We start from the raw sequence: 56,171 nt of genomic DNA on the forward strand, positions 1-56,171 counted from the left end.
TGCAGGTGATGGACCTCGCGACCAAGAAGATCCTGCACAACCTGCCCTCGGGCGAGGACCCGGAGCTGTTCGCCCTGCACCCCGACGGCAAGCACCTGTTCATCGCCAACGAGGAGAGCAACGTCGTCACCATCGTGGACGTGCCCAGCCGCAAGGTCGCCTATCAGGTGGATGTCGGCGTTGAGCCGGAGGGCATGGCGGTCAGCCCCGACGGCAAATGGGCGGTGAACACGTCGGAGACGACGAACATGGTCCATTGGATCGACACCGAGAAGCGCGCCGTCGTCGACAACACGCTGGTCGACGCCCGCCCGCGCTACGCCCAGTTCAGCAAGGACGGCGGCCGCCTGTGGGTGTCGGCGGAGATCGGCGGCACCCTCTCGGTGATCGACACGGCCAGCCGCAAGGTGGCGCAGACCATCCGCTTCAAGATCAAGGGCGTGCCCCAGGACCGCATCCAGCCCGTGGGCATCAAGCTGACCGACGACGGGCGCTACGCCTTCGTGGCGCTCGGCCCGGCCAACCATGTGGCGGTGGTGGACGCCCAGACCTTCGCGGTGAAGGACTATCTGCTGGTCGGCCGCCGCGTCTGGCAGCTCGACCTGTCGCCCGACCAGAAGCGGCTCTACGCCACCAACGGCGTGTCGGGCGACGTGTCGGTGATCGACGTGGACAGCCTGAAGGTCGTCAAGTCGATCAAGGTCGGCCGCTACCCCTGGGGTGTGGCGGTCAAGGGCTAAGCGGGTGAAAGGGTAAGGGCATGGCGGAACCGGCGCTGTCGATCGAAGGGCTGAGCTACGCCTACGGGCGCGGGACCTTCGCGCTGAAGGACGTGTCGCTGGCGGTCGGGGCGGGGTCCTTCACCGCCCTGCTCGGCCCCAACGGGGCGGGCAAGACGACGCTGTTCGCGCTGGTCACCCGCCTGTTCGAATCGCCGGGCGGCACCATCCGCATCGGCGGGATCGACCTGCGGCGGGAGCCGGCCCGGGCGCTGGGCCGCATGGGGGTGGTGTTCCAGCAGCCCACGCTCGACCTCGACCTGACGGTGCGGCAGAACCTGCTCTATTTCGCCGCCCTGCACGGCATCCCCCGCCGCACCGCCGAGGCGCGGGCGCGGGAGTCGCTGGAGCGGCTGGGCATGGCGGAGCGCATCGGCGAGACGGTGCGGGCGCTGAACGGCGGGCACCGCCGCCGGGTGGAGCTGGCCCGCGCCCTGCTGCACGAGCCGGCCCTGCTGGTGCTGGACGAGCCGACCGTCGGGCTGGACGTCCCGGCGCGGCGCGCCATCGTCGAGCATGTCCACGCGTTGTGTCGGGAGCGCGGCATCGCCGTGCTCTGGGCCACCCACCTGATCGACGAGATCGGCGACGGCGACCGCGTGGTGGTGATCCACCGCGGCCGGGTCCGCGCCGCCGGGCCGGTGACGGAGGTGAACCGCGCGACCGGGGCGGACACGCTGACCGAAAGCTTCACCCGGCTGACGGCGAAGGAGGCGGCGTGACGGCTATTGCCCATTACACGCGCGCCCTCGGCGGGATCGTCGGGCGCGAGGTGCTGCGCTTCGTCCACCAGCGGGAGCGCTTCCTGTCGGCCCTGGTCCGGCCCCTGCTCTGGCTGTTCGTCTTCGCGGCGGGCTTCCGCGCGGCGCTGGGCATCGCCATCACCCCGCCCTACGAGACCTACATTCCCTACGAGGTCTACATCGTCCCCGGCCTCGCCGGGATGGTGCAGCTCTTCAACGGGATGCAAAGCTCGCTGTCGATGGTCTACGACCGCGAGATGGGCAGCATGCGGATGCTGCTGGTCAGCCCCCTGCCCCGCTGGTTCCTGCTGACGGCGAAGCTGCTGGCCGGAACGGCGGTGTCGATCCTCCAGGTCTACGCCTTCCTCGCCGTCGCCTGGGTCTACGGGGTGCAGGCGCCGCCGCTCGGCTACCTCACGGTCTTGCCGGCGCTGGTGGTCAGCGGGCTGATGCTGGGCGCGCTGGGGATGCTGCTGTCCTCGGCCATCCGCCAGCTGGAGAATTTCGCGGGCGTGATGAACTTCGTCATCTTCCCGACCTTCTTCCTGTCCACCGCGCTCTACCCGCTGTGGAAGATGCAGGAGGCCGGGGAGCTTCTGTATGTTCTGTGCACCGTCAACCCCTTCAGCCAGGCGGTCGAGCTGATCCGCTTCGCGCTGTATCTGGACGTGAACCTGCCGGCGCTGGGCTGGACGGTGCTGGCGCTGGCGCTGTTCCTCGGCGGCGCGATCTACGGCTACAACCCGGCGCAGGGCTTCCTGGCGCGCAAGACCGGCGGGGAGTAGGAGGCTCCCCTCACAGGAGGCTGCCGAAGCCGTTGGTGATCGGGTAGCGGCGCTCGCGGCCGAACGGGCGCCGGGTGATCTTCGGACCGGGAGGCGCCTGACGGCGCTTGTATTCGGCCGCATGCAGCATGCCCCAGACCGCGTTCACCACCTCCGGTGCGTGCCCGCGGGCGACGATCTCCGCGGCGCCCAGGTCCTCCTCGATCAGGCAGCGCAGAATGTCGTCCAACGCCTCGTAGGGCGGCAGCGTGTCCTGGTCGGTCTGGCCGGGACTCAGCTCGGCGGTCGGGGCCTTGACCAGCACCCGCTCCGGCACGACGCGGCCCGCCGGGCCGAGCGCCCCCTCCGGCACATGGGCGTTGCGCCAGCGCGCCAGCGCGTAGACCGTGGTCTTGTAGACGTCCTTCAGGACGGCGAAGCCGCCGCACAGATCGCCGTAGAGCGTGGCGTAGCCGACCGACATCTCCGACTTGTTGCCGGTGGACAGCACCATCGGGCCGAACTTGTTCGACAGCGCCATCAGCGTGACGCCGCGGGCCCGCGCCTGGATGTTCTCCTCGGCCACGTCCGGGTCGCGCCCGGCGAAGGCCGGCCGCAGCATCCGCTCGAACGCCTCCATCGCCGGCAGGATGGGCACGGTGTCGAGCCGACAGCCCAGCAGCTCCGCCGACTCCGCGGCGTCCTCCTGGCTCTCCGGCGCGGTGTGGGGCGAGGGCATCATCACGCCATGCACCCGCCCGGCGCCCAGCGCGTCCACCGCGATGGCCGCCGCCAGCGCCGAATCGATGCCGCCCGACAGGCCGAGGATCACGCCGGGGAAACGGTTCTTGGTCACATAGTCGCGCAAGGCCAGCACCAGCGCCGCGTAGACCGCCTCCAACTCGTCCGGCGGGGCGACGCACTCCGTGTCGGCGCAGCTCCACACATCGTCCTCGCCACGCTCCCAGCGGGTGATCAGCAGATGCTCGGCGAAGGCGGGGGCCTGCGCGACCAGCCGGCAATCGGCGCCCAGCGCGAAGCTGGCGCCGTCGAAGACCAGCTCGTCCTGCCCGCCCACCTGATTCACGTAGAGCAGCGGCAGGCCGGACTCGGTGACCCGCCGCACGGCGAGCTGCACGCGCTGGTCGTGCTTGCCCAGCTCGAACGGGCTGCCGTTGGGGACCACCAGGATCTCCGCCCCGCTTTCCGCCAGCGTCTCGATCACGTCGCTGGACCACATGTCCTCGCAGATAGGAACCCCCAGCCGCACGCCGCGGACGTTGATCGGGCCGGGCAGCGGGCCGGGGTCGAAAAGGCGCTTCTCGTCGAAGACGCCGTAGTTCGGCAGGTCCACCTTGAAGCGGGTCGCCGCGATCCGCCCGCCGTCGAGCAGCAGGGCGGCGTTGTGGCGTTTGCCTCCGTCGCGCCAGGGCGCGCCGACCAGCAGGGCCGGACCGCCGTCCGCCGTCTCGGCGGCGAGTTCACGCACGGCCTGTTCCACCACGTCCAGGAAGAAGGGCTTCAGCACCAGATCCTCCGACGGGTAGCCGGTCACCGCCAGCTCCGGGCAGACCATCAGGTCGGCGCCGCGCGCGGCGGCCTCCGCCCGCGCGGTGCGGATGCGGTCGATGTTGGCGGTGATGGCGCCGACGGTCGGGTTGATCTGGGCCAGCGCGATGGAAAGGCGGTCGGTCATGGCGTCGTCGTCCGGTGAAGCGGCGGATCGGCGACACCGTAACAGCCGGAGCCCGGAGGCGGAAGCGGCGCACGGCCGCAGCGGAACCGCGCCACCGCACGCTGTGTTGCCGGAAGGACAGGACGCCAACAGAAGGATGACCGGTCATGCAACAGTCCGGGCAGGGTTCCGGTGCCACGACCTCCGTCTGGATGGACCGCGGCGGGGCCGCGATGCCCGCCGGGACCGTCGCCCCCACCGCCGCGGCGCTGGGCGCCCTGCAACCCGACGTGGTCGTCGTCGGGGCGGGCATCGCCGGGGTGACCACGGCCTATCTGCTCCAGCGCTCCGGCAAGTCGGTTCTGCTGCTGGACGACGGGCCTCCCGGCGGCGGCGAGACCGGGCGGACCACGGCGCATCTCTCCAACGTCATCGACGACCGCTTCGCCGAGATCGAACGGCTGCACAGCGAGTCCGGCGCCCGCATGGCGGCGGACAGCCACGGCGCCGCCATCGACACCATCGAGCGGATCGCCCGCGAGGAAAACATCGACTGCGGCTTCGCCCGGCTCGACGGCTATCTGATGCTGGCGCCGGGGCAGGACCCCGCCGGGCTGGACCGCGAGCGCGACGCCGCCCGCCGCGCCGGGCTGGACGATGTGGAGCGGCTGGACGCCCCGCCCATCCGGCACCCCGGCCCCTGCCTGCGCTTCCCCCGGCAGGCGCGCCTCCACGCTCTGGACTATCTGGCCGGGCTGACCCGCGCCTTCCTGACGCGCGGCGGCGCGCTGTCCACCGGGGCGCATGTCTCCACCATCCGGCAGGACGGGGAGCGCGTGCGCGTCGAGGCCGGGCCGGACCACGCGCTGGTCGAGGCCGATGCGGTGGTCGTCGCCACCAACTCCCCGATCAGCGACCGCTTCGCCATCCATTCCAAGCAGGCGCCCTACCGCACCTACGCCATCTCCCTGCGGGTGCCGAAGGGCAGCGTGCCCGACGCCCTCTATTGGGACACGCTCGACACCTATCACTATGCGCGGCTCCAGCCGGAGGCCGACCACGACCGGCTGATCGTCGGCGGCGAGGACCACAAGACCGGCGAGGCCCGCGACATGGCGGAACGCTGGGCCGCGCTGGAGGCCTGGACGCGCGCGCATTTCCCCCAGGCCGGGGCGGTCGAGCACCGCTGGTCCGGGCAGGTGATGGAGCCCTTCGACGGGCTGGCCTTCATCGGCCCCGACCCGGCCTATGGCAGGCGGGTCTTCATCGCGACCGGCGACAGCGGCATGGGCATGACCCACGGCACCATCGCCGGGCTGGTCCTGTGCGAACTGATCCACGGCGGCGGCAGCCCGTGGGCCGCGCTGTACGACCCCGGCCGCAAGATGACCAGCACGCTCGGCATCTATCTGCGGGAGAATCTGGACTTGGCCCGCCACTTCCTGCCCTACGTCCAGGGGCCGGAGCTGGAGGGCGAGGACCGCATCGAGCCCGGCCAGGGCGCGGTCCTGAAAGCGGGCGTCTGGCCCGTCGCCGTTTTCCGCGACGAGTCGGGGGCGTTGCACCGCCGCTCGGCCATCTGCCCCCATCTGAAATGCGTGGTGCGCTGGAATCCCGGCGAGCGGAGCTGGGACTGCCCCTGCCACGGCTCCCGCTTCGCGGTGGACGGGGCGGTTCTGAACGGCCCGGCCACCCAGCCCCTCGCGCCCGTGGAGGACTCCGCAAGCAAAAACTGATAAAATCCTTCGAAACCGAAGAGTTTCGACCGGACGTTGCAGGAGCCCTGCGACGAATTAACCTGTGGTAAAGGACTCCGGTACGATCATACCCTTACGGCGAAACGATCACGCGCGGGAGGCGGCGATGTATTACTCGGAAATGTCCGGACCGACAGGGACGACCAGCACGGTCCTGCAACAGGCGAACAACGCCAAGAAGGCAACCGAGAGCAAGGCCGCGGACGGCGCCAAGGCCGCCACCACGACCACCGCCACCACGGCCGACGCCGCGACTCCCGCGAAGAGCGCCAGCCCGGCCTACACGATCAGCCAGTCGATGGAGAACCTGCTCGACAACCTGTCGGGCAAGAAACCCGCGGCGGCGGGTGCCGATGGCGCCAGCGCCGGTGCGGCGGGCGACACGGCCGCCGGCGGCAAGACCGGCGCCCAGGCGATGGCCGACCGGGCCAAGCAGGCCCAGGAGATCATGCAGCAGGCGCTGGAGCAGTCCAAGGGCCTCTCCGGCCTGTTCGAGAAGGCCATCGACAACATGGCCGGCGACCTCGGCAGCCTGCTCGGCGGGCTCGGCATGTCGGACGACGACGTGAAGGGCGCCGTCGGCGATTTCGGCAGCGCCATGAAGGACAAGCTGAAGTCCATGGACTTCAGCCAGATGGGCATGAGCATGCAGGAAGCCCGCTCGCAGTGGTCCATCGAGTCCCGCGGCATGGAGCTGACCATCCAGGACGGCGACAAGTCGGTCCGCATCTCCTTCGCCAAGTCCACCCTGGACTTCACCCGCGAGGACCGCGGGCTGTCGGCCACGCTGAACGCGGACGGCTCGGGCAGCGCCATGTTCTCCGCCGCCTCGACCAAGGTGTCCGGCAAGGCCACCGGCATGATCGTGCGCGCCAACGGCTTCAGCGACGACGAGATCAAGGGCGTCCTGGAGAAGCTGAACGGCATGGCCGCGAAGGGCGGGATGAAGGGCCTCGGCGCCCTGACCCCGACCAAGAGCGCCGATGGCGTGATGCACCTGAACCTCGACCTGTCGCAGCCCATCCCCGGCCTGACCGACGGCAGCGCCGCCAAGGGCGCCGCCGCGGCGGACACGGCCCCGAAGGTCGACATCAAGGCGTGAGGCGGGGTGGGCCGTTTTCCCGGAAGGGGCGCCCGCAAAAGGGGTGCGATCTGTGATAACGGGGGCCGGCGCTTGCCGTCGGGCCGGCTCCCTGTATAGAAGCGGCTTTCGCTGTTTCGGAGATTCGCTTCCCCATGACCGACCGCCCCACGACCGGCCGCCCCACGACCGACCGCGATGCCGTGCTGGCCGCGAACCGGGCTTTCTACCAAGCCTTCACCGGGCGTGACTTTTCCGCCATGGACCGGCTGTGGGCCTCCCGCCTGCCCGTGTCCTGCATCCATCCCGGCTGGACCATCCTGTTCGGCCGGGAGGCGGTGGTGTCGAGCTGGCAGGACGTGCTGCGTTCCCCCCGCGGCCCGGCGGTGCAGGCGCGCAACGAACGCGTCAGCCTGTATGGCGAAACCGCGGTCGTCCTCTGCGAGGAGATCGTGGGAGACGCCGTTCTGGTCGCGACCAATCTGTTCGCGCGCGAGGACGGCGAGTGGCGGCTGGCCCACCACCAGGCCGGACCGGTCGCCGAACCCGCCTCGCAGATCCTGACGCCGTCCGACCGCCTGCCCCCCGGCGGTCTGCTGCACTGAGCGCGGTCCCTCTTTTCCCCTCCCGCGCTCAACGGGCGTTCAGCGGGCGTTCAGCGGCGCTCCGCCGCCCTCTCCAATTGCCAGATCAGATCGCCGACCACCCGGTCGGCGGTGGTTCGCTCGGGATCGCTGTTGGTCAGGGCCACCGCGGCCCAGCGGTGGGCGCGTGAGAAGGCGATGTAGGCGTTGAAGCCGCCGGTGGAACCGGAATGCCAGAGGATCGGCGTGCCGTCCGCCGCCCATGCGACGAACCAGCCAAGCGCCATCGCCCCCTGCCCCAGCGCTCCCGGATCGCGCAACGTCCGCCCGTCCACCTGCACCGACTGGGCGAGCGCCAGCGTCGCGGCGGTCTCGTCGTCGCAGGCGGCCTTTCCCAGGCCGGTGCAGTCGCCCATGTTGGCGCGCAGCCAGCGCAGCAGGTCGTCGGCGGTGGAATAGAGGCCAAAGGAGGGCTGCATGGCCGGCGCCTCCCAATCGGGCACCACCTGCCCGCGGGCGTGGCCCACCGCCTTTCGGGCGCGCTGCCCGGCCGTGGGCGCCAGCGTGGTGTCGGTCATCCCGAAACGGTCGGTGACCACCCGTTTCAGCAACGTCTCGTAGGGAATGCCCGACGCGGTGGACAGCGCCTCCCCCAGCACCGCCATCCCGACGTTGGAGTAGCGGAAGCGCGTGCCCGGCGGCACCGTCAGGCTGAAGCCGGACAGCCACGCCCCCACCTCCTCCCGAGTCAGCGGCTTGTAGGGGTTGCGCGGGTCCTCCAGCCGGCTCCAGGAGAAGCGCGGAGTCTCCGGCACGTTGGGCAGCCCCGCCGTGTGGGTGGCGAGGTCGAGCAGGCGGATTGGCGTACCGTCGAAGTCCGGGGCGTGGACCGGCTTGGGCAGATGGCGGGCCAACGGGTCGGTCGGGGCGACGCGCCCGGCGCGGATCAGCTCGGCCAGGATGGTGCCGGTGAAGGGCTTGGTCAGGGAGGCGATCTGGAACAGGGTGCGCCCGTCCGGCGGGCCGCCGTCGGGCCGCCCGCTGTCGCCGCGCCCGACGACGAGGCTGCGCCCGTCGCGGATCACCCCGACGACGATGCTGCCCGCCCCCGCCTCCTCGAGACGGCGGTCGGCCAACGCCGTCACCGCCTCCCGAAGACGGTCCGGGGGCACCGCGTCCGCCGGGGCCGGGGCCGTCGCCCAGACGGTGAGCGCAAGAAACGACACGACACCGAGCACCGGCCCCCGCATCCCCACCCTCCGTCATCGGCGCGCGGAATGGGCGCGCTTGAGGGAAGAGTGGGAAGCGGTCCCGCCCGCGGGTACGCCCGCGGACGGACATCACGCCAACGGAGCAGCCCGCGCCGGGCGGGTTAGACCGGTGAGAACCCGTCTATTCGGTCGGGATTTCCGCCTGCGGCGGGCGGCGGTCCTTCACGATGGTCAGCGGCACGTCGTCGGCGGCGATCTCGATGATCGGCTGACCGCCCAGCAGGCTGGGGCACTGCTTGACCTGGGTGAAGGCCATGAAGAAATCGGCCTTGCGCCAGTCCATCCCGGTGCCGTTGATCAGCTTCAGCCAGGGCGGCAGCTCGAAGCGTACGGCCAGCGTGTTGCCGCAGACCGACAGGGTGTACTGGCGCGGCGGCGCCTTGCCGCCGTTCTCGCGCTCCACCAGGGCCACCAGCTCGGCCAGCGCCTCGTGCTGGGAGTTGCCCCAGTAATCCAGTTCGAACCGCCCCTCGGCGCCCTTCAGCCCGCCGGCGAACTGGTTGTAATAGACGTACTGGTTCGGGTGCATGGCGCCGAGCTGCCACGCGTACAGCACGGCCACCGCGATGGCCGCCGCCCCGTACGCCTGCCCCGTACGCCGGCCCAGCGCCTCGGCCCCGCTCCACAGCCGGTCGAAGGCGATGCCGGCCAGCACCGCCATCGGCGGCGCCACGAACAGGAAATGGCGGATGCCGTTGTAGACGGACGGCCGCATCAGCATGAACAGGACCACCGGCAGAAAGGCCGCCAGCGCCAGCGGCACCCAGCGCACCGCGCCGAAGGCGCCGTCGACGCTCCGCCAGCCGCCGCGCACCACCCACAGGGCGGCCAGCACCACCGCCGCCAGGGTGCCCAGCAGCACCGCCTCCGGCAGCTTCACCCCCAGATAGACCGGCAGGTAGAGCGCCGGCGGGGCGGCGGAGCTGACCATCTGCCCCATGAACAGCGTCTGGATGTCGATGGGGAAGTGCGAGACGACGCGCAGCGCCTCCAGCGGGTTCAGCGGCTTCTGCACCGCCCAGGGCCAGAACAGCGCCATCACCGCGTAGGCCAGCGGAATCGCCGGCAGCAGCGGCGGCACGGAGCGCCGGACGACGCCCAGCGCCGGCCGCAGCCCGCCCTGCCACGCCACCAGCACCACATAGAGCGCCAGCGCCACCGCGAGGTAGAATCCGGCCAGCACCCCGCCCACCCGGATCGCCAGGGTCAGGCCCAGCGCCAGCCCGAACTTCAGCACGGCGCTGCGGCGCGGGGCCGGCATCTGGCCGATGATGCGGGTGGCGAAATAGAGCGTCCACACCATGCCCGCGGCGAAGGGCACATCCTTGGTGTTGTTGAACATGGCGCCGTAATAGACGCCGGACAGCGCCAGCAGCGCCGCCGCCAGGAAGCCCGCCCGCGGCCCGGCCAGCAGCCGGGCGTAGCGCCAGCAGCCGGCGATGCCCAGCACCCCGACCAGGGCGCAGAGCAGGTGGCGCGTCTCGTACTCCTCGAACGGCGAGATCGGGACCACCAGGGCCGTCACCAGATCGAACAGCCCGCCGTAGAGGTACAGATCCTTGAAATGGAAGGCCGACCGGTCGGTGAAGCCGGACAGGTAGAAGGACAGCAGCTTCTTGCCGTAGATGTGCTGCACCTCCTCGTCGGTGCTGATTCCGTAGTTCCGGAAGGTCAGCGCGGCGAGGATGATCAGGCACAGCAGGAAAGCGCGCGCCATGTCGTCCCACAGGGCGCCGGCGCGGCGTTGCGCCAGGGCACCCGCCGGGGGCGTCGCCCCGAGGGGATTCAGGCCGAGCGGCGGCATCAGGCTCATGAAGGGCGGTCCTCGCTTCCCGGCCGGCGCCAAACACCCGCATTGGCACCCTGATGTGGCGTCGCGGCCGCGGAATCCTCCGCGAAGCCATGGGCCGAACGGACGATGTAGAGGGGACGCCCCTTCACCTCGTTGAACACGCGGCCGAGATAGTCGCCGATAACCCCCAGCGTGACGAGCTGGATGCCGCCCATGAACAGCACCGCAGCCAGCAGCGATTCATAGCCGGGCACGTCGATGCCGTAGATCAGGGTGCGCAGCAGGCGCAGCAGGATGTAGACGAAGGCGAAGCCGGAGATCGCCATGCCCACCAGGCTCCACACCCGCAGCGGGAAGGTGGAGAAGGCGGTCAGCCCGTCGAAGGACAGGCTGAGCAGCTTCAGGAAGCCCCATTTGGTGTCGCCGCCGGCGCGCTCCCCCTGCTGGTAGGGGATGCTGGCCTGACGGAAGCCGACCCAGGCGAAGATGCCCTTCATGAAGCGCGTGCGCTCGGGCATGCGGTTGATGACGTCGACCACCCGCCGGTCCATCAGCCGGAAGTCGCCGACCTCGCGCGGCAGCTTGACCTCCGACAGGTTGTCGAAGATCCAGTAGAAGGCGCGGGCGAACACCCGGTGCTTCAGGCTCTGCCCCACCCGCGCGTGGCGCACGGCGACGACCACGTCGTAGCCCTCGCGCCATTTGGCGAGGAATTGCGGTAGCAGCTCCGGCGGGTGTTGCAGGTCGGCGTCCATCGGCACCACGGCGTCGCCGGTGGTGTGGCGCAGGCCGGCCGACAGGGCCAGCTCCTTGCCGAAGTTGCGCGACAGGTCGACCACCTTGACCCGCGGGTCGGCGTCATGGACGTCCAGCAGGCGGTCGAGCGTGTCGTCGCGGCTGCCGTCGTTGACGCAGACCACCTCCCACTCGGCGTCCAGCCGGTCGAGCACCGGCACCAGCCGTTCGAACAGCGCGGCGATGTTGGGGCCTTCGTTGTAGAAGGGGATCACCACCGACAGACGCCCCCGCTTCGTGCGGGCGGAACGCGACGGCTTCGGAGGGGAAGCGGCGTCGCTCGGCTTGGGGATGGTGGCGGGAGAGGTGTCGGCGGAAGCCGCCGGAGTGGGCGCGTCGGTCAGGGACATGGCCGGCCGTTGGGTGAGATGATCACGAGCCGGGTTGGAAGGGTCCAGGCAGGCGTCCCCGGCGGGGCGCTTCGCCCTTTGGCATATAGCACGATACATGTGGATGAGCAAAACGCCTCTATTGTGACCATCCACGGCCTAAGCCGTGACCAGCACGCCGCTGGAACCGGCGCCGGAACGGTCCGTCGCTGGTGGGCTAACGCCACGGTCCCGACAAATATTCCAAGCCCCCGCGAAACCGCCAGAACCCGGAAGGATAAGGGCATCCCCAAGCGTGCGCGGAAGGGCTCCATGCCCGTTTTCGGGGGCCGGAAACCAGTTGGCACACTTAATGAATTGGTAAGCGGACACTGCCATGTTTTGTATCTAAACCATTCAGCCTCATCCGGAGTTTTCCCGATCATGAGCCTGTTCAACCATCTTCGGGTCGGCACCAAGATCACGGCGGCCAACGCCGGGGTTCTGCTCTTCCTGGTCGCCATCGGCGGCCTCGGGGTCTATGCCCTGATGGACGCCAAGCACGGCTTCGCGACCTATCAGACCCTGGCCCGCCAGACCACCGAGGTCGGGCGCATCCAGGCGACGATGCTGGAGGTCCAGCTCCAGGCCAAGACCTTCCTGCTGACCGGCAGCGAGGAGGCCGCCCACACGGTGGACTCGCTGGCCGCCGACCTCGACGGGCGGATCGACGAGGCCAAGGCCCTGTTCACCGAGCCGACGCTGAACCGCACGGTGATCCAGATGGACAACGAGCTGGGCCAGTACCGCGAGGCCTTCACCCGCATCATGGAGTTCCAGGCGACCCGCAACGAGGCGGCGGCGGAGCTTGTGGACCTTGGGGCCAAGATGGAGAAGGCGCTGAGCGGCGTCATGGACAGCGCCTACGCGGACGGCGACACCGAGGCCGCCTATCAGGCGGGCATGGCGTCCCGCCACTTCCTCGCCGCCCGCAACACCGCCAACCGCTTCCTGACCGACGGTTCGGCGGAGAGCGCCGACATCTTCCGCAAGGAGCTGCAGAACGCCCGCGAGCGCGGCAACGCGATGCTCGCCAAGCTGACCGAGCTGGAGCGCCGCCGCGGCGCCTCGTCCTTCCTGGCCTACCAGCGCGTCTTCGCCACCCAGTTCGAGAAGGCGGTCGTCGCCACCACCAAGCGGGACGAGCTGGTCGCGCAGGTGCTGGAGACGCTCGGCCCGACCGTCAACGCGCGGGTCGAGCAGCTCCGCGACGCCAGCGCCCGCCAGCAGGCGGCGCTCGGCACCTCCGCCACCGAGACCATCGACCGCGCCCGCACGGTGACCACCGCCGCCGCCGTGGTCGCCGTCCTGCTCGGGCTGATCTCCGCCCTGCTGATCGGGCGCGGCCTGTCGCGGCCCATCGTGTCGATGACCGACACCATGACCCGTCTGGCCGGCGGCGACCGCCGGGTGGAGGTGCCCGGCCTGGACCGCGGCGACGAGATCGGCGGCATGGCCAAGGCCGTCGAGGTCTTCAAGCACAGCCTGATCGACGCCGACCGCATGGCCGCGGAACAGGCCGCCGAGCATGCGACCCGCCGCGAGCGGTCGGAGCGCATCGACTCCCTGACCCGCGAGTTCGACCGCATGGTGATGGAGGTGCTGTCCCGCGTGTCCTCCGCCGCCACCCAGCTCAACAGCACGGCCCAGGGCATGTCGGCCACCGCCGAGCAGACCACCCGGCAGGCCAGCGCCGTCGCCGCCGCCTCCACCCAGGCGACCGCCAACGTGGAGACCGTCGCCGCCGCCGCCGAGGAGCTGACCAGCTCAATCCAGGAGATCAGCCGGCAGGTGGCCCAGAGCAACAGCATCGCCGGGCAGGCGGTCAGCACCGCCGAACGGACCGACGCCACCGTGCGCGGGCTGGTCGACGCCGCCCAGCGCATCGGCGAGGTGGTGCAACTCATCAACGACATCGCCAGCCAGACCAACCTGCTCGCCCTGAACGCCACCATCGAGGCCGCCCGCGCCGGCGAGGCCGGCAAGGGCTTCGCCGTCGTCGCGTCGGAGGTCAAGAGCCTCGCCAACCAGACGGCCAAGGCGACCGAGGACATCTCCGGCCAGATCGCCGGCATCCAGCAGGTCAGCCGCGAGGCCGCCGGGGCGATCGCCGAGATCGGCCGCGTGATCGGCGAGATCAGCCACATCTCCACCACCATCGCCGCGGCGGTCGAGGAGCAGGGGGCGGCCACCCAGGAGATCAGCCGCAACGTCCAGCAGGCCGCCCGCGGCACGCAGCAGGTGTCGGGCAACATCGCCGGGGTGACCCAGGCGGCGGAAGCCACCGGCGACGCCTCCCGCCAGGTGCTCGACGCCGCCGACGGGCTGAGCGGCGAGGCCGAGGGGCTGCGCGGCTTCGTCTCGCGCTTCCTGACCGACATGCGGGCCGCCTGACGGTTTCGTCTTCACCCCTCCTCCATCCGATTGCGGTGGAGGAGGGGTTTTTCTTGCGCCGCCCCGGCCCTGTTGGGCAAATAGGGGTCATTGCGCACCCCGGACCGCTGTTCCCATCATGATCCTGACCCCGATCCCGGCCGAGACGATGCCGGAGGCCCTGGCGACCTTCGAGCGCCTGCTGGCCGGCAAGCCCCTGCCCCTCGCCGCTTTCCGGCGCATCGCCGCGACGTGGCCGGTGCCCGGTGGCGTCGACACGCCCGAGCAGCGTGCCGAAGCGGTGCGGCTGGCCCACGCCCACGGCATCGGCACGCTGGACGAGCCGCCGAACGCCTCCTTCATGTGGGACGGCGCGGTCATCCGCACCGACGTGGAATCGACGGTCATTGTTCATGAGGTCGCCCACTGGCTGGTCGCCGCGCCCGAGCGCCGTCCGCTCTACGACTTCGGCCTGGGGCCGGGGCCGGAGACGACGCTGCGCAAGGAGGCGCGCAGCCAGCAGAAGCTGACCTTCGAGGAGTGCATGCACGAGGAGCAACAGACCTCCCTGCTCGGCGTGCTGTGGGAGGCCGAGTTGGGCCAGCCGGCGATCCTCGCCTTCCTGGAGCAGAACTGGATGGAGCGCTGGGAGCGGGAGAGCACCGCCGCCTTCTTCATCCGCCATGTCGAGGAACTCTTCACCCGCGGCCTGATCGACGCCGAGGGCCGCCCGTCCACGGCGCGCGCCTGGGCGGACGAGCGGGCGGACGAACGGATGCGGGCCGCCTGAACTTTGCGCTGCCCATAAATCAATCATAAAATCCCTGGAGGCTGGACCGTCATGACCCGCAACCTGCTTACGCTGGCCTCCGCGCTGGCCCTGCTCGCCACCCCGGCGGCGGCGGACACGCTGAAGATCGGCATGATCACCACCCTGTCCGGCCCCGGCGCGGGGCTGGGCATCGACATCCGCGACGGCTTCGCGCTGGCGGTGGAGCATGCGGGCGGCAAGCTGGGCGGGCAGGACACCCAGGTCATCGAGGCGGACGACCAGCAGAAGCCGGACGTCGCCGTCGGCCTCGCCAACCGCATGGTCGAGCGCGACCGTGTGCAGGTGGTGACCGGCGTGGTCTGGTCGAACCTCGCGCTGGCCATGCTGCCGACGCTGGCCGGCGGGCAGACCTTCTTCATCAGCCCGAACGCCGGCCCGTCGCAACTGGCGGGCGCGCAGTGCAACCCGTACTTCTTCAACGCCGCCTACCAGAACGACCAGATCCATGAGGCCGTGGGCAAGCATGTCCAGGACGAGGGCTTCAAGAAGGTCTATCTGATGGCCCCCAACTACCCGGCGGGCAAGGACGGCTTGGCCGGCTTCAAGCGCTACTACAAGGGCGAGGTCGCCGGCGAGGTCTACACCCAGGTCGGGCAGCTCGACTACGCGGCGGAGCTGGCGCAGCTCAAGGCCGCGGCCCCGGACGCCGTCTACGTCTTCTACCCCGGCGGCATGGGCATCAACTTCATCAAGCAGTATGAGCAGGCCGGGCTGAAGGGCGCCGTGCCGCTGTTCGGCCCCGGCTTCTCCTTCGACCAGGACATCCTGGCGGCGGTCGGCGAGTCGGCGCTGGGCGTCAAGAACTCGGCACAGTGGAGCCCGGACCTCGACAACGCCGCCAACAAGAAGTTCGTCGCCGACTTCAAGGCCAAGTACGGGCGCATCCCGTCCATGTACGCCGCCCAGGGCTACGACACGGCGCTGCTGATCGACACGGCGGTGAAGGCGGTCGACGGCAACCTGAAGGACAAGGACAAGCTGCGCGCCGCCCTGGCCTCCGCCAAGCTGCAGAGCCTGCGCGGCGAGGTGGCGTTCAACACCAACCACTACCCGATCCACAACATCTACCTGCGCGAGGTCGTGAAGGGCGCCGACGGTGCGGTGACCAACAAGACGGTCGCCACGGTCTTCACCAACCACGCCGACGCCTACGTCAAAGACTGCCCGATGAAGTGAGGCGCAGGCAGGACGCCGGAGAATGGACGCGCTCCTCCTCGTCGAACAGGGGCTGAACGGGCTTCAGCTCGGCGTGATGCTGTTCCTGATGGCCGCCGGGCTGACGCTCGTCTTCGGCATCATGGACCTCATCAACCTCGCCCACGGCACCTTCTACATGGTCGGCGCCTACCTGACGGCGGCGCTGGTCCCGGTGCTCGACAGCTTCCCGCTGGCGCTGGCGGCGGCGGTTCTGCTGACGGCGCTGCTCGGGCTGGTCGTGGAGGCGGTGGCGCTGCGCACGCTCTACCGCCGCGACCACCTGGATCAGGTGCTGGCGACCTTCGGGCTGATCCTGTTCTTCAACGAGCTGGTGAAGATCGTCTTCGGCCCGGTCCCCATCTTCCTGAACCCGCCGGCGGCGCTGGCCGGGACGGTGGACCTGTTCGGGCTGAAATACCCGGCCTTCCGGCTGGCCATCCTCGCCGTGGGCCTCGCCGTGGCGGTGTTCCTGTGGCTGCTGATCGCCCGCACGCGGGTCGGCATGCTGATCCGCGCCGGCGCCACCAACCGCGAGATGGTGATGGCGCTGGGGGTGGACGTCCGGCTGCTGTTCGGGCTGGTCTTCGCGCTGGGCTGCGGGCTGGCCGGGCTGGCCGGCGCCATGGCCGGGCCGGTGCTGGCCGTTCAGGTCGGCATGGGCGAGCAGATCCTGATCCTGACCTTCGTGGTCATCGTGATCGGCGGCATCGGCTCGATCCGCGGGGCGCTGGCCGGCGCCCTGCTGGTCGGCATGGTGGACACGCTGGGCCGCGCCCTGCTGCCCGCCGCCTTCCGTCTGGTGATGGACGCCGCCAACGCCAGCGCCGCCGGGGCGGCCCTGGCCTCCATGGCGATCTACGTGCTGATGGCGGTGGTCCTGGCGATCAAGCCCAAGGGGCTGTTCCCGGCGCACTGAGGTCCGGGAGTCTTGGGGGCAACAGGGTCTTCACGGATTGCACGGATTTTGGCACGGATGACACGGATTTCTTTTTGAGCGTGCTCGGCGCGTGCCTATCGGAAAGGCCTGCACTGGGAACGGATCAAAGAAAATCCGCGAAATCCGTGTGAATCCGTTGCCCCCGAAAATCCCGGACCTCACCGCGGCCCATAGGCCACCGGGTCGGCCAGCCCGGCCTCCTGGAAGCCCTTCAACCGCAGCAGGCAGCTGTCGCAGGAGCAGCAGGCCGCGCCGTCCGGCGCCGGATCGTAGCAGGAGTGGGTCAGGCCGTAATCCACCCCCAGCTCCAACCCGCGGCGGATGATGCCCGCCTTGTCGAGCGTCATCAGCGGGGCGTGGATCTTGAACCGGCTGGTGCCCTCCACCCCCACCTTGGTGGCGAGATTCGCCATGGTCTCGAAGGCGGCGATGTATTCGGGCCGGCAGTCCGGATAGCCGGAATAGTCCAGCGCGTTCACGCCGATGAAGATGTCCGACGCCTCCAGCGTCTCCGCCCAGGCCAGCGCGAAGGACAGGAACACCGTGTTGCGCGCCGGGACGTAGGTCACCGGGATGCCCGTCCCCAGATCCGCCGCGCTGGCGTGCTTGGGCACGGCGATGGCGTCGGTGAGGGCGGAGCCGCCGAAGGCCCGGAGGTCGATGTCGGCGATGACGTGGCGGTCCACCGCCATGGCCGTGGCGACGCGCCGGGCCGCCTCCAGCTCCACCGCATGGCGCTGCCCGTAGCGGAAGCTGAGCGCGTTCAGCCGATAGCCCTGCTCCCGGGCGATGGCCAGCACCGTCGTGGAGTCCAGCCCGCCGCTGACCAGCACCACCGCGTTCCTTGCGTTCATGTCTCCGCCCTTTCCCATGACCTCATGGCCGGCCCGGCATAACCCCGTCCTCGCCGTCGGTCAATGGCGGCGGCCAACCGGTGGCAATCACCCTCGCGACGGAAAAAACGTCAGGCTGTTAACGCTTCGGAAATTCCCCTTGCAACACACTTGTTAGCGAACAGAACATTCAGAAAGCAGGTACGAAGCCGGCGCCGCGACCTCCGCCGGTTGCGAGGGAGACATTGCCGTGAACGCAGTCCAACCGCCGCCCAGCGCCCAGGACGACCACACGGACCGGACCGGCATCGCCCCCCCTTGTCACTGCGACGGCGCCGCCAAGGCGGCGGATTGCCAAGCCTCCTGCCATCTGAACGATTCATCCTTCCGCGAGCGGGCCAGGGAAATCCTCTTCAGCGGCCGGCTCATCACCGCCGGGGCGGTGCATCTGATCGGGCTGGAGGACATCCGGGAGCATCTCGGCGACCGCTGGGAGCGGGTGAAGGAGCGGGTCCACGTCTACACCGACCGCCTGCTCGAAAAGATGCTGTCCCCCCAGGACGTGTGGTTCCGGCACGGCGATTCCCAGTTCATCATCGTGTTCGCCCACGCGGACATCCAGGCGGCGCAGCTCATCTGCGGGAAGATCGTCGAATCCCTGCACCAGTCCCTGCTGGGGCACAGCGACACCAGCCAGATCGTCGTCAAGACCGCGCTGATGGAGATCGACGGCAGCATCGCGGTCGGCAGCGCGCGGCTGGACGAGCTGCTCAACGCCGCCAGCCAGTCGAAGGCGCCCGCCGGCCAGCCGCCGTCCGGGGAGCGCCGGCGCCCCTCGCTGGCGGCCTTCGCGCTCGGCAACGACGAGCCGCCGCCGCCGCCCAAGGTGCTCTTCCGCCCGGTCTACGACGTGCGCCACAAGGTGATTTCCACCTACACCTGCCGTCCGGACCTCCTGACCTGCCGGAACATCAACCAGATCATCATGGCCGAATTCCTGCAGGAGGAGGCCATCTTCGAATACGACATGGAGGCCCTGTGCCACGCCGTCCGCACCTACGATGAGCTGTACAAGAAGAATTTCCGCTACGCCCAGACCATCCCCGTCCATTTCGAAACCCTCGCCTCGGCGCGGCGGCGGCGGGAGTATCTCCAATCCTGCCGGATGATCCCCCCCTGCCTGATCCCCTTCCTGGCCTTCGAGCTGGAAGGGTTGCCGCAGGGCATTCCCAACGGCCGGCTGGCCGAATTGGTCACCCTGCTCCGCCCCTTCGGGCGCGCCACCATCGTCATCCTGCGCGAGGAGAACACCGACATCGGCACCTACGCCAGAGCCGGCGTCAAGGGTGTCGGGCTGGCCATGGACTTCCGGGACGGCGATCAGCGCTGCATCGACAAGATCAACGCCTTCTGCCCCGTCCCGCGCAAACACGGCCTGTTCGCCTATCTGGACGGCATCCGGAACGTCGAGCAGTTCCAGGCGGCGATTGAGGCCGGGGCGGCCTATGTCGGCGGGGCCGTGGTCGGCAAGGATTCCGAGTTCCCGGAACACATGCGGCGCTGCACCGAGCGGCAGATGCTCTTCCGCGCCCGAGTGAAGGCACGCCGCGAATCGGCTTAGCCAAATCCGGCGAAGGCACGCCCCTTTCCGCATAGGACATCAGGAGGCAGCGGCCGGACGGCTTTGTTAACGCATTAGCAAGTGCGAAAGGATCATCCTGTTTGTGCAGTCGATCCAGTCATCTTCGCACCCATTCCAGGCGGCTGCCCTGCCTTTGGGTTCGCGCTCCCCACAACCGGAAAGGGAAGCTCGGCCATGGTCATGAATCACCCCTCCGGTCCCGACGGCACCATCCCGGAACAGGATGACGGCGCCACCCCGTCCGCGCCCCCCACCCCCGGCCAATCGATCGACGAGTCCTTCAAGGAGCGCGCCCGGCAGATCCTGGCGCACAGCCAGACGGTCACCGCGGGCTCGGTCCACCTGATCGGCCTCGACGAGATCCGGCAGGAGTTGGGCGACCGCTGGGGAAGCGTGAACGAGCGGGTGCACGTCTACACCGAGCGCATGCTCAAGAAGGTGCTGTCGCCGCGCGACGTCTGGTTCCGCTATGGCGAAAACCACTACATCATCGTCTTCTCCCAGGCGGACCGGAAGTCGGCGCAGCTCACCTGCAGCAAGGTGATGGAAAGCCTGCACCAGGCGTTGCTGGGTCACGCCGACACGCGGCGCATCACCGTCAAGACCGCGGTGGTGGACGTCGGCGGCGGGGTCGCCCTGGACACCGCCCGGCTGGCCGACCTGCTCAAGGACGCCGTCCACAAGCCCGAGGCTGTCGTGGCGACCTCCCCCCCGCCGGCCGAGGGCGCCGTTCCGGCGGCGGCGGCGGAGGCGCGGCGCCCGCATTGGACCGAGATGCCGGCGGACACCGTCACGCCGCAGCATCGGCCCAAGGTGCTGTTCCGTCCGGTCTTCGACGTGAAGCACAAGGTGGTGTCGACCTACTGCTGCCGCACCGACGCGGACACGGCCCGCTACCTGAACCTGATGGACTCCTTCGACCCGGAGCGCGAGGAGGCCGTCTTCGACCTCGACATGGAGACGCTGAGCCTCGCGGTCAGCACCTACAACGAGCTGTACGCCAACAAATTCCGCTACGCCCAGACCATCCCCGTCCATTTCGGCACGCTCGCCTCCAGCCGGCGGCGGCGGGAATACATCCAGGCCTGCCGGATGATCCCACGCGTCCTGATGCCCTTCCTGGCCTTCGAGCTGGACGGGCTGCCGGCCGGCGTTCCCTATGGCCGGCTGGCCGAGATCGTGGCGATGTTGCGCCCCTTCGCCCGGGCCGCCATGGTCATCCTGCACGAGGACGCGGGCGACCTGTCGGTCTACGCCACTGCCGGCGTCAAGGGGGTCGGGCTGCGGCTGGACGGGCGGGAGGACGAGCCGCACATCCTGGAGCGGGTGCAGGCCTTCTGCCCCGGACCGCGCAAGTTCGGCATGTTCGCCTACGTGGACGGCGTGCGCACCCCTGTGGAGCTGGAGGCGGCGGAGGCCGCGGGCGCCGTCTATCTGAGCGGCCCCATCATCGGCGAGGATTCGGAGGTGCCGGAGCACATGAAGCGCTGCACCGAACGCCAGCTCCTTCAGCGGTCGCGGCGGCGCCACCACCACGACACGCCCTGGGGGTGAGAAGGCGGGGGTGAGAAGGCGGGGATGAGAGGGCCGGCGCGACCTTTTGTGTTCAAGCCCGCCCATCTGTGCGAAAAGACGGGCTTGCCGATTGGCCTGCTGACTGATTGACCGCCCCTCTTTTCCGGCCCTCCATGCCCCCGACCGCGCCCCGATCCGCCCTGCTCACCCGCCCCCGCATCGCCCTGCTGATCCTGCTGGCCGTCGCGCTGGCGCTTCCCACCGTCGCCGGCTGGATGGGGGAACCCTTCTATGTGCGGCTGGCGACGCGCATCCTGGTCTTCGCCCTGGCGGCGGTCAGCCTCGACCTGATCCTGGGCTTCGGCGGGATGGTCAGCTTCGGCCACGCCGCCTTCGTCGGGATCGGCGGCTACGCCGTCGGCATCCTGTTCGCCCACCAGGCGGACGGATCGACGCTGTTCGGCCTTCCCGGCACGGTGAACGGGCTGATCGTCTGGCCGCTGGCCATGCTGGCCGGGGCGCTGGCGGCGCTGCCGGTGGGGGCGATCTCGCTGCGCACCACCGGCGTTCCCTTCATCATGATCACGCTCGCCTTCGCCCAGATGCTCTTCTACCTGATGACCGGGCTGAAGGCCTATGGCGGGGACGACGGCATCGCGCTGTGGAGCCGCTCCACCCTGCCCGGCCCGCTCAACATCGCCGACCACACCACCTTCTATTACGTGGTGCTGGGGCTTCTGGTGGCGGCGCTGGCGCTGGGCTGGCGGCTGGTCAACTCCCGCTTCGGGCGGGTGATCCGCGGCGCCAAGGACAACGAGCGGCGGATGGCCGCGCTCGGCTACCCGGTCACCCGCTACAAGCTCGCCGCCTTCGTCATCGCCGGGGCGCTGGCCGGGCTGGCCGGCGCGCTGCTCGCCAACGCCACCATGTTCGTCGGGCCGCAGTACCTGCATTGGAGCCGCTCCGGCGACCTGATCGTGATGGTCGTGCTGGGCGGCATCGGCACGCTGATCGGCCCGGTGCTGGGCGCCGCCGCGCTGCTGCTGCTGGAGGAGTTCGTGCCGGAGCTGATGGACCTCGCCCACGCCGGGCTGGGCGAGCATTGGAAGATCGTGCTGGGGCCGGTGCTGATCCTTCTGGTTCTGTACGCCCGCAAAGGGTTGTGGGGCGTCGTCGCCGGGAGGCGCCCGTGAGCAGTCCCCTGCTGAGCACAAACGGACTGGTCAAGCGCTTCGGCGGGCTGGCTGCCACCGACGGCCTCTCGCTGTCCGTCGCGGAGGGGGAACTCCACGCCCTGATCGGCCCGAACGGAGCCGGCAAGACCACCCTGATCGGCCAGCTGTCGGGGGAACTGACACCCGATTCCGGAACCATCCGGTTCGACGGGCGCGACGTCACCCGCCTGCCCGTGCACAAGCGGGCGCAGCGCGGGCTGGCGCGCAGCTTCCAGATCACCTCGATCTTCCCCAGCTTCACCGCGCTCGACAACGTGGCGCTGGCGGTGCAGGCCCACGCCGGGCACAGCTTCCGCTTCTGGCGCGACGCCGGGCGCGACCGCCGGCTCGCCGACCCCGCCCGCGCGGTGCTGGAACGGGTCGGGCTGGGCGCGCGGGCCGGCACCCGCGCCGACGCGCTGGCCCATGGCGAGAAGCGGCAGCTCGAACTGGCGATGGCCCTGGCCACCGGGCCGCGGCTGCTGCTGCTCGACGAGCCGATGGCCGGCATGGGACCGGAGGACTCCGCCCGCATGGTCGAGCTGCTGCAAGAGCTGAAGGGCGGCGTGACGATCCTGCTGGTGGAACACGACATGGACGCCGTCTTCGCGCTGGCCGACCGCATCACCGTTCTGGTGCGCGGCAAGGACCTCGCCAGCGGCACCCCGGCCGAGATCCGCAACGACCCGGCGGTGCGCGAGGCCTATCTCGGCGACGAACTGGAGGTCGCCTGATGCTGCGCGTCGCCAACCTGACCGCCGCCTACGGCTCCAGCCAGGCGCTGTTCGGCATGGAGCTGTCCGTCGACGCCGGGGAGGCGGTGACCCTGATGGGCCGCAACGGCATGGGCAAGACCACGACCATCAAAGCCATCATGGGCCTCGTGGCGCCGACCGGCGGCTCCATCGCCTTCGAGGGGGCGGAGATCGCCGGCCGGCCGCCGCACCGCATCGCGCGGGGCGGCATCGCCCTGGTCCCGGAGGGGCGGCAGGTCTTCCCCACCCTGACCGTGCGCGAGAATCTGATCGCCACCGCCGCCAACCGCTTCGCGCGGCGCGATCCCTGGACGGTGGAGCGGGTGCACGCCCTGTTCCCCCGGCTGGCCGAGCGCGCCGGCAACCTCGCCCGCAACCTGTCGGGCGGGGAGCAGCAGATGCTCGCCGTCGGGCGCGCCCTGATGACCAACCCCAAGCTGCTGATCCTCGACGAGGCGACGGAGGGGCTGGCCCCGCTGGTCCGCCAGGAGATCTGGGACTGCCTCGCCCGCCTGAAGGACGAGGGGCAGGCGATCCTGGTGGTGGACAAGAACGTCCACGCCCTCGCCGCCCTGGCCGACCGCCATCACGTCATCGAGAAGGGGCGGCTGGTCTGGTCCGGCAGCTCCGCCGCCCTGCTCGCCGACCCCACCCTGAAGGAGCGCTACCTTGGCGTCTGACCCTCTGTACAGCGGCATGACCGCCGCCGAGATCGACCGCCAGTACAATTTCCGCAAGCTGGTGCCGGAGCACCCGGCCTATTTCGCCCGCTGGCAGGCGGAGAGCGAGGCGGTGCGCGCCCGGCTCAACGGCCGCTACGACATCCCCACCGGCCCGCACCCGCGCCAGCGCGCCGACGTCTTCCCCGCCGGCCTCTTCCCCGCCGGAGACGGCGCTCCGGTGCTGGTCTTCATCCACGGCGGCTACTGGCGCGCCCTGTCGAAGGACCTGCATTCCTTCATCGCCGCTCCCTATGTGGAGCGCGGGGTGGCGGTGGTCCTGCTCGGCTACGGCCTGTGCCCGGAGGTGACGATGGACGAGCTGTGCGGCCACGCCCAGACTGGGCTCGACTGGGTGTTCGCCAACGCGGCCGGCTTCGGCGGCGATCCGCGGCGGGTGGTGGTGTCCGGCCATTCGGCGGGCGGCCACCTGACGGCCAAGCTGGTCTCGGAGAACCGCGACCGCGTCGCCGGCGGCATCCCGATCAGCGGCCTCTACGACCTGGAGCCGATGCTCGGCTTCGAGGTGAACGAACAGTTGCGGCTCGACGCCGACTCGGCGCGGCGGCTGAGCCCGATCCACGCCGTTCCCGCCCCCGCCCCGCTGCTGATGCCGGCGCTGGGCGGCCTTGAGACCGACGCGATGCACCGCCAGCAGGCCGACTACGCCCTGGCCTGGGCGGCGCAGGGCAACGCGGTGCGGGAGATCGTGGAGCCGGGCGCCGACCATTTCAGCGTGGTCGACCGTTTCGCCGAACCGGGCAGCCTGCTGTTCGAGGCGGCGCTGGCGATGCTCCGAGGAATGTAATGCCTGTATTCCTTGACACTTACTCAGAATCAAAAAATGGATAGATTTCATCGGTAGCTTATACTCTAAGTCTTAGTGAAATTTTAATAATCCCCTAACGCTATCATATATTCTTTAAATAAGGAATATCGCCATGAGTAGAATAGTCATCTACCTTGACAATAATGCTTGGAATTTTTTAGAGAAAAATAAAATTTCGTTGGATAAGGAATTTCCTGCTGAAAATTTTTCTATCTTCATAACGAAGGAAATTGAATTTGAAATAAAACCAATACCTGACGAAAAATCTTCATTAAAAGAATATATCCAACTGACTATCAAAAAATGCTCAATAAAGGTAGATTCACTTTTTGGATTTTACGATGATAAGCACACTCCTGAAATGCAGAGATTAGGTGGATTTGGTGTTGGAAGATGGGCAAGCAAAGAGGAGCTTGATTTTATTCAAAAACACGCCCATCTTATAAAGAATGAAAAAATAAAAAAATCAGGAATGTTTAAAAACGAGACGGACGTATCTCTAGCCGCTCGATCTTTCAACGCTATCGTCCTGACTCTTGATAAAACGCCAAACGATCCTCTCGATATAGCAAAAAAACAAGGTGGAAATGTGGTATTCTTGACTGATTTCCCTGACAGCGGCTTATCCTTACGCGAATTCGTTCTCAAGGAAGCCAACACCTAAACACGAAGGTTTGCCGTACTGGATTGCGCGCCAAGTCTGACCGTTTGCGATAACGGCCCGTACCGTAGAACGCAGAGTGGTACGTGCGTGGCACACCTATCTACAGATCGCTTTAGTTTTCGCTCGCGATTATTCGCCAGTAGCGAATGGAATTAGCTAAGACCGCAAAAACAGGCGCCGAAAACGAAAAAAGCCTTCCCGGTCGGGAAGGCTTCTTCGTGTGAGCGTTCGCTCGAATGAGAGTGGCGGATGGGGGGAGATTCGAACTCCCGATACCCTTGCGGGTATGCCGCATTTCGAGTGCGGTGCATTCAACCGCTCTGCCACCCATCCGCTGCCCCGTTTCCGGGGTGGCGCGGAACCTACCCAAAAGCCTGGGGGGATGCAAGCCCTTGTTTGCAAGAAAATGAACGGGAAAATGCCACCATGCCTGTTGACTCCCGGTGGCCCATCGGTTAAATCCCCGCTCTCACGAACGGGCTTGCACCTCAAACGGTGGGCGAGCGGCCCTTCCGTTTGTTTTGAGATAGGCAGTGACGACGATGTTTGCAGTGATCCGCACCGGCGGCAAGCAGTACAAGGTCGCCAATGGCGACGTGATCCGCGTTGAGAAGCTCGAGGCCGAGGCCGGCGCTTCCATCACGCTCAACGACGTGCTGATGGTCAGCGACGGCGGCAGCACCACCCTTGGCACCCCGACGGTTGCCGGCGCTGCTGTGACCGCCGAGATCGTCGCCCAGGATCGCGGTCCGAAGATCATCGTCTTCAAGAAGAAGCGCCGCCAGAACTACCGCCGTAAGAACGGCCACCGCCAGGACCTGACCGTCCTGCGCATCACCGGGATCAACGGCGCCGCCTGAACGGCCGCCGACCAGTCACAGGAGTAACTCCCCATGGCCCATAAAAAAGCAGGCGGCTCTTCGCGCAACGGCCGCGATTCCGCTGGCCGCCGCCTCGGCGTGAAGCGTTTCGGTGGCGAGAACGTCGTCGCCGGCAACATCATCGTCCGCCAGCGCGGCACGAAGTTCCACCCCGGTGAGAACGTCGGCATCGGCAAGGACCACACCCTGTTCGCCAAGACGGACGGCGTGGTGGCCTTCAAGCACAGCGCCCAGGGGCGTACCTACGTCGCCATCGAGGCGGTCGAGGTCCCGGCGGTCGCGGCCGAGTAATCTCGTCCGGCCCGTACGGTGTGTTGGGACAATCGGGGGTTCGGGCAACCGGCCCCCGATTTTCTTTTGTTGATGTGGTGGTCACCGCCCCCTTCCCACGGTTGGAGGACGGTGCGCAAACGGTAGATTGGCCGGCACGGTCCCCGATGAAGTTCCTCGATCAAGCCAAGGTGTATCTGAAAAGCGGCGACGGCGGCCCCGGCGCCATCGCCTTCCGCCGCGAGAAGTTCATCGAGTATGGCGGACCGGACGGCGGCAACGGCGGCCGTGGCGGCGATGTCGTGATCGAGGTCGTGAACGGCCTCAACACGCTGATCGACTACCGCTACAAGCAGCATTTCAAGGCGCAGCGCGGCAACCACGGCATGGGCGCCAACCGCAACGGCGCCCGGGGCGAGGACGTGGTCCTGCGCGTGCCGGTCGGCACCCAGATCCTCGACGAGGACCAGGAGACCGTGCTGCTCGACCTGACGGAGCCCGGCCAGCGCGTCGTCATCCTGAAGGGCGGCGACGGCGGCTTCGGCAACGCCCATTACAAGACCCCGACCAACCGCGCCCCGCGCAAGTCGCACCCCGGCTGGCCGGGCGAGGAGCGCTGGGTCTGGCTGCGGCTGAAGCTGATCGCCGACACCGGCCTGCTCGGCCTGCCCAACGCCGGCAAATCCACCTTCCTGGCCGCGACCACCGCGGCGCGGCCGAAGATCGCCGACTACCCCTTCACCACGCTGGCCCCCAACCTGGGCGTCGTCCGCGCCGGTGACGAGGAGTTCGTCATCGCCGACATCCCCGGCCTGATCGAGGGCGCGCACGAGGGGCACGGGCTGGGCGACCGCTTCCTCGGCCATGTGGAGCGCACCCGCGTGCTGCTCCACCTGATCGACGGCACGGCGGAGGATGTGGTCCAGTCCTACACCACCATCCGCAACGAGCTGGTCGCCTATGGCGGCAACCTTGCCGACAAGCTGGAGATCATCGGCCTGAACAAGGCCGACGCCCTGCTCGACGAGGAGATCGCCGAGAAGAAGGCGGCGCTGGAGGCCGCGTCGGGTGCCGAGGTGATGGTTCTGTCCGGCGCCACCGGCCAGGGCGTCCAGGCGGTGCTTTACCGCTTGCTCACGCTCATCAAACAGTCCAAGGAAGAGGAGCCCGACGTCATCCAGGCTCCGGTCACGCGCTCCATCCCCCGGCCCCCGGTCGGCCAGAAGATGGACGACGAGTATGCGGGCTGGAACGAGGAGACGGGCGAGTACGACGATCTCCCCGAAGAGGCAAACGACGACTCCGACTCGGACGGGGATGACTCGGACGGAGACGACTGGGACGATGAAGGCGACGATGACGGTGACGACACCGAGCACAGCGGCAACGGCGACGACAACGCCAAAGGCTGATACCTCCTCCCTGCTCCCCACCCTGCTTCCCACGTTGCTCGATGCGCGGCGGCTGGTCGTCAAGATCGGCTCCGCCCTGCTCGTCGACAGCGCCACCGGCCGGATGCGCCGCGAGTGGCTGGACGCGCTGGCCGACGACGTGGCCGCCTGCCGCAAGCGCGGCCAGGAGGTGGTGATCGTCACCTCCGGCGCCGTCGCCTGCGGGCGCGAGCATCTCGGCCTCGTCGGGCGCGCCCTGCGGCTTGAGGAGAAGCAGGCCGCCGCCGCCACCGGCCAGATCCGGCTCGCCGCCGCCTATCAGGAGACGCTGGCCCGCCACGGGCTGACCGTCGCCCAGGTGCTGGTGACGCTGGAGGACACCGAGGAGCGCCGCCGCCACCTCAACGGCCGCGCCACCATCGACACGCTGCTGAAGCTCGGCGCCGTCCCCGTCATCAACGAGAACGACACCGTCGCCACCGCCGAAATCCGCTTCGGCGACAACGACCGTCTGGCCGCCCGCGTCGCCCAGATGATCAGCGCCGACACGCTGGTCCTGCTGTCGGACATCGACGGCCTCTACACCGCCGACCCGCGCAAGGACCCCGAGGCCCGGCACATCCCGGTCGTCCAGGAACTGACCTCCGACATCGAGAACATGGCGGGCGAGCCGCCGCCCGGCTACAGCTCCGGCGGCATGGTGACGAAGATCGTCGCGGCCCGCGTCGCGCTGGCCGCCGGCTGCCGCATGGTCATCGCCAAGGGCAAGCGCATGAACCCGCTGGCCGCGCTGGAGCAGCGCCCCGAGCAGGGCGGCGCCCTGTGCACCTGGTTCCTGCCCGCCGCCTCCCCCTCCTCCGCCCGCAAGGCGTGGATCGGCGGCAACCTGAACGCCCACGGCGCGCTGACGGTGGACGCCGGCGCGCTGACGGCGCTTGCCCGCGGGGCCAGCCTGCTGCCCGCCGGGGTGCGCGCCGTCGAGGGCGACTTCGAGCGCGGCGACGTGGTGGTGGTCAAGGCGCCGGACGGGCGCGAGGTGGCGCGCGGCCTGACCGCCTATGCCGCCGAGGACGCCCGCCGCATCGCCGGCCGCAAGAGCCACGAGATCGAGGAGATCCTCGGCTACCACGGCCGCGACGAGATGATCCACCGCGACGATCTGGTGGTGCGGTGAGCGTTCCGATCGTGGGCCGCCCGCCCCTCCAGGCCATCCTGTGGGACATCGACGGCACGCTGCTCGACAGCGAGCCCTGGCACCAGCGCGCCACCATCGCGGTCTGCCGGCTGCACGGCCATGCCCTGTCCGACACGGACTACGCGGCCACGCTGGGCGTCGCCTTCCCGGAGCTGTACGCCCGGCTGCACGCCGCCCGGCCCATGGCCCTGACCTTCCGGGAATGGGCGGACGCCATAACCGACCTCTATCTGGAGCGCATCGCCGAGGTCGAGGCGCGGGCCGGCGCCCTGGCGCTGGTCGACGCCTTTGCGGAGCGGGGGCTGCTGCAGGCCTGCGTGTCGAACAGCGGGCGCCGGGTGGTCGAGGCCAACCTGCGCCACATGGGCAGCCCGCATTTCCTGTTCGGCCTCAGCCGCGACGACGTGGGCAAGGGCAAGCCGGACCCCGAGCCCTACCTGACCGCCGCCGCCCGCCTCGGCGTGCCGCCGGCGGCCTGCGCGGTGATCGAGGACAGCCCGACCGGCGCCCGCGCCGCCAAGGCCGCCGGGATGCTGACCATCGCCTGGCCGCAGCACGCCGACCTGCTGTTCGAGGCCGCCGACCATGTGGTGGATGACCCGGCGGCGCTGGACTGGGACGGCCTGTGCGGTATCGCGGAGCGCATGGCGGCGGATTGACCGCCGCCCGCCCTTCTCACGCCTTCACGACGAAGAAATAGACCGTCATCGCCACGCCCACCAGGATCACGAACTTGCGCAGGATCGGCGGCGGGATGTGGCGGGCGACCGCGGCCCCGGCGTAGCCGCCGGCCATAGCGGCGACCAGCATGATCAGCGCCTCGTTCCAATAGACCGCACCGCCGAAGACGAAGGCCACCACCGCCACCGCATTCAGGCAGCCGGAGACCAGCGCCTTCAGCCCGTTCATCGCGTGCAGGTCGGTCAGGCCGAAGACGCCCAGCGTCGCCAGGATCAGGATGCCGATCCCCCCGCCGAAATAGCCGCCGTAGATGGCGATGAAGAACTGCACGATCAGCACCGTGGCGTGGCCGACCTTGAAATTGCGGCGGATGTAGGCCGACACCTTAGGGCCGAAGGCGAACAGCACCGTCGCGAACAGCAGCAGCCAGGGAATGACCGCCTCGAACACCCGCTGCGGCGTCCACAGCAGGAGCAGCGCGCCCAGCAACCCGCCGATCAGGCTGACACCCAGGAAGGCCGGCAGGCTGACCTCCTTGATCCGCCCCAGCTCCCGCCGGTAACCGTAGGCGCTGGCCAGCGCGCCCGGCGACACCGCCACCGTGCTGGTCGCGTTGGCGTTCAGCGGCGGCACGCCGGCCATGATCAGCGCCGGGAAGGTCAGGAAGCTGCCGCCACCGGCCACGGCGTTGAGCACACCCGCGAAGAAGGCGGAGACGATCAGCAGCAGGGTCAGCATGGGGCCACGGTCCGGCGGGTGGAAAAAGCCCGCGGACTATGCCCTCTCGGCAAGGCTTACGGTACTGCGTTTTCGGCGGTGCGGTATTTCACGCACGCCCGGTGGGGTCTAGCGGGTCGGGGGAAGCGTACGGAGATAGGCGACCAGGGCGCCCAACTCGCCATCGCTCATGGATTTGTAATAGTGATAGCCCATGGGCGGGCTCAGCCGGCTGCCGTCGGGACGTACACCTTCGGTGATCGCCTTGCGGATTTCCGCGTCGCTCCAGCCGCCCAACCCATGCTCCTTGTCCTGCGTGATGTTGCGGGACACCGCGTTGCCCCACGGCCCGGTGAAGTTCCGCCCGCCGGCCCCCATGCGCGTGATGTCGAGCCGCCCGTCCGGCAGCATCGGCGTGTGGCACTCCATGCAGTGGCCGAGCGGACCGGCCATGTACGCTCCGTACGTCACCGGGTCCGTACGCGGCACCTCCGCCACCGACCCGACCGGCGGACCGTAGGCGGCGGGCAGCGCCATGCGGTACTCGGACTTCGGGACAGAATGCCGCACCGGCGGAACGCTGCGCAGATAGGCGACGATGGCGTGCAGGTCGCCATCCGACAGGCCGCGGTAGAAGCCGAAGGGCATCGGCGGCCCGATCAGGCTGCCGTCCGGCCGCCGGCCCTCGCGGATCGCGGTAATGAGTTGTTCGTCGGTCCAGCGCCCGATCCCGGTCTCCAGGTCCGGCGTGATGTTGGAAGCGTAGGCGGTGAAGGGCTCCTCGACGAAGGGCGTCCCGCCGGCCAGCTCGCGTCCCGCGACCGGCCCGCCCGGCCCCTGCGGGGTGTGGCAGTTGCCGCAGGCGACGATGCCGTTGACCAGGGCGCGCCCCCGCTCCACGGGCGATTCCGGCGGCGTTTCCGCCCAGGCCGCTCCGCCCAGCCACACCACCCCAACGGCCACGGCGGCGCCGTGGCGGACCAGCCGGTTCATGAAAGGCCCCCTCGCCAATGTCCCATGACGGAACGCTACCCACGCAACAATCGGCGGCCCAGTCGGATTGTTGAGTATTCCACTCAGCATTTCGGCTTAGCCGCCATGGCTTTCGCGGCGGCGCGGGATGGGCTATGGTTCCGGCCCTTTTCAATTGGCGAACGCCACTGGAGTGAGACCGATGTCCGCCCTGCTTGAGACCACCGACGCCTTGCACGATCAGATGCTCGCCCTCGGCCGCGCCGCCCGCGCTGCCGCGGCGGAGCTGGCGACCGTGCCAAGCCCGTCGAAGGATCAAGCCTTGCGGGCGGCGGCGGCCGCGATCCGCGACCGCAAGGCGGAGATCCAGGCGGCCAACGACGCGGACGTCGCCGCCGCCCGGGAGCGCGGCCTCGCCGGTCCCATGATCGAGCGCTTGGCCCTCAACGACGCCCGCATCGAGGCGATGGCCAAGGGGCTGGAGGACATCGCCGACTTCCCCGATCCCATCGGCGGCGTCATCGCCGAATGGACCCGTCCCAACGGGCTGGCCATCCAGCGCGTGCGCGTGCCGCTGGGGGTGATCGGCATCATCTACGAGAGCCGGCCCAACGTGACCGCCGACGCCGGCGGCCTCTGCCTGAAGTCGGGCAACGCGGCGATCCTGCGCGGCGGGTCGGAAAGCATCCGCTCGTCCCGCGCCATCGCCGCCTGTCTGGCCGACGGCCTGCGCGCCGCCGGGCTGCCGGAGGCGGCGATCCAGCTCGTCCCGACCACGGACCGGGCGGCGGTCGGCCATATGCTGACCATGCGCGACTTCATCGACGTGATCGTCCCGCGCGGCGGCAAGTCGCTGATCCAGCGCATCGCCGAGGAGAGCCGGATCCCGGTCATCAAGCATCTGGACGGCAACAACACCGTCTATGTCGACGCCGGGGCCGACCCGGAGAAGGCGCGCAAGGTGGTGATGAACGCCAAGATGCGCCGCACCTCGATCTGCGGCGCCGCCGAGACGCTGCTGGTCGACCGGGCGATCGCCGACGCCATCCTGCCGGTGCTGGTGAAGGACCTGCTGGACGCCGGCTGCGCCGTCCGCGGCGACGCCGCCGCCCAGGCCACCGACCCGCGCGTGACGGCGGTGACGGCGGAGGACTGGGACACCGAGTATCTCGACGCCATCATCGCCTGCGGCGTGGTGGACGGGGTGGACGGGGCGATCGACCACATCAACCGCCACGGCTCCCACCACACCGACGCCATCGTGACCGAGTCCCCGGCGGCGGCGGAGCGCTTCCTGCAGCGCATCGACAGCGGCATCGTGCTGTGGAACGCCAGCACCCAGTTCGCCGACGGCGGCGAGTTCGGCATGGGCGCCGAGATCGGCATCTCCACCGACAAGTTCCACGCCCGCGGCCCGGTGGGAGCGGAGCAGCTGACCAGCTACAAGTATGTCGTGCGCGGCGATGGCCAGACGCGGCCGTAACACGCCCATCCACGAGCCCCCCTCCCAACCTCCCCCCGCTGCGCAGGGGGAGGAGTCAATCCCCTCCCCTGCGCAGCGGGGGAGGGTTAGGGAGGGGGCACCGTTGAAAGCGCTGTCATCACCGTGAATCCACCCCCCCACCGCTACGCCGGCCCGCTCCACGCCGGCCTGCGCGTCGGGCTGCTCGGCGGGTCCTTCAACCCGGCCCACGCCGGGCACCGGCACATCAGCCTGTACGCGCTGAAGGCGCTGGGGCTCGACCAGGTGTGGTGGCTGGTCAGCCCGCAGAACCCTCTGAAGCCGGTGCGGGGCATGGCGCCGCTGGCCGAGCGGCTGGAGGAGGCCCGGCGCACCGCCCGCCATCCGGCCATCCGGGTCACCGCCATCGAGCGGGAGCTCGGCACCCGCTACACCGCCGACACGCTGGCCAAGCTGAAGCGGCGCTTCCCCAAAACACGCTTCGTCTGGCTGATGGGGGCGGACAATCTTCGGCAAATCCCCCGTTGGCGGCAGTGGACGCGCATCTTCCGGCTGGTGCCGGTTGCAGTTCTCGCCCGTCCAACTTATTCTATGGGAGCGCTTGGTGGCATAGCCGCTCAGCGCTATGCCCGTCGCCGGGTAAGCATGCACAAGGCCAAGGGGTTGGCCGGTTCGAAAACACCGGCCTGGATTTTCCTCCGCAACCCGCTGCATCCGGCTTCGGCGACGGCGATCCGCCGGGCACGCGCCAGCGGGTCGTGACCCTGTATCGCGAGGTAGGTACCATCAACACGTTCATCGAACCGGCCGCGCCCGTTGTGCGGCCCGCGCCCGTTCCCGTTCCCCAGCCGGACGAACTCAAGGCGCTCGTCGAGAAGTCCCTGGACGACGATCAGGCCGAAGACGTCGTCGTCATCGACCTTGCCGGCAAGACCAGCATCGCCGACTACATGATCGTGGCGTCGGGCCGCAACACCCGGCACATCGCCGCCATGGCCATGAAGCTGGCCGACCGCATGAAGCAGGCCGGCCTGCGCGGCGTCGAGGTCGAGGGCCTGAACCAGTGCGACTGGGTTCTGGTCGACGCCGGGGACGTCATCATCCACCTGTTCCGCCCGGAAGTCCGGACCTTCTACAACATCGAGAAGATGTGGGGTCTGGAGACGCCGCGGCCCTCCGCCGAGCGCATGAGCGCCTGACGGACACCATTCAGGACGGGTGAGGAACGGGAGTCGGACCGATGCGTCTGTGGCTTGCCGCGGTTGGGCGGTCACGGACCGGTCCGGCGCGCGACCTGTATGACGAGTATGCCGGCCGCCTGTCCTGGCCGCTGACTCTGCGCGAGGTCGAGGTGAAGAAACGCCTCGCCTCCGACGAGTTGAAGCGGCAGGAGGCGGAGCTGCTTTTGGCCGCCATCCCCGCCGGGGCCATCGTCGTGGCCCTGGACGAGCGCGGCAAGACCATCACCAGCGAAGCCTTCGCCGCCAAGATCGGCGGCTGGCGGGACCAGGGCGCGGGCGACATCGCCTTTCTCATCGGCGGGGCGGATGGCCACGGCGACGCCGTGCGGGCGCGCGCCGATTTTCTTTTGGCCTTGGGCGCCATGACATGGCCGCATATGCTGGTGCGAGGCATGTTGGCGGAGCAAATCTACCGTGCCCAGCAAATTCTGGCCGGACACCCCTATCACCGTGCATGACTCCCATTGTGCGCGTGCGCAGGCATGCCATTTTGTGATCCGGCCCAAGGCGATAAGAACCCGGCCCCAAGAAGGCCGGCATCAGACCGTTCGACCGAGACCCGCAACCCGACCGTGACAGGCGTATGAGGACCGTGATGACCGAGACCAATCGTCCCCGACCCGTAGTGCTGTGCATCCTGGATGGCTGGGGCTACCGCGAGGAGCGCGAGGACAACGCCATCGCCCAGGGCAACACGCCCAACTGGGATCGGCTGTGGTCGTCGGAGCCGCGCGCCTTCCTTGAGGCCAGCGAGGAGGAGGTCGGGCTGCCCAAGGGCCAGATGGGCAACTCCGAGGTCGGTCACATGAATCTGGGCGCCGGCCGCGTCGTCCGCCAGGATCTGGTGATGATCGACCACGCCATCGTCGAGGGCGAACTGGAGCGCAACGCCGCGCTGAACGACCTCGCCAAGACGCTGCTGGCCTCGGGCGGGCGCTGCCACATCCTGGGCCTGCTGTCGCCGGGCGGCGTCCATTCGCACCAGGACCACATCGCGGCGCTGGCCGGCGTGCTGGCCCATGAGGGCGTCCCGGTGGAGATCCACGCCTTCACCGACGGCCGCGACGTGCCGCCGCAGAGCGCCAAGGACCAGATGGCCGAGTTCATGGCCGACGTGCACGCCCTGCCCGGCGTCAACGTCGCCACGGTCAGCGGGCGCTACTACGCCATGGACCGCGACAAGCGCTGGGACCGCGTCGCCAAGGCCTACGCCGCGCTGGTCAGCGCCGAGGGCCTGACGGCCGCCGACCCGATCCAGGCGATCGAGCAGAGCTACGCCGCCGGCACCCACGACGAGTTCATCCTGCCGACCGTCATCGACGGCTACACCGGCATGAAGGACGGCGACGCCATCCTGATGGCGAACTTCCGCGCCGACCGCGCCCGCGAAATCCTGGCCGCCTTCGTCGACCCGGCCTTCGACGGGTTCGAGCGCGCCTCGGTCCCGAAGCTGGCCGCCGCCGTCGGCATGGTCGAATATTCGTCCACGCTCGCCAAGCTGATGACGACCATCTTTCCGCCGAAATCCTTGACCAAGGTGCTGGGCGAAGTGGTCAGCGAGGCCGGATTGACCCAGTTGCGCATCGCCGAGACGGAAAAGTACCCGCACGTCACCTTCTTCTTCAACGGTGGCGAAGAGCGCGTGTATCCGGGTGAGGACCGCATCCTGGTGCCCTCGCCGAAGGTCGCGACCTACGATCTCCAGCCGGAGATGTCCGCCGCCGAGGTGACCGACAAGGTCGTCGCCGCCGTGGACAGCGGGAAGTACGATCTGGTGGTCATCAACTACGCCAACCCCGACATGGTCGGCCACAGCGGCATCCTGTCCGCCGCCATCAAGGCGGTGGAGGCGGTGGACGCCAGCCTGGGCCGTCTGGAGGCCGCCGTGCGCGCCCAGGGCGGCGTGATGCTGGTCACCGCCGACCACGGCAACTGCGAGCTGATGAAGGACCCGCAGACCAACGGCCCGCACACCGCCCACACGCTGGACAAGGTGCCTCTGGTGCTGGTGAACGGCCCCGCCGGGGTGTCGGCGATCCGCAGCGGCCGTCTGGCCGACATCGCCCCGACGCTGCTCGATCTGATGAAGCTGCCGCAGCCGGCGGAGATGACCGGCAAAAGCCTGATCGACCGCGCCAGCGCGCGGGCCGCCGCGGAATAAGGCGGAACCGGAGCATGGGCGCAGGGCGCGATCATCCGGCGGGTGTTGCTCTGCTCCCCCTCCCCGTCTCCCGTCCGCAAGGCGCCGGGCGGGGACGGGCGTTTTCCTGGCGGCCGGCCCTGCTGACCGCCAGCCTTCTCGTCCTCTCCGCCACCGCCGCGGCGCAGACCGAGTCCCCCGGCCAGACGCTGAAGCGGGTGGAGCAGGATCTCCAGACCGACAAGGCCCTGCAACGGCAGCTCGACCGTCAGTCGCAGACGCTCCAGAAGGAACTGGACGAACTGCGCGACCGGCTGGTCGGTCTGGCCGACCAGGAACGGGCGCAGGAGGAGGAACTCGCCCATCTCGAAGAGTCCCTGACCGCCCTGGAGACTCAGGAGCGCACCCAGGCCGAAAAGCTGGAGGGCGAGCGGCAGCAGATCGCCGCCTTGCTCGCCGCCCTGCAGCGCGTCGCCCGCATCCCGCCGGAAGCGGCGCTGGCCCGCCCCGACGGGCCGGTGGACACGCTGCGCTCCGCCCTGCTGCTGCGCGACACGGTGCCGGCCCTGCGCGCCCGCGCCGACGCGCTGGCCCAGGCGCTGACCCGGCTGGCCGAGACGCGCGAGACGCTGCAGGCCCAGCGCACCCGCACCTACGCCGCCCGCCTCACCCTGATCGACCGCCAGAAGGAGATCGGCCAGCTCGTCGCCCGGCGCGAGGAGCTGTCGCGCCAGACCGAGGAGGAGCGGCAGCAGGTCGCCCAGCGCACCGCCCGGCTGACCGGTCAGGCCGCCGACCTGCGCCAGCTGATGGACCGCATCGAGGCCGAACGCCGCGCCGCCGCCGCCATGGCGGCCAAGCGCGAAGCCGAGCGGCTGGAGGCGGAGCGCCGCGAGGCCGAACGCCGGCTCGCCGAGCAACGGGCTGCGGAACAGAAGGCGGCCGAGCAGAAGCTGGCGGAGCAGAAGGCGGCGGAACAGAAACTCGCAGACCAGCGGGCCAGCGAACAGCGGGCCAGGGCCGAGGCGGAAACCGCCCGCGCCGCGCCCAGCGCGCCGGCTGGGGAGCGCCTGCCGGTGGGCGGCCGGGTGACCGTCCGCTACGGCGAGGCCGACCGCTACGGCGCGACCAGCCGGGGTGTGACCATCCAGGCCCGCGCCGGCTCGACGGTGGTGTCACCGCAGACCGGAACGATCGTCTTCGCCGGGCCGTTCCGCGGCTATGGCCAAATCTTGATCGTGGAACACAGCCACGGATATCATAGTCTCATCGCTGGATTTGGCCGCATCGACACGGCCGTCGGACGGCGCGTGGCCACGGGGGAACCCATCGGCCTGATGCCCGCCGACGGGTCACCCGATCTTTACTTCGAGCTTCGACGTCACGGACAGCCGATCAATCCACAGCGCGGTTTCGGCGCCCCGGAGGGGAAAGGACAAGGGTAGATGAGGATAGTCAAGCGTGCCGCCACCGCCGCGGCCCTGGTGTTTCTGGGGGCCGGCGTCGCCACCGTCACCGCGCAGGTGAACAGCACCGGCAACAGTTCCGAGACCTACCGCCAGCTCAACCTGTTCGGCGACGTCTTCGAGCGCGTGCGCGCCGAGTATGTCGAGTCGACGACGGACGAGCAGCTCATCGAGTCCGCCATCAACGGCATGCTCACCTCGCTCGACCCGCATTCCAGCTACCTGAACCGCAAGAGCTTCCAGGACATGCAGGTTCAGACCCGCGGCGAGTTCGGCGGGCTGGGCATCGAGGTGACGATGGAGAACGGCCTGATCAAGGTCGTGTCGCCCATCGACGAGACTCCGGCCTTCCGCGCCGGGCTGCAGCCGGGCGACCTGATCATCCAGCTCAACGGCGAGGCCGTGATGGGCCTGTCGCTGAACGAGGCGGTGGAGAAGATGCGCGGCCCGGTGGGCAGCGACATCAAGGTCACCGTGCGCCGCGGCGAGGCCGGCGAACCGTTCGAGGTCACGCTGACCCGCGCCGTCATCAAGGTGCAGTCGGTCCGCTACCGCACCGAGGGCGACATCGGCTACGTCCGCATCACCAGCTTCAACGAGCAGACGCAGCAGGGTCTGGAGAAGGCCATCGCCTCGATCCAGCAGCAGTTGGGCGACAAGCTGAAGGGCTACGTCCTTGACCTGCGCAACAACCCCGGCGGCCTGCTCGACCAGGCGGTCTCGGTCTCCGACACCTTCCTGGAGAAGGGGGAGATCGTCTCCACCCGCGGCCGCAAGGCCGAGGAGGGCACGCGCTACAACGCCAAGCCCGGCGACCTCGCCAAGGGCCTGCCGATCGTGGTGCTGGTCAACGGCGGCTCGGCCTCGGCGTCGGAGATCGTCGCCGGCGCGCTGCAGGACCACAAGCGGGCGCTCGTCCTCGGCACCCAGTCCTTCGGCAAGGGCTCGGTCCAGACGATCATCCCGCTGCCCGGCCACGGCGCCATGCGCCTGACCACGGCGCGCTACTACACGCCGTCGGGCAAGTCGATCCAGGCGCTGGGCATCACCCCGGACATCGAGGTGCACCCGGCCCGCGTCGAGGAAACCGACCAGGGTCTGATCCGCCGCCGCGAGAGCGACCTGCGCGGCGCGCTGCGCAACCCGGACGCCCCCCGTCCGGCGACCACCCAGCCGGCCCCGGCGCCGGGCGCCAGCAACGCTCCGGCCCCCGGTGCGGCGCCGGGCGCGACGCCGGCCCCCGCCAACGGCAACGCCCCGGCGGCGCCATCTGCGGAGAATGGGGAGGGCGCGCCCAACCAGCCGCCCTTCGACTACCAGCTGGCCCGCGCGCTCGACCTGCTGCGGGGCGTCGCCCTGTTCCAGGCCCGCGCGCACTGAGGGAAGGGGAACGGGTCCGTGAACGCAGCCGCCCTGCTGGGCCGCCTGAAGCCCGCGAAACGGGAACGTTCCGGACCCGGCCTGCTGGCCCGCCTCCGGCGCCGGAAGGCCGGCGGCGATTCGGACGACGCGCCGCGCGCCCGCAAGGAGCGCCGCCCATTGTCGCCCCTCGCCAAGAGGCTGCTCGGCGCCTACGCGGTTCTGGCCCTCGGGCTCGGCGGGTTGGCCGCTTGGCTGGCGATGAACGGAGAGCACACCACCGAAGCGTGGCGGGCCGCCATCCCCAGCGTCGAGGTGGCGGTGAAGGGCGCCCAGCCCCCCGCACCGCCCGCAGCAGCGGCCGCCGTTCCCGTCCAGACGGCCCCTCCGGCCGCTGCCCCGGCGACGGCCCCGCCGCCCGCCGCTGTCGCACCGGCACCACCAGCGGCACTAGCACCGCCGCCTCTCGCCGTGGCTGTGAACGAGCCGGTCACCCTGACACCGGCGCCGGTCCCGGGACTGGTCGAAGATTCGCGCAACGGACCCCTGCCGCGCATCGCCGAGGACGGACGCAAGCCCTGGCAGGTCTACGCCCGCCCCTTCCCCGCCGCCGACCGCCGACCGCGCATCGCCATCGTGCTGGCCGAGATGGGCATTTCCGGCGTGACCACCGGCAACGCCCTGCAGAAGCTGCCGCCGACGATCACCCTGGCCTTCGTCCCCTACGCCGACCGGCTGGACAACTGGGTGGAGCGCGCCCGCGGCAAGGGGCACGAGGTGATGCTCTCCATTCCCATGGAGCCGCAGGACTACCCGCGCAACGATCCCGGCCCCAACGCCCTGTTGAGCATGCTGCCGCCCGAGCGCAACATGGAGCGGCTGGAATGGTCGCTGGGCAAGGCGGTCGGCTATGTCGGCATCACCAGCACCACGGGCAGCAAGTTCACCGCCAACCCCGACGCGGTGAACCCGGTCATCGCGGCGATGAAGGCGCGCGGCCTGATGGTCCTGGACGCCCGCGCCAACCCGCGCAGCGTCGCCGGCACCCTGGCGGGGCAAGCCGGCGTGCCCCGGGCCTTCGCCGACCGGGTGATCGACCGCGACCTGTCACGCGGCGCCATCGACGACCAGCTCGCCGAGCTGGAGGCCATCGCCAAGGCCAACGGCGCGGCGGTGGGCATCGGCGCCCCTTACCCCAGCACCATCGAACGGATCAACCTGTGGCTCACCGGGCTGGCCGACCGTGGCATCGCCATCGTGCCGGTCTCCGCCGTGGCCAACATGCAGAAGCAATAAGGCGCATGAGCAAGAAGCCCATCGACCGCGAGTCCCTTCCCTACCGCCCCTGCGTCGGGGTGATGCTGCTGAACGACCGCGGGCAGGTCTTCGTGGCCCGGCGCTGCGACAGCAAGGACGCTTGGCAGATGCCCCAGGGCGGCATCGACGAGGGTGAGGGCGTGCATGAGGCCGCCCTGCGCGAGCTGAAGGAGGAGATCGGCACCGACAAGGCCGAGATCCTCGGCGAGACGGCGGAAAAGCTGCGCTACGACCTGCCCGACCATCTGCTGGGCAAGGTCTGGAAGGGCCGCTGGCGCGGTCAGGAGCAGGTCTGGCTGGCCGCCCGCTTCACCGGCGTGGACAGCGACATCGACCTCGCCACCGAACACCCGGAGTTCGACGCCTGGACATGGGTCGATGCCGACGACCTGCCCGGCCTGATCGTGCCCTTCAAGCGCCCGGTCTATGAGTCGGTGCTGGCGGAGTTCGCCCCGATCATCGCGGCGCTGCGACGGGGCTGACCCCGCCGCGTCCGGCCTTTTCTCTTACGCGACCTTGGCCAGCCGCTTGGCCCGGCTTTCGATCAGCCACCAAGCGCCGCGCGCGGCCACGCTGTAGAAGCGGGTGTGCGGCTTCAGCCCGCAGGCTTTGAAGACCATCGCCACGGCGCGGTCGACGTGCTTGGGCCGGTAGCGGCCGTAGGCGCGGCGCATGTAGGCCTGGTTGTAGGTCTTGTGCGCGTAGGGCTCGCCCTCCGGCGCGTTGGCCGCGTAGTAGGCGTAGGCCAGTTCGTCGTCCTCCGACTCGCCGATGCGCGACAGCGCCACCTTGAGCCGCTGGAACTTGTTGAGCTGCTCCAGCTCCAGATACTTCTTCGTGTAGGTGTAAAAGAGCTTGAAGTGGCGCAGCTCGTCGGCGGCGATGTTCTTGCAGATGAGCTTAAGCACCGGCTCGTCCGTCGAATCGCCGATGGCCGCGTAGTAGCTGCTGGTGCCGGTCTCGACCATGCAGCGGGCGATCATTTCGCCGGTGCGCGAGCCGCGGACCGAGGCGTCGAGGTCGATCGGCACCTTGTAGCCGGCGCGGAAGCGCTCGACGGCCCGGTCGAAGTCGAAGGTCGGGTCGACCAGCTCCGCCCATTTGCCGAGCGCCCGGCCATGCTGGACCTCCTCGACCGCCCAGCCGTGCGCGACCTCCTGGAACTCGGGATCGTCGTGGAAGACGTTGCAGAGATAGGCCGTGTAGTCGTCGGCGTTGAACTCCACCAGGGCCGCCGCCTTGATGAGCGGGACGAGATCGGGATCGACCTTCGTATGGTCCAGCTGATCCCAGGGAAGTTCTTCGTATTTCCAGTGCAACGCCACACTCCACTCCCGCTGCTGGCCGCCGTTTTGGGCCGGTTGTTCCACGCTCTGACGGAGAACAGGACCATAAAAACAAAAACGCCTCGACGGACGGGCCGGGAGGCGTTCGATCCCTTGCGGGATACTATGTATGGCTGCGATGGCGCAATGCAACGGAAACGGCCCGGCCGGCGGTCACCGCCGCCGGGCCGCGCCCGGTGTCAGTGCGTGGTCGCGCCGGTCGCGTCGAGCTTGGCGCGAGCGATGGCGATCTTCGCCTCCACGCGGGCCTTCTCGTCGTCGGACTTGGCGTCTTCCAGATCCTCGCCCAGGTCGCGGATCTGCTGCTCGACCTTGGCGCGGTCGATCTCGGCGACCGCGATGGCCTCCTCGGCCAGGACGGTGCAGCGGGTCTCGGTCACCTCGGCGAAGCCGCCGGCGACGAACACCCGGTCGACCACGCGGTCGGCCTCGTAGACGTCGATCACGCCCGGACGGACGGTCGAAATCATCGGCGAGTGGCCGGCGAGGACGCCGAAGTCACCTTCCGAACCCGGCACCACGACCATGTCGACGGGCTGCGAGGTCAGCAGCTTCTCCGGAGAGACCAGCTCGAATTCGACTTTATCGGCCATGGGTTTCCTGGTGCCTCTTCATAAGAACCCCCTCCCCCGCGCGGGCGAAGGAGAGGGTTAGCCTCGTTACCGAACCTCAGCCGACCTGGATCAGGCGGCTTCGGCGGCCAGCTTCTTCGCCTTGGCGATGGCTTCGTCGATGGTGCCGACCATGTAGAAGGCCGCTTCCGGCAGGTGGTCGTAGTCGCCGTTCACGATGCCCTTGAAGCCCTTGATGGTGTCTTCCAGGCTGACGAGCACGCCCGGGGTGCCGGTGAACACCTCGGCGACGTGGAACGGCTGCGACAGGAAGCGCTGGATCTTGCGGGCGCGGGCGACGACCAGCTTGTCCTCTTCGGACAGCTCGTCCATGCCCAGGATCGCGATGATGTCCTGCAGCGACTTGTAGGTCTGCAGAACGCGCTGCACCGAACGGGCGACGGTGTAGTGCTCCTCACCGACGACGCGCGGGTCCAGGATGCGGCTGGTCGAGTCCAGCGGGTCCACCGCCGGGAAGATCGCCATTTCGGCGATCGAACGCGACAGCACCGTGGTGGCGTCCAGGTGGGCGAAGGAGGTGGCCGGGGCCGGGTCGGTCAGATCGTCGGCGGGCACGTAAATGGCCTGCACCGAGGTGATCGACCCCTTCTTCGTGGAGGTGATGCGCTCCTGCAGGGCGCCCATGTCGGTGGCCAGCGTCGGCTGGTAACCCACCGCCGACGGGATGCGGCCCAGCAGAGCCGACACTTCCGAACCGGCCTGCGTGAAGCGGAAGATGTTGTCCACGAAGAACAGCACGTCCTGGCCTTCCTCGTCGCGGAAGTACTCCGCGAGGGTCAGGCCGGACAGGGCGACGCGGGCGCGGGCGCCCGGCGGCTCGTTCATCTGGCCGTACACCAGGGCAACCTTGGAGCCCGGGCCGTCGAGCTTGATGACGCCCGACTCGATCATCTCGTGGTAGAGGTCGTTGCCCTCACGGGTGCGCTCGCCCACGCCCGCGAACACGGACACGCCGCCGTGCGCCTTCGCGACGTTGTTGATCAGCTCCATGATGGTCACGGTCTTGCCCACGCCGGCGCCGCCGAACAGGCCGATCTTGCCGCCCTTGGCGTAGGGAGCCAGCAGGTCGATGACCTTGATGCCGGTGATCAGCACTTCGGCGTCCGTCGACTGCTCGACGAAGTCCGGGGCCGCACGGTGGATCGGCAGGGTGCGCTCGGCGCCGACGTCGCCGCGCTCGTCGATCGGCTCGCCGATCACGTTGATGATGCGGCCGAGGGTGGCCGGGCCGACCGGCACGGCGATCGGGGCGCCGGTGTCGGTCACTTCGGCGCCGCGGACCAGACCGTCGGTGCTGTCCATGGCGATGGCGCGGACGGTGCTCTCGCCGAGGTGCTGGGCAACCTCGAGCACGAGGACCTTGCCGTCGTTCTGGGTGTGCAGAGCGTTCAGAATGGCCGGCAGCTCGCCGTCGAACTGGACGTCGACAACGGCGCCCGTGACCTGCGTGATCTTGCCGACGGCGTTCGTCGCCTGGGTGGTGGTGGCCATGGAGTAAAGCTCCCTCGGAACTCGATAATTGTCGGATGTGCCGTCGTATCGACCGCGAACGCTGCGCCGTTAAACCGCCTCGGCGCCGGAGATGATCTCGATCAGCTCCTTGGTGATGTAGGCCTGGCGCGTGCGGTTGTAGGTGATCGTCAGCTTGTTGATCATGTCGCCGGCGTTGCGCGTCGCGTTGTCCATCGCGGTCATGCGGGCGCCCTGTTCGGACGCGGCACTCTCCAGGAGGGCGCGATAAACCTGGATCGACAGGTTGCGCGGCAGCAGCTCGGCGAGGATCTGCTCCTCGTCGGGCTCGAACTCGTAGATCGCCTTGACCTCGGCGCCCGCGGCCTCCTCGTCGGCCTGCGCCTCGACGGCGAAGGGAACGAGCTGCTGGACGGTCACGATCTGGGAGATCGCCGACTTGAACTTGTTGAAGATCACCGAGCAGACGTCGAACTCGCCCGCGTCGTACATCGCCAGAACCTTCTGCGCGACGACATCGGCGTCGGCGAAGGACAGCTTGCGGCGACCCACATCCTCGTAGGTCTCGACGATCAGCGAGCCGAACTCGCGGCGCAGCTGGTCGCGGGCCTTGCGGCCGACGGTGAGCAGCTTGACCGTCTTGCCTTCCGACTGGAGGCGCAGGATCTGGCGGCGGGACTCACGGACGATGGCGCCGTTGAAGGCGCCGCACAGGCCGCGGTCGGAGCTGATGATGACGAGGAGATGCACCTGATCGGAACCGGTGCCGGTCATCAGCTTCGGGCCGTTGCCCGAGTCCTGCACGTTGGCCGCGAGAGAGGCCAGCATGCGGCCCATGCGCTCGGCGTAGGGACGACCGGCTTCCGCCTGCTCCTGCGCACGGCGGAGCTTGGAGGCGGCGACCATCTTCATCGCCGAGGTGATCTTCCGCGTCGATTGGACGCTGGCGATCCGGTTCTTTAGGTCCTTGAGGTTAGGCATGCCGGCCCTTCATTCCGCTCGGGGTCGTTCGGGTTGACGGACGGGGCGCAGGAACTGCGCCCCCGCCGTCGATCAGACGAACACCTTGGAGAAGTTGTCGAGGAAGGCCTTCAGGCGCTCCTCGGTCGCAGAGGTGATCTGCTTCTCGTTGCGGATCGTCGCCAGGATGTCGGCCCCCTTGGAGCGGACCTCGGCGAGGAACTTCTGCTCGAAGCGGTTGACGTCCTCGACCTTGATCTTGTCGAGATAGCCCTTCACGCCCGAGAAGATCGACACGACCTGCTCTTCGACCGGCAGCGGCTGGAACTGCGGCTGCTTCAGCAGCTCGGTCAGACGGGCGCCGCGGGCCAGCAGGCGCTGGGTGGCGGCGTCGAGGTCCGAGGCGAACTGCGCGAAGGCGGCCATCTCGCGGTACTGGGCCAGCTCCATCTTGATGGTGCCCGCGACCTGCTTCATCGCCTTGATCTGGGCGGCGGAGCCGACGCGCGACACCGACAGGCCGACGTTGATGGCCGGACGGATGCCCTTATAGAACAGGCCGGTCTCGAGGAAGATCTGGCCGTCGGTGATCGAGATCACGTTCGTCGGGATGTAAGCCGACACGTCGCCGGCCTGGGTCTCGATGACCGGCAGGGCGGTCAGCGAGCCGTTGCCGTGGGCGTCGCCCATCTTGGCGGCGCGCTCGAGCAGGCGGCTGTGGAGGTAGAACACGTCGCCCGGGTAGGCTTCGCGGCCCGGCGGACGGCGGAGCAGCAGCGACATCTGACGGTAGGCGACGGCCTGCTTGGACAGGTCATCGTACACGATCAGGGCGTGCATGCCGTTGTCGCGGAAGTACTCGCCCATCGTGCAGCCGGTGTAGGGCGCCAGGAACTGCAGCGGGGCCGGCTCCGACGCGGTGGCCGCGACGACGATGGAGTATTCCAGGGCGCCGGCGTCTTCCAGGGTCTTGACGATCTGGGCGACGGTGGAGCGCTTCTGACCGACGGCGACGTAGATGCAGTAGAGCTTCTTGCTCTCGTCGTCGCCCTGGTTGATCGGCTTCTGGTTCAGGAAAGTGTCGATGACGACGGCGGTCTTGCCGGTCTGGCGGTCACCGATGATCAGCTCGCGCTGGCCGCGGCCGATCGGAACCAGGCTGTCGACGGCCTTCAGGCCGGTCTGCATCGGCTCGTGCACCGACTTGCGCGGGATGATGCCGGGGGCCTTGACCTCGACGCGGGTGCGGGTGACGTCCACCAGCGGGCCCTTGCCGTCGATCGGGTTGCCCAGGCCGTCCACGACGCGGCCCAGCAGACCCTTGCCGACCGGCACGTCCACGATGGTGCCCGTGCGCTTGACGGTGTCGCCTTCCTTGATCTCGCTGTCGGTGCCGAAGATCACGACACCGACGTTGTCGGTCTCGAGGTTCAGCGCCATGCCCTTGATGCCACCGGGGAACTCGACCATCTCGCCGGCGCGCACGTTGTCCAGGCCGTGCACGCGGGCGACGCCGTCACCCACGGAGAGGACCTGACCGACCTCGGCGACGTCCGCCTCGGTCCCGAAATTCGCGATCTGCTGCTTGAGGATCGCAGAGATTTCTGCGGCGCGGATATCCATCAGACTGATCCCCCTGAGGCCTTCATGGCGAGTTGCAATTTGTTCAGCTTCGTGCGCACCGAGGTGTCGACCATGCGCGAGCCGAACTTAACGATCATGCCCCCGATCAGCGCGGGATCGACCGTGGTGTTGATCAACACCTTGGAGCCGATCGACGCCTTCAGCGCGTCGGTGACCGCGGCCAGCTGGGCGTCGCTCAGCGGCTGGGCCGAGGTGACCTGGGCGGTCACTTCGCCACGACGGCGGGCCAGTTCGGCGAGATAGCCTTCGATCATGCCTTCCAGCGCGAACAGGCGGCGGTTCTTGGCCACCAGCCCGATGAAGCGCTTGGTCAGATCGGACACTTCGGCGCGGTCCAGAACCGCGGCCATCGCCCGGCCTTGGTCGGCGCGGCTGATCACGGGACTGCGGACGAGGCGGCGAAGGTCGGCGCTCTCAGCCAGGATTTGCTTCAGCGCAACCAGATCGCTCGCGACCTGATCCAACGCTTTGTTCTCGTCCGCAAGCTCGAACAGCGCGATGGAGTAGCGCGTAGCGAGTTCGGAAACGCCTGTACCTTCGATTGCCACCTGATCCCTCGAATTGAGTTCGGTAGACGGTGAATTTTCAGGGCCTTAAATAGGGCAAAACCCACATCGCGGCGGCCCAGCCCGCGAAAGCGAGCGGTCCAATATCACAGGATTAGGCCCTGCGCAACGGGGTCTGGACAATTTGCGCGCGGGGTGAGTGCGGCGTTTTGCGCCCCTGCGGCGTGGGGTCGGTTCTTGGCGGCGGGGGCTGGAAATGGGCATACCACTTCACAACCGCAACGGATCACCTTGGCATCTGAAGGACCTGCCCTCCCCAAGGCCCTCCCCGGAGCCGGATTTCCGGAGGCCCGCCAGAGACCAGACTGTGACCTAACGCCCCGCTTAACACCCGTTTAACCATTCACGCGCACGGTCGCCTCACAGCCCGTCTGACAGGACAAACCCAGGCCAATCATGACCGTCGTCGCCTTCTCCTGCGCCCGCTTCACCCCCGCCGACCTCAACGAGTTCGAGGCGGTGGCCGATCCGAAGCTGCGCCTTGGCCATTGGGCCGGGGTCATCCGTGAAACGGGCCGGGAGCATGACCGGCTCCTCGTCCTCCTGCCCGGCGTTGACCGTCCCGTCTTCCGGTTCGAGCGCGACGGGCGGGGACGTTACAGCCTGTCCTTCAACGACCGCTCCGGCTGGTACGGCATCGGCTCGGGAAGCAGCGCGTCCGAATGCCTGTCGATCTGGCGCCCCCGCCCGCGGGCCGACCGCTCCGTCTCGGTGCTGTAAGCGCCTTTTTCACCCTTCGGAAAAGTCCGAGTCGACCGTCAGCGGTACACGCCGACCGACAGCAGATAGGGCGCGCCGCCCAGGACGATGCGGCGCACGATCATCGTCTTCGGCGCGATCTGGCCGGACAGCGGGTCCGTCCATTTGTAGCTGACGGCGCCCGACTCCCGCTCCGCCACGATGTCCAGCGCCTCCTGGATGAAGGGCTTGCCGTCGACGTCCTTCAGATCCCTGAGGTTCGCGCCGTTCAGCGACGGCGTCCAGCCATGGGCCACCATCACGCCGTCGCGGTCGATCAGCATCGGGTAGAGGTCGCGGTCGATCAGCGCGCCGTCCCGCTGGGCGAAGGCGTCCGGCGCGCCCTCCGCGCCGTGCTGGCGCAGATAGCCGCTGGTCTTGTCGAGCAGCGCCTTGGCGTCCGATTCCGTCCCGCGCGTCTGGGCGGGCACGCCCGCCGCCAGAGCGATGATCGCCAGCAGAGCGAGAACCGGAAGAACCGTCAGCAAGGTGGGGAGGTGGAAACGACCGCGCAGCCTGGACATGAGATCGCTCGGCGAAAGATGACTTCCATACTCTGGTAATACCATGACCCGCCGGCCGCAACGGACCAAACGTCACAGGTGCCTTGCGGAGCGCGCAGGGACAATCGGTCGCAGCCCCCCTTTACAGGAGTGCGGTATTTCTTAGCCGACACCGCCCCTCTACAGGAAGCTGTAGGGATCGACGTCCACTTGCACGCGCACGTTGGGCGGAATGTCCACCTGCTCCAGCCAATGCGCGATCAGGGGTTGCACCTGGACGGTGCGCGGCGCCTTCAGCAGCAGACGCCGCCGGTGCCGCCCCCGCAGCAGGGCGAGCGGCGCCGGGGCGGGGCCCAGCACGGCGACGGTGTCGCTGCGCGGCGCGGCGCGGCCCAGGGCGATGGACAGTTTCTCCACCGCCGCCGCGTCCTCCCCCGACACGATCAGGGCGGCCAGCCGTCCGAAGGGCGGCATCCCGGCCTCCAGCCGCATCTCCGCCTCCAGCTGGTAGAAGCCGTCGCGGTCCCCGGCGGCCAGCGCCTGCATCACCGGATGTTCGGGCATATAGGTCTGCAGCATCACCCGTCCCGGCCGCTCGCCGCGCCCGGCGCGCCCGGCCACCTGATGAAGGAGCTGGTAGGTCCGCTCCCCCGCCCGCAGGTCGCCGCCGGCCAGCCCGAGGTCCGCGTCGACCACCCCGACCAGGGTCAGCATGGGGAAATGGTGGCCCTTCGCCATCACCTGGGTGCCGATCAGAATGTCCAGCTCGTGGTCGGCGATGCGGCGGACCATCTCCTGGATGGCGCGGGGACCGAACAGCGTGTCGGACGCCATGATGGCGGCGCGGGCGTCGGGAAACAGCTCCGCCACCTCCTCGGCGATCCGCTCCACGCCGGGACCGCAGGCCGCCAGCGTCCCTTCCTCGCCGCACTCCGGGCAGGTCGGGGAGAGCGGCTGCGACAGGCCGCAATGGTGGCACTGGAGCTTGCGGGCCAGCCGGTGCTCGACCAGCCACGCCGTGCAGTTGGGGCATTGCAGCCGGTGCCCGCAGGCCCGGCACAGAGTCAGCGGGGCGTAGCCGCGGCGGTTGAGGAACAGCATCACCTGCTCCTTCTCCGCCAGCGTCTGCTCGATAGCTTTCTTCAGCGACGGGGCCAGCCAGTGGCGGGCCGGCGGCCGGTCCTTGCGCAGGTCCACCAGCTCGACGTCGGGCAGCACGGCGCCGCCGTGGCGGCCCGGCAGCTCGATGCGGGCGTAGCGGTTGCTGTCGGCGTTGACCTTGGTCTCCAGAGACGGCGTGGCGGAGACCAGCACGGTGGGGATGCCGCCGATGTGCGCCCGCGCGACGGCCATGTCGCGGGCGTGGTAGATCGATCCCTCCTCCTGCTTGTAGGCGGAGTCGTGCTCCTCGTCGATGATGATGACGCCGAGGTTCTTGTAGGGCAGGAACAGGGCGGAGCGGGCGCCGACCACCACCGGTACCTCGCCGTTGGCCACGGCCCTCCAGGTGTCGCGGCGCTGCGCCCCGGTCAGCTCCGAATGCCATTCCGCCGGCGGCGCGCCGAAGCGGCGGGCGAAGCGCTCCAGCCACTGCGCCGACAGAGCGATTTCCGGCAGCAGCACCAGCGCCTGCTTGCCGGCCTTCAGGGCGGCTGCGATGGCCTCGTAATAGACCTCCGTCTTGCCGGAGCCGGTGACCCCGTCGAGCAGCACGGTGGAATAGACGCCGGACTCGACCCGGGCGCGCAGGTCCGCCGCCGCGGCCTCCTGGTCGGCGGACAGGGTGGGGCCGGGACGGTGGCAATCGGGCCGCCCGAGCTTGGTCGGCTGCAGCAGCACCGGCTCCAGCAGCCCGGCCTCGGCCAGCCCGCGCACCACGGTGACGCCGCAGCCGGCCTCCTCCGCCAGTTCCGCCGGGGTGCGCGGCGGGCCGTCGTCCAGCAGGGCGAGCACGCGCCGCCGCGGCTCGGTCATCTTGAAACCGGGCGGCGGCTCCGCGTCGGGCTTGCGCAGGTAGGCGAGCATGGCCTTCGCCGGCTCCAGCGCCGACGGCACGCTGATCGCCATGCGCAGCACATGGCCCGGCGGCGTCATGGTGTAGGCGGCGACCCACTCCACGAACTTGCGCTCGACCTCCGGCATCGGCGGCACGTCGAAGCGGCGGACCACCGGCTTCAGCCGGGCGGCCGCCACGACTCCGGCGCCGTCGCCCCACACCACCCCGAGCACGCGGCGCGGCCCGAGCGGAACCTCCACATAGTCGCCGGGGACGAGGGTCATCCCGGCCGGCACGCGGTAATCGTAGGCCTCGCGCAGCGGCAGCGGCAGGAGCACGCGGACGCGCGGGTCCGCGTCCGCCGGCACCGTGCCCGGCAGAAGAGCCTGCGCGGAATCTTCGGAACCGGCCCCGGGTTTGGCCCCGGATCTGGCGGAATTTTCACGCATCGGCTAGAGTGCCCCCTGGCCGCGACGCCGGGCAGCGAATCCCGGGAAACAGGGCACGGTCTTCCTCAGCAAGTATGGATTCCAGGTCATGAAGTTCTTCGTTGACACCGCCGACATCGCCGAGATCCGCGATCTGGCCGACACGGGCCTGCTGGACGGTGTTACCACCAACCCCTCCCTCGTCGCCAAGACCGGTCGCAGCTTCCTCGACCTCGTGGCCGAAATTTGTGACGTGGTGGACGGCCCGGTCAGCGCCGAGGTGGCCTCCACCGACTTCGAGACCATGCTGGCGGAAGGGAAGAAGCTTGCCAAGATCGCCGACAACGTCACGGTCAAGGTTCCGCTGACCCCGGCCGGCCTGAAGACCTGCAAGGCGCTGTCCTCCGAAGGCACGATGGTCAACGTCACGCTGTGCTTCTCCCCGGCCCAGGCGATCCTGGCCGCCAAGGCCGGCGCCAGCTTCGTGTCGCCCTTCGTCGGCCGCCTGGACGACATCGGGCAGGACGGCATGGGCCTGATCGCCGACATCGTGGAGATTTACAGCAACTACGATTACTTCAAGACCGAAGTGCTGGTCGCCTCGATCCGCAACCCGATCCACATCGTCGACTCCGCCCGCCTGGGCGCCCATGTCGTCACCGCCCCGCCGTCGGTGCTGAAGCAGCTCTTCAACCATCCGCTGACCGACAAGGGCCTCGCCCAGTTCGTCGCCGACTGGCAGAAGACCGGCCAGTCCATCCTCTGAGGACGGCAGCATGGGCCGGGAGCCGGGACACACCCCCCACCGGAAGGACGCGCCGACCGCCGAGGAGGTGCACGCCTACCTGCGGGACCATCCCGACTTCCTGGTCCATCACGGCGATCTGGTCCACCATCTGACCCCGCCGTCCCAGGACCGCGGGCGCGGGGTGGTGGACCTGCAGGCCTACATGGTCGAGCGGCTGCGCGGCGAGGTCCGCCTGCTGAAGGACCAGCAGCGCGAGCTGATCGGCACCTCGCGCGCCAACATGAACAGCCAGAACCGCATCCACGCGGCGGTGCTGTTCCTCCTCGACGCGCAGAGCTTCGAGCAGCTCATCCAGACCATCACCACCGATCTGGCGGTGCTGCTCGACCTGGACGTCGCCTGCCTGATCGTCGAATCGAACGGCCGCGACACCCCGCATGTCCAGACCTCCGGCGTGCGGGTGGTCGAGCCGGGGACCGTCGACCGCTGGCTGGGCAAGGCCGACGTGGCGCTGAACGCCGACATCCAGGGCGACCCGGAGCTGTACGGCCCCGGCGCCGGGCTGGTGCGGTCGGAAATCCTGATCCGCCTCCAAGTGTCCAGCGAGACCCCCGACGGCATGCTGGCTTTCGGCAGCCGCGAGCCGGACAGCTTCCACGGCGGCCAGGGAACGGAGCTGGTCGGCTTCCTCGCCCGCGTGGTCGAGCGGGTGATCCGCGGCTGGCTCGAACTGCCGGCCTGACCCCAGGGAACGCATGACCGGAAAGCAGAACCCCGTCCTCGGCTTCGCCGCCCAGCCCGACGTGCAGGACGTGCTGGTCCACTGGCGCCGCTGGATGGAGAGCGAGCGCAACGTCTCGCCCCACACGCTGACCGCCTACATCGGCGACGTCGCGACCTTCCTGGAGTTCATCACCGGCTATCAGGCCAAGCCGCCGTCGATGAACGACCTCGCCGCGCTGACCGTCACCGACTTCCGCTCCTGGCTGTCCCATCTCGCCATGAAGGGGATCGGCTCCAACAGCCGGTCGCGCGCCCTGTCGTCGGTGCGCAACCTGTTCCGCTGGCTGGACCGCGACGGACGGCTGCACAACCCGGCGATCAACACCTTCTCCGGCCCGCGCATCAAGCGCCCGGCGCCGAAGCCGCTGACCGTGCTGGACGCCGACCGGCTGCTGGAGGAATCGGAGAAGGAGCCGGACGAGCCGTGGGTCGGCAAGCGCGACCGGGCGCTGTTCACGCTGCTCTACGGCTGCGGCCTGCGCATTTCGGAGGCGCTGAACCTGACGCGCCGCGAAGCACCGCTGGGCGAGACGCTGCGAGTCACCGGCAAGGGCAACAAGGAGCGGATCGTCCCGGTGCTGCCGGCGGTGACCGAGGCGGTGCGCGCCTACATGGACGCCTGCCCTTACAAACAGGGTCCGGACGCGCCGTTGTTCGTCGGGGTGCGCGGCGGGCAGCTCGCCCCGGCCATCGCGCAACGGCGGATGCGCGACCTGCGCCGCCTGATGGGGCTTCCGGAGACCGCGACGCCGCACGCGCTGCGGCACAGCTTCGCCACGCATCTGCTGGCGGACGGCGGCGATCTGCGGGCGATCCAGGATCTGCTGGGCCACGCCTCGCTGTCGACCACGCAGCGCTACACGGATGTGGAGAGCGAGCAGCTGATGCAGGTGTACCGCTCGGCGCACCCGCGGGCGAAGAAGACGCCGTAGGGTTGGAGTCCCCTCTCCCCTCTGGGGAGAGGGTCAGGGTGAGGGGGCTGCGCGTGGCGGTGCGTCCGGCAAAAGCGCACCCCCCTCACCGCCCGCTTCGCGGGCACCCTCTCCCCAGAGGGGAGAGGGTTATGAGAGAGAGACGCCCCTTAGATGTGCAGGGCGCGGCCGTCCACGGCGAGGGCGGCTTCCTTGGTCACTTCCGACAGGGTCGGGTGGGCGTGGCAGGTGCGGGCAATGTCCTCGGCGGACGCGCTGAACTCCATCGCCACGGCCAGCTCGCCGACCATCTCCGACACGTTCGGGCCGACCATGTGGACGCCCAGCACCTTGTCGGTGCGCGCGTCGGCCAGGATCTTCACGAAGCCGTCGGTCGTGCCGCTGGCGCGGGCGCGGCCGTTGGCGGTGAAGGGGAACTTGCCCGCCTTGTAGGCGATGCCGGCGGCCTTCAGCTCCTCCTCGGTCTTGCCGACCGCGGCCACTTCCGGCCACGTGTAAACGACGCCGGGGACGAGGTCGTGGTTGACGTGGCCCGCCTGGCCGGCCAGCAGCTCGGCCAGCGCGACGCCCTCCTCCTCGGCCTTGTGGGCCAGCATCGGGCCTTCGACCACGTCGCCGATGGCGTAGATGCCCGGCACGTTGGTCTCGAAATGCTTGCCGATCTTCACGCGGCCGCGGTTGTCCATCTCCACGCCGACGGCGTCGAGGCCCAGGCCGTTGGTGAAAGCGCGGCGGCCGATGGCGACCAGCACCACGTCGGCCTCGATCTCCTCGGCGGTGCCGCCGGCGGCGGGCTCGACCGACAGGGTGACGCCGGTGTTGGTGACCTTGGCGCCGGTGACCTTGGAGCCGAGCTTGAAGGTCATGCCCTGCTTGCCGAGGATGCGCTGCATCTGCTTGGACACCTCGCCGTCCATGGTCGGCAGGATGCGGTCCAGGAACTCGACCACGGTGACCTGCGCGCCGAGGCGGCCCCAGACCGAGCCCAGCTCAAGCCCGATCACGCCGCCGCCGATGACGACGAGGCGCTTCGGCACCTCCGGCAGCTCCAGGGCGCCGGTGGAGGAGACGATCTTCTGCTCATCGATCTCGATGCCCGGCAGCGGGGTGACTTCCGAGCCGGTGGCGATGACGATGGCCTTCGACGCCGTGACGGTGCCCACACCCTCGACCTCGACGGTGTTCGGGGCGGTGATGCGGCCGGCACCCTTCAGCCAGGCGATCTTGTTCTTCTTGAACAGGAACTCGATGCCGCCGGTGTTCTCTTTGACGACCTTGTCCTTGTGGGACAGCATGCCCGGCAGGTCCAGCTCGACGCCGCCGACCTTGATGCCGAACTTGGCGAGGCCGTGCTTGGCCTCCTCGTACTTCTCCGACGCGGCGAGCAGCGCCTTGGACGGGATGCAGCCGACGTTCAGGCAGGTGCCGCCCAGCGCGCTGCGCTTCTCGACGCAGGCGACCTTGAAACCGAGCTGCGCCGCACGGATCGCGCAGACATACCCGCCGGGACCGCCGCCGACCACGACGACGTCGAAAGTGCTTTCAGCCATTGGGGCTTTCCTTCCGCCATTTTTGTGTTTGCCAAAAGCCGTCCCGTCCAGCGGGGAGGGCCGCGCGCCGATTTATGCCGCCGCTCACGCCAACTGGCAACGGGACAGTTCGTCCGGGGGGAGGGATGCCGGGTTGAAAGACGGGCATGGGACCAGCCGGAACCCATGCCGAAACGATGGGAGCCGGGGTTTCCGCCCCGGCCGCATCACACCGAAACGGCGACGAGGAACAGCCGCGGCGCGCCGCCCTGGGCGACGTTCGCCAGGGTGGTGACCTGATTGTTGGCCATGTCGTACACGTAGGCGGTGCGCCCGCCCGCCCAGTACCAGCCGAGGCCCGGATTGGGACCCGCCACGTCGGCCGCCTGGAAGGTGCCGAAGGTTGCCAGAATGGAAACGTAATTCAGCCCGGCGTTGCCGCCACGCAGCGTCTGCTGCTTGACCACGTCGGCGTTAAAACGGTTCCAGGCGTCCTGAAGGGGCATGGCGTGGTTGGGGTTGATGCACTTCAGTTCGATGTAGCTGTCGTCGGTCGGGGCCGCGTTGCGGTGAAGGTAGAAATCGGCGCGGGCGGCGGCGTTGATGTTGTTGGTCACCCCCCATGCCGGCCCCCCCGCCGCGTAGGTCAGATAGGGATTCGCGGCGTTGGTGGAGGGATAGGGCCGCTCCCTCTCGCAGGTCCAGTTGCCTTGGATGTTCAGGAAGCCGTGGGCGATCTCAAGCTGCAGCCAGACCTCCCAGCCGCCGCGGATGTTGACGTTCTGGGCGAAGACGGCGGCGCGCGCGCCGTTGGTGGTGCCGTTGGCGATGCACCCCTGGATGGTGTTCAGAAGCTGCTGGCAACGCATGGCGATGTCCCTTTCCTTCATGCCGGGCCGGAACGGGGGTCCGGGCCTCGGCACAGGGACGGTTCCGCGATGCGCGGCGTGAGGATCAGCCGGGGAAGAAATCCAGCAGCGCCCGCGCCGTCTCCTCCGGCGCCTCCTCGGGGATGAAATGGCCGGCGGGCATCACCTGCCCCCCGATGGCCGGGGCGTAGCCGCGCCAGATGCCCAGCGGGTCGTCGTAGAGGCGCCCGACCGCGCTGTTGCGGCCCCACAGGAACAGGGCCGGGCACGTCACCTTGCGGCCCGCCGCGCGGTCCTCCCGGTCGTGCTCCAGGTCGATGCTCGCCGCGGCGCGGTAGTCCTCGCACATGGCGTGGACGGTGGCGGGGTCGCGGAAGGCGGCGCGGTAGGCCTCCATCGCCTCCGGCTCGAAGATGTCGGCGCTGCTGCCGATGGAGCCGAGCACCTGCCCCAGGTAGAAGTCCGGGTCCGACCCGATCAGCCGTTCCGCCAGATTGTTGGGCTGGATCAGGAAGAACCAGTGGTAGTAGGCGGTCGCCATGCGCTGGTCGATGCGGGCGAAGACCTCCAGCGTCGGCACCACGTCGAGGAAGGCGACGCGCTCGACCCGGTCGGGATGGTCGAGGACGAGCCGGTGGGCCACCCGCGCACCGCGGTCGTGCCCGGCCAGCCGGAAGCGGTCGAAGCCCAGCGCGGCCATCACCGCCACCTGATCGCGCGCGTTGGTGCGTTTGCAGTAGGTCTCGTGCGCGGAATCGCCCGGCGGCTTCGACGATTGGCCGTACCCCCGCAGGTCGGTCAGCACCACGGTGAAGC

At 69.0% G+C, this 56,171-nt stretch carries 53 protein-coding genes and 1 tRNA gene (2 of these 54 only partly in view); 35 read left to right on the top strand and 19 right to left on the bottom strand.

Going from position 1 to position 56,171, the window contains the following annotated elements; translation table 11 throughout:
- The 3 genes in view from DXK32_RS05645 to DXK32_RS05655 are tightly spaced (at most 20 nt apart) and all read left to right on the top strand, a layout consistent with a single transcriptional unit that may run on beyond the window.
- Positions 1 to 740: the 3' portion of a YVTN family beta-propeller repeat protein gene (locus tag DXK32_RS05645; protein WP_114857618.1), read on the top strand. Its footprint begins 229 nt before the window's first position; the window shows 740 of its 969 coding nt (coding positions 230-969); its start codon lies off the left edge, out of view; its stop codon occupies positions 738 to 740.
- Between the two features lie 20 nt (positions 741 to 760).
- On the top strand, positions 761 to 1,501 hold the full coding sequence (locus DXK32_RS05650) for an ABC transporter ATP-binding protein (RefSeq protein ID WP_114857619.1): 741 nt from the start codon (positions 761 to 763) through the stop codon (positions 1,499 to 1,501).
- Positions 1,498 to 2,307, top strand: a complete 810-nt coding sequence (locus tag DXK32_RS05655; RefSeq protein ID WP_114857620.1) for an ABC transporter permease — start codon at positions 1,498 to 1,500, stop codon at positions 2,305 to 2,307. Before DXK32_RS05650 ends, DXK32_RS05655 begins: the two co-directional genes overlap by 4 nt.
- A gap of 10 nt (positions 2,308 to 2,317) precedes the next feature.
- Here DXK32_RS05655 and DXK32_RS05660 read toward each other — a convergent pair whose 3' ends face one another.
- Entirely contained in the window at positions 2,318 to 3,982 is a 1,665-nt protein-coding gene (locus DXK32_RS05660) for an NAD+ synthase (RefSeq protein ID WP_114857621.1), read from the bottom strand.
- A 146-nt stretch (positions 3,983 to 4,128) separates the two neighbouring features.
- On the opposite strand from DXK32_RS05660, the gene DXK32_RS05665 reads away from it, so the two are divergent.
- The 3 genes from DXK32_RS05665 (at position 4,129) to DXK32_RS05675 (ending at position 7,404) form a co-directional block, all read left to right on the top strand.
- A complete protein-coding gene (locus tag DXK32_RS05665) occupies positions 4,129 to 5,697 on the top strand; it encodes an FAD-dependent oxidoreductase (RefSeq protein WP_114857622.1) in 1,569 nt (522 codons plus the stop codon).
- Positions 5,698 to 5,824: 127 nt separating this feature from the next.
- A complete protein-coding gene (locus DXK32_RS05670) occupies positions 5,825 to 6,820 on the top strand; it encodes a hypothetical protein (RefSeq protein ID WP_114857623.1) in 996 nt (331 codons plus the stop codon).
- Positions 6,821 to 6,954: 134 nt separating this feature from the next.
- Positions 6,955 to 7,404 (top strand): nuclear transport factor 2 family protein, encoded by a 450-nt coding sequence (locus DXK32_RS05675; RefSeq protein ID WP_114857624.1) that lies wholly within the window; start codon positions 6,955 to 6,957, stop codon positions 7,402 to 7,404.
- 50 nt (positions 7,405 to 7,454) lie between these two features.
- Here the strand turns inward: DXK32_RS05675 and DXK32_RS05680 are convergent, their stop codons facing one another.
- The 3 genes from DXK32_RS05680 to DXK32_RS05690 all read right to left on the bottom strand — a co-directional run bounded on the left by DXK32_RS05680 (position 7,455) and on the right by DXK32_RS05690 (position 11,591).
- Positions 7,455 to 8,609, bottom strand: a complete 1,155-nt coding sequence (locus DXK32_RS05680) for a serine hydrolase domain-containing protein (RefSeq protein WP_247876993.1) — start codon at positions 8,607 to 8,609, stop codon at positions 7,455 to 7,457.
- A gap of 166 nt (positions 8,610 to 8,775) precedes the next feature.
- The gene (locus DXK32_RS05685) at positions 8,776 to 10,467 is read right to left on the bottom strand and encodes a glycosyltransferase family 39 protein (protein WP_114857626.1); all 1,692 of its coding nucleotides are present in this window, start codon (positions 10,465 to 10,467) and stop codon (positions 8,776 to 8,778) included.
- Positions 10,464 to 11,591: a glycosyltransferase family 2 protein gene (locus DXK32_RS05690; protein ID WP_114857627.1), complete on the bottom strand. Its 1,128-nt coding sequence runs from the start codon at positions 11,589 to 11,591 to the stop codon at positions 10,464 to 10,466. The genes DXK32_RS05685 and DXK32_RS05690 overlap by 4 nt, the downstream gene beginning before the upstream one ends.
- A 402-nt stretch (positions 11,592 to 11,993) precedes the next feature.
- Between DXK32_RS05690 and DXK32_RS05695 the strand changes: the two genes are divergently transcribed.
- From DXK32_RS05695 to DXK32_RS05710, 4 genes are all read left to right on the top strand, one after another.
- The gene (locus tag DXK32_RS05695; RefSeq protein ID WP_114857628.1) at positions 11,994 to 14,003 is read left to right on the top strand and encodes a methyl-accepting chemotaxis protein; all 2,010 of its coding nucleotides are present in this window, start codon (positions 11,994 to 11,996) and stop codon (positions 14,001 to 14,003) included.
- 118 nt (positions 14,004 to 14,121) lie between these two features.
- Positions 14,122 to 14,772 carry an elongation factor P hydroxylase gene (locus tag DXK32_RS05700; RefSeq protein ID WP_114857629.1) on the top strand — a complete coding sequence of 217 codons (651 nt, stop codon included), beginning with the start codon at positions 14,122 to 14,124 and terminating at the stop codon, positions 14,770 to 14,772.
- 51 nt (positions 14,773 to 14,823) lie between these two features.
- Complete coding sequence (locus DXK32_RS05705; protein ID WP_114857630.1) at positions 14,824 to 15,990, top strand: ABC transporter substrate-binding protein; 1,167 nt, start codon at positions 14,824 to 14,826, stop codon at positions 15,988 to 15,990.
- Positions 15,991 to 16,012: 22 nt separating this feature from the next.
- Entirely contained in the window at positions 16,013 to 16,927 is a 915-nt protein-coding gene (locus DXK32_RS05710) for a branched-chain amino acid ABC transporter permease (RefSeq protein WP_059398911.1), read from the top strand.
- 179 nt (positions 16,928 to 17,106) lie between these two features.
- Here the strand turns inward: DXK32_RS05710 and queC are convergent, their stop codons facing one another.
- The gene (gene queC / locus DXK32_RS05715; RefSeq protein WP_114857631.1) at positions 17,107 to 17,802 is read right to left on the bottom strand and encodes a 7-cyano-7-deazaguanine synthase QueC; all 696 of its coding nucleotides are present in this window, start codon (positions 17,800 to 17,802) and stop codon (positions 17,107 to 17,109) included.
- Positions 17,803 to 18,031: 229 nt separating this feature from the next.
- Here queC and DXK32_RS05720 point away from each other — a divergent pair, with 229 nt between their 5' ends.
- From DXK32_RS05720 to DXK32_RS32020, 7 genes are all read left to right on the top strand, one after another.
- On the top strand, positions 18,032 to 19,402 hold the full coding sequence (locus tag DXK32_RS05720; protein ID WP_114857632.1) for a hypothetical protein: 1,371 nt from the start codon (positions 18,032 to 18,034) through the stop codon (positions 19,400 to 19,402).
- Positions 19,403 to 19,597: 195 nt separating this feature from the next.
- Positions 19,598 to 20,977, top strand: a complete 1,380-nt coding sequence (locus tag DXK32_RS05725; RefSeq protein ID WP_114857633.1) for a diguanylate cyclase — start codon at positions 19,598 to 19,600, stop codon at positions 20,975 to 20,977.
- Positions 20,978 to 21,111: 134 nt separating this feature from the next.
- Positions 21,112 to 22,131, top strand: coding sequence for a branched-chain amino acid ABC transporter permease (locus DXK32_RS05730; RefSeq protein ID WP_114857674.1), 1,020 nt, complete (start codon positions 21,112 to 21,114; stop codon positions 22,129 to 22,131).
- On the top strand, positions 22,128 to 22,886 hold the full coding sequence (locus tag DXK32_RS05735) for an ABC transporter ATP-binding protein (protein ID WP_247876994.1): 759 nt from the start codon (positions 22,128 to 22,130) through the stop codon (positions 22,884 to 22,886). Before DXK32_RS05730 ends, DXK32_RS05735 begins: the two co-directional genes overlap by 4 nt.
- Positions 22,886 to 23,587 carry an ABC transporter ATP-binding protein gene (locus DXK32_RS05740; protein ID WP_114857635.1) on the top strand — a complete coding sequence of 234 codons (702 nt, stop codon included), beginning with the start codon at positions 22,886 to 22,888 and terminating at the stop codon, positions 23,585 to 23,587. Before DXK32_RS05735 ends, DXK32_RS05740 begins: the two co-directional genes overlap by 1 nt.
- On the top strand, positions 23,577 to 24,434 hold the full coding sequence (locus DXK32_RS05745) for an alpha/beta hydrolase (protein WP_162801088.1): 858 nt from the start codon (positions 23,577 to 23,579) through the stop codon (positions 24,432 to 24,434). Before DXK32_RS05740 ends, DXK32_RS05745 begins: the two co-directional genes overlap by 11 nt.
- Positions 24,435 to 24,567: 133 nt before the next feature.
- Positions 24,568 to 25,119 (top strand): hypothetical protein, encoded by a 552-nt coding sequence (locus DXK32_RS32020; protein ID WP_162801089.1) that lies wholly within the window; start codon positions 24,568 to 24,570, stop codon positions 25,117 to 25,119.
- Between the two features lie 243 nt (positions 25,120 to 25,362).
- Here the strand turns inward: DXK32_RS32020 and DXK32_RS05750 are convergent.
- Positions 25,363 to 25,452 (bottom strand) — tRNA-Ser (locus DXK32_RS05750).
- 209 nt (positions 25,453 to 25,661) lie between these two features.
- On the opposite strand from DXK32_RS05750, the gene rplU reads away from it, so the two are divergent.
- The 5 genes from rplU (at position 25,662) to DXK32_RS05775 (ending at position 29,515) form a co-directional block, all read left to right on the top strand.
- Positions 25,662 to 25,979, top strand: a complete 318-nt coding sequence (gene rplU / locus DXK32_RS05755) for a 50S ribosomal protein L21 (protein WP_014239459.1) — start codon at positions 25,662 to 25,664, stop codon at positions 25,977 to 25,979.
- Between the two features lie 33 nt (positions 25,980 to 26,012).
- Positions 26,013 to 26,291 carry a 50S ribosomal protein L27 gene (gene rpmA, locus DXK32_RS05760; RefSeq protein ID WP_038526273.1) on the top strand — a complete coding sequence of 93 codons (279 nt, stop codon included), beginning with the start codon at positions 26,013 to 26,015 and terminating at the stop codon, positions 26,289 to 26,291.
- Positions 26,292 to 26,437: 146 nt separating this feature from the next.
- Positions 26,438 to 27,682: a GTPase ObgE gene (gene obgE, locus DXK32_RS05765; RefSeq protein WP_114857637.1), complete on the top strand. Its 1,245-nt coding sequence runs from the start codon at positions 26,438 to 26,440 to the stop codon at positions 27,680 to 27,682.
- Entirely contained in the window at positions 27,615 to 28,835 is a 1,221-nt protein-coding gene (gene proB / locus DXK32_RS05770; protein ID WP_247876995.1) for a glutamate 5-kinase, read from the top strand. Before obgE ends, proB begins: the two co-directional genes overlap by 68 nt.
- Positions 28,832 to 29,515: an HAD family hydrolase gene (locus tag DXK32_RS05775; RefSeq protein ID WP_114857638.1), complete on the top strand. Its 684-nt coding sequence runs from the start codon at positions 28,832 to 28,834 to the stop codon at positions 29,513 to 29,515. The genes proB and DXK32_RS05775 overlap by 4 nt, the downstream gene beginning before the upstream one ends.
- Before the next feature lie 16 nt (positions 29,516 to 29,531).
- Here DXK32_RS05775 and DXK32_RS05780 read toward each other — a convergent pair whose 3' ends face one another.
- On the bottom strand, positions 29,532 to 30,275 hold the full coding sequence (locus DXK32_RS05780; protein ID WP_114857639.1) for a sulfite exporter TauE/SafE family protein: 744 nt from the start codon (positions 30,273 to 30,275) through the stop codon (positions 29,532 to 29,534).
- A gap of 108 nt (positions 30,276 to 30,383) precedes the next feature.
- Positions 30,384 to 31,247, bottom strand: a complete 864-nt coding sequence (locus tag DXK32_RS05785; RefSeq protein ID WP_114857640.1) for a c-type cytochrome — start codon at positions 31,245 to 31,247, stop codon at positions 30,384 to 30,386.
- Positions 31,248 to 31,428: 181 nt separating this feature from the next.
- On the opposite strand from DXK32_RS05785, the gene DXK32_RS05790 reads away from it, so the two are divergent.
- The 9 genes from DXK32_RS05790 (at position 31,429) to DXK32_RS05830 (ending at position 40,693) form a co-directional block, all read left to right on the top strand.
- Positions 31,429 to 32,709 carry a glutamate-5-semialdehyde dehydrogenase gene (locus DXK32_RS05790; RefSeq protein ID WP_114857641.1) on the top strand — a complete coding sequence of 427 codons (1,281 nt, stop codon included), beginning with the start codon at positions 31,429 to 31,431 and terminating at the stop codon, positions 32,707 to 32,709.
- Positions 32,710 to 32,832: 123 nt separating this feature from the next.
- Positions 32,833 to 33,450, top strand: coding sequence for a nicotinate-nucleotide adenylyltransferase (locus DXK32_RS05795; RefSeq protein ID WP_114857642.1), 618 nt, complete (start codon positions 32,833 to 32,835; stop codon positions 33,448 to 33,450).
- Complete coding sequence (gene rsfS, locus DXK32_RS05800; RefSeq protein WP_014239450.1) at positions 33,447 to 33,887, top strand: ribosome silencing factor; 441 nt, start codon at positions 33,447 to 33,449, stop codon at positions 33,885 to 33,887. Before DXK32_RS05795 ends, rsfS begins: the two co-directional genes overlap by 4 nt.
- Before the next feature lie 41 nt (positions 33,888 to 33,928).
- The gene (rlmH, locus tag DXK32_RS05805) at positions 33,929 to 34,387 is read left to right on the top strand and encodes a 23S rRNA (pseudouridine(1915)-N(3))-methyltransferase RlmH (protein ID WP_014239449.1); all 459 of its coding nucleotides are present in this window, start codon (positions 33,929 to 33,931) and stop codon (positions 34,385 to 34,387) included.
- Between the two features lie 137 nt (positions 34,388 to 34,524).
- The gene (gene gpmI, locus DXK32_RS05810) at positions 34,525 to 36,090 is read left to right on the top strand and encodes a 2,3-bisphosphoglycerate-independent phosphoglycerate mutase (RefSeq protein WP_114857643.1); all 1,566 of its coding nucleotides are present in this window, start codon (positions 34,525 to 34,527) and stop codon (positions 36,088 to 36,090) included.
- Between the two features lie 14 nt (positions 36,091 to 36,104).
- The gene (locus tag DXK32_RS05815; RefSeq protein ID WP_114857644.1) at positions 36,105 to 37,514 is read left to right on the top strand and encodes a murein hydrolase activator EnvC family protein; all 1,410 of its coding nucleotides are present in this window, start codon (positions 36,105 to 36,107) and stop codon (positions 37,512 to 37,514) included.
- Complete coding sequence (locus DXK32_RS05820) at positions 37,515 to 38,915, top strand: S41 family peptidase (protein WP_114857645.1); 1,401 nt, start codon at positions 37,515 to 37,517, stop codon at positions 38,913 to 38,915. It abuts the gene before it with no gap.
- Between the two features lie 18 nt (positions 38,916 to 38,933).
- Positions 38,934 to 40,190 (top strand): divergent polysaccharide deacetylase family protein, encoded by a 1,257-nt coding sequence (locus DXK32_RS05825; protein WP_114857646.1) that lies wholly within the window; start codon positions 38,934 to 38,936, stop codon positions 40,188 to 40,190.
- 5 nt (positions 40,191 to 40,195) lie between these two features.
- Positions 40,196 to 40,693: an RNA pyrophosphohydrolase gene (locus DXK32_RS05830; RefSeq protein WP_114857647.1), complete on the top strand. Its 498-nt coding sequence runs from the start codon at positions 40,196 to 40,198 to the stop codon at positions 40,691 to 40,693.
- Positions 40,694 to 40,717: 24 nt separating this feature from the next.
- Here DXK32_RS05830 and DXK32_RS05835 read toward each other — a convergent pair whose 3' ends face one another.
- From DXK32_RS05835 to DXK32_RS05860, 6 genes are all read right to left on the bottom strand, one after another.
- A complete protein-coding gene (locus DXK32_RS05835; RefSeq protein ID WP_114857648.1) occupies positions 40,718 to 41,536 on the bottom strand; it encodes an acyl-ACP desaturase in 819 nt (272 codons plus the stop codon).
- 200 nt (positions 41,537 to 41,736) lie between these two features.
- A complete protein-coding gene (locus DXK32_RS05840) occupies positions 41,737 to 42,150 on the bottom strand; it encodes a F0F1 ATP synthase subunit epsilon (RefSeq protein ID WP_014239442.1) in 414 nt (137 codons plus the stop codon).
- Between the two features lie 90 nt (positions 42,151 to 42,240).
- On the bottom strand, positions 42,241 to 43,680 hold the full coding sequence (gene atpD / locus DXK32_RS05845) for a F0F1 ATP synthase subunit beta (RefSeq protein WP_014239441.1): 1,440 nt from the start codon (positions 43,678 to 43,680) through the stop codon (positions 42,241 to 42,243).
- A gap of 69 nt (positions 43,681 to 43,749) precedes the next feature.
- Positions 43,750 to 44,640 carry a F0F1 ATP synthase subunit gamma gene (locus DXK32_RS05850; RefSeq protein WP_035671449.1) on the bottom strand — a complete coding sequence of 297 codons (891 nt, stop codon included), beginning with the start codon at positions 44,638 to 44,640 and terminating at the stop codon, positions 43,750 to 43,752.
- Between the two features lie 72 nt (positions 44,641 to 44,712).
- Entirely contained in the window at positions 44,713 to 46,242 is a 1,530-nt protein-coding gene (atpA, locus tag DXK32_RS05855) for a F0F1 ATP synthase subunit alpha (protein WP_035671446.1), read from the bottom strand.
- On the bottom strand, positions 46,242 to 46,811 hold the full coding sequence (locus DXK32_RS05860) for a F0F1 ATP synthase subunit delta (protein ID WP_038526237.1): 570 nt from the start codon (positions 46,809 to 46,811) through the stop codon (positions 46,242 to 46,244). Before DXK32_RS05860 ends, atpA begins: the two co-directional genes overlap by 1 nt.
- A gap of 414 nt (positions 46,812 to 47,225) precedes the next feature.
- On the opposite strand from DXK32_RS05860, the gene DXK32_RS05865 reads away from it, so the two are divergent.
- On the top strand, positions 47,226 to 47,549 hold the full coding sequence (locus tag DXK32_RS05865; protein WP_114857649.1) for a hypothetical protein: 324 nt from the start codon (positions 47,226 to 47,228) through the stop codon (positions 47,547 to 47,549).
- Between the two features lie 38 nt (positions 47,550 to 47,587).
- Here DXK32_RS05865 and DXK32_RS05870 read toward each other — a convergent pair whose 3' ends face one another.
- Complete coding sequence (locus tag DXK32_RS05870) at positions 47,588 to 48,091, bottom strand: cache domain-containing protein (protein WP_247876996.1); 504 nt, start codon at positions 48,089 to 48,091, stop codon at positions 47,588 to 47,590.
- A gap of 159 nt (positions 48,092 to 48,250) precedes the next feature.
- Entirely contained in the window at positions 48,251 to 50,515 is a 2,265-nt protein-coding gene (locus tag DXK32_RS05875; protein ID WP_114857650.1) for a primosomal protein N', read from the bottom strand.
- 88 nt (positions 50,516 to 50,603) lie between these two features.
- Between DXK32_RS05875 and fsa the strand changes: the two genes are divergently transcribed.
- Genes fsa through DXK32_RS05890 form a run of 3 tightly spaced genes read left to right on the top strand, consistent with a single transcriptional unit; the run spans position 50,604 to position 52,957 of the window.
- Positions 50,604 to 51,260 (top strand): fructose-6-phosphate aldolase, encoded by a 657-nt coding sequence (gene fsa / locus DXK32_RS05880; protein ID WP_014239434.1) that lies wholly within the window; start codon positions 50,604 to 50,606, stop codon positions 51,258 to 51,260.
- A gap of 10 nt (positions 51,261 to 51,270) precedes the next feature.
- On the top strand, positions 51,271 to 51,984 hold the full coding sequence (locus tag DXK32_RS05885) for a DUF484 family protein (protein ID WP_114857651.1): 714 nt from the start codon (positions 51,271 to 51,273) through the stop codon (positions 51,982 to 51,984).
- Between the two features lie 13 nt (positions 51,985 to 51,997).
- Positions 51,998 to 52,957, top strand: a complete 960-nt coding sequence (locus DXK32_RS05890) for a tyrosine recombinase XerC (RefSeq protein ID WP_114857652.1) — start codon at positions 51,998 to 52,000, stop codon at positions 52,955 to 52,957.
- Positions 52,958 to 53,106: 149 nt separating this feature from the next.
- Here DXK32_RS05890 and lpdA read toward each other — a convergent pair whose 3' ends face one another.
- The 3 genes from lpdA to DXK32_RS05905 form a co-directional block, all read right to left on the bottom strand.
- Positions 53,107 to 54,507, bottom strand: coding sequence for a dihydrolipoyl dehydrogenase (gene lpdA, locus DXK32_RS05895; RefSeq protein ID WP_114857653.1), 1,401 nt, complete (start codon positions 54,505 to 54,507; stop codon positions 53,107 to 53,109).
- Between the two features lie 206 nt (positions 54,508 to 54,713).
- Positions 54,714 to 55,376 (bottom strand): hypothetical protein, encoded by a 663-nt coding sequence (locus DXK32_RS05900; protein WP_114857654.1) that lies wholly within the window; start codon positions 55,374 to 55,376, stop codon positions 54,714 to 54,716.
- 64 nt (positions 55,377 to 55,440) lie between these two features.
- Positions 55,441 to 56,171, bottom strand: the 3' portion of a protein-coding gene (locus tag DXK32_RS05905) for an alpha/beta fold hydrolase (RefSeq protein WP_114857655.1). It continues 151 nt past the right edge of the window; 731 of the gene's 882 nt are visible here — the last part of the coding sequence; its start codon lies off the right edge, out of view — the gene reads right to left on this strand; it ends in the stop codon at positions 55,441 to 55,443.

Source organism: Azospirillum brasilense, from assembly GCF_003349955.1.
GTDB classification, from domain to species: Bacteria; Pseudomonadota; Alphaproteobacteria; order Azospirillales; family Azospirillaceae; genus Azospirillum; species Azospirillum brasilense_B.

What these genes read in the sequence shown, in the direction of transcription:
- DXK32_RS05900 (WP_114857654.1), bottom strand. Translation starts at nt 55,376, where the DNA reads ATGAAGGAAAGGGACATCGCCATGCGTTGCCAGCAGCTTCTGAACACC.
- DXK32_RS05700 (WP_114857629.1), top strand. Translation starts at nt 14,122, where the DNA reads ATGATCCTGACCCCGATCCCGGCCGAGACGATGCCGGAGGCCCTGGCG.
- DXK32_RS32020 (WP_162801089.1), top strand. Translation starts at nt 24,568, where the DNA reads ATGAGTAGAATAGTCATCTACCTTGACAATAATGCTTGGAATTTTTTA.
- DXK32_RS05675 (WP_114857624.1), top strand. Translation starts at nt 6,955, where the DNA reads ATGACCGACCGCCCCACGACCGGCCGCCCCACGACCGACCGCGATGCC.
- DXK32_RS05660 (WP_114857621.1), bottom strand. Translation starts at nt 3,982, where the DNA reads ATGACCGACCGCCTTTCCATCGCGCTGGCCCAGATCAACCCGACCGTC.
- rlmH (WP_014239449.1), top strand. Translation starts at nt 33,929, where the DNA reads ATGCGTCTGTGGCTTGCCGCGGTTGGGCGGTCACGGACCGGTCCGGCG.
- DXK32_RS05790 (WP_114857641.1), top strand. Translation starts at nt 31,429, where the DNA reads ATGTCCGCCCTGCTTGAGACCACCGACGCCTTGCACGATCAGATGCTC.
- gpmI (WP_114857643.1), top strand. Translation starts at nt 34,525, where the DNA reads ATGACCGAGACCAATCGTCCCCGACCCGTAGTGCTGTGCATCCTGGAT.
- DXK32_RS05815 (WP_114857644.1), top strand. Translation starts at nt 36,105, where the DNA reads ATGGGCGCAGGGCGCGATCATCCGGCGGGTGTTGCTCTGCTCCCCCTC.
- fsa (WP_014239434.1), top strand. Translation starts at nt 50,604, where the DNA reads ATGAAGTTCTTCGTTGACACCGCCGACATCGCCGAGATCCGCGATCTG.
- DXK32_RS05780 (WP_114857639.1), bottom strand. Translation starts at nt 30,275, where the DNA reads ATGCTGACCCTGCTGCTGATCGTCTCCGCCTTCTTCGCGGGTGTGCTC.
- obgE (WP_114857637.1), top strand. Translation starts at nt 26,438, where the DNA reads ATGAAGTTCCTCGATCAAGCCAAGGTGTATCTGAAAAGCGGCGACGGC.
- DXK32_RS05665 (WP_114857622.1), top strand. Translation starts at nt 4,129, where the DNA reads ATGCAACAGTCCGGGCAGGGTTCCGGTGCCACGACCTCCGTCTGGATG.
- DXK32_RS05710 (WP_059398911.1), top strand. Translation starts at nt 16,013, where the DNA reads ATGGACGCGCTCCTCCTCGTCGAACAGGGGCTGAACGGGCTTCAGCTC.
- DXK32_RS05820 (WP_114857645.1), top strand. Translation starts at nt 37,515, where the DNA reads ATGAGGATAGTCAAGCGTGCCGCCACCGCCGCGGCCCTGGTGTTTCTG.
- lpdA (WP_114857653.1), bottom strand. Translation starts at nt 54,507, where the DNA reads ATGGCTGAAAGCACTTTCGACGTCGTCGTGGTCGGCGGCGGTCCCGGC.
- atpA (WP_035671446.1), bottom strand. Translation starts at nt 46,242, where the DNA reads ATGGATATCCGCGCCGCAGAAATCTCTGCGATCCTCAAGCAGCAGATC.
- proB (WP_247876995.1), top strand. Translation starts at nt 27,615, where the DNA reads ATGAAGGCGACGATGACGGTGACGACACCGAGCACAGCGGCAACGGCG.
- DXK32_RS05730 (WP_114857674.1), top strand. Translation starts at nt 21,112, where the DNA reads ATGCCCCCGACCGCGCCCCGATCCGCCCTGCTCACCCGCCCCCGCATC.
- DXK32_RS05695 (WP_114857628.1), top strand. Translation starts at nt 11,994, where the DNA reads ATGAGCCTGTTCAACCATCTTCGGGTCGGCACCAAGATCACGGCGGCC.
- queC (WP_114857631.1), bottom strand. Translation starts at nt 17,802, where the DNA reads ATGAACGCAAGGAACGCGGTGGTGCTGGTCAGCGGCGGGCTGGACTCC.
- DXK32_RS05705 (WP_114857630.1), top strand. Translation starts at nt 14,824, where the DNA reads ATGACCCGCAACCTGCTTACGCTGGCCTCCGCGCTGGCCCTGCTCGCC.
- DXK32_RS05890 (WP_114857652.1), top strand. Translation starts at nt 51,998, where the DNA reads ATGACCGGAAAGCAGAACCCCGTCCTCGGCTTCGCCGCCCAGCCCGAC.
- DXK32_RS05850 (WP_035671449.1), bottom strand. Translation starts at nt 44,640, where the DNA reads ATGCCTAACCTCAAGGACCTAAAGAACCGGATCGCCAGCGTCCAATCG.
- DXK32_RS05830 (WP_114857647.1), top strand. Translation starts at nt 40,196, where the DNA reads ATGAGCAAGAAGCCCATCGACCGCGAGTCCCTTCCCTACCGCCCCTGC.
- DXK32_RS05875 (WP_114857650.1), bottom strand. Translation starts at nt 50,515, where the DNA reads ATGCGTGAAAATTCCGCCAGATCCGGGGCCAAACCCGGGGCCGGTTCC.
- rpmA (WP_038526273.1), top strand. Translation starts at nt 26,013, where the DNA reads ATGGCCCATAAAAAAGCAGGCGGCTCTTCGCGCAACGGCCGCGATTCC.
- DXK32_RS05885 (WP_114857651.1), top strand. Translation starts at nt 51,271, where the DNA reads ATGGGCCGGGAGCCGGGACACACCCCCCACCGGAAGGACGCGCCGACC.
- DXK32_RS05785 (WP_114857640.1), bottom strand. Translation starts at nt 31,247, where the DNA reads ATGAACCGGCTGGTCCGCCACGGCGCCGCCGTGGCCGTTGGGGTGGTG.
- DXK32_RS05840 (WP_014239442.1), bottom strand. Translation starts at nt 42,150, where the DNA reads ATGGCCGATAAAGTCGAATTCGAGCTGGTCTCTCCGGAGAAGCTGCTG.
- rplU (WP_014239459.1), top strand. Translation starts at nt 25,662, where the DNA reads ATGTTTGCAGTGATCCGCACCGGCGGCAAGCAGTACAAGGTCGCCAAT.
- DXK32_RS05670 (WP_114857623.1), top strand. Translation starts at nt 5,825, where the DNA reads ATGTATTACTCGGAAATGTCCGGACCGACAGGGACGACCAGCACGGTC.
- DXK32_RS05690 (WP_114857627.1), bottom strand. Translation starts at nt 11,591, where the DNA reads ATGTCCCTGACCGACGCGCCCACTCCGGCGGCTTCCGCCGACACCTCT.
- DXK32_RS05685 (WP_114857626.1), bottom strand. Translation starts at nt 10,467, where the DNA reads ATGAGCCTGATGCCGCCGCTCGGCCTGAATCCCCTCGGGGCGACGCCC.
- DXK32_RS05870 (WP_247876996.1), bottom strand. Translation starts at nt 48,091, where the DNA reads ATGTCCAGGCTGCGCGGTCGTTTCCACCTCCCCACCTTGCTGACGGTT.
- DXK32_RS05725 (WP_114857633.1), top strand. Translation starts at nt 19,598, where the DNA reads ATGGTCATGAATCACCCCTCCGGTCCCGACGGCACCATCCCGGAACAG.
- DXK32_RS05865 (WP_114857649.1), top strand. Translation starts at nt 47,226, where the DNA reads ATGACCGTCGTCGCCTTCTCCTGCGCCCGCTTCACCCCCGCCGACCTC.
- DXK32_RS05650 (WP_114857619.1), top strand. Translation starts at nt 761, where the DNA reads ATGGCGGAACCGGCGCTGTCGATCGAAGGGCTGAGCTACGCCTACGGG.
- atpD (WP_014239441.1), bottom strand. Translation starts at nt 43,680, where the DNA reads ATGGCCACCACCACCCAGGCGACGAACGCCGTCGGCAAGATCACGCAG.
- DXK32_RS05740 (WP_114857635.1), top strand. Translation starts at nt 22,886, where the DNA reads ATGCTGCGCGTCGCCAACCTGACCGCCGCCTACGGCTCCAGCCAGGCG.